The organism is Diaphorobacter ruginosibacter (assembly GCF_014395975.1).
Taxonomy (GTDB): Bacteria; Pseudomonadota; Gammaproteobacteria; order Burkholderiales; family Burkholderiaceae_C; genus Diaphorobacter_A; species Diaphorobacter_A ruginosibacter.
This window is the reverse complement of sequence record NZ_CP060714.1, coordinates 510,078-566,502: the sequence shown is the minus strand read 5'-3', so window position 1 is coordinate 566,502 and position 56,425 is coordinate 510,078. Positions and strand designations below refer to the sequence as shown.

Genomic DNA, 56,425 nt, shown 5'->3' with positions numbered 1-56,425 from the left:
GGCTGCGCGAGAGACGGAATTCCCGCGACAGGTCGTTCAGCCCCTTGCTTTCGGGAACGAACAGCGCCGGGCGCACCATCGTGCGAATGTTCAGACTGGGGGAGCGTGAGAGCTTGAGCAGATCCTTGGCGAGCAGCACGCCGACGATGTTGTCGCGCTCGCCCTGGAAGACCGGAAAGCGCGAGTGCGCCGTACGGATCACCTGCAGTACCAGCTCGTCGATGGGCGCATCGATGTCCAGCAGATCCATGCGTGGCGCGGGAACCATCACATCGCTGGCCGTCATCTCGGCCATGCGCAGCACGCGCTCCAGCAGCACCCGTGTATCGGCATTGATGACGTCATCATCCTCGGCTTCGGCCATGGCAGCCACCAGTTCCTCGGTGGTGTTGGGGCCGGGATTGATGAACTCCAGCACGCGCTGCAGGAGGGAGGGCTTGTCATCCTTGTCGGAAGGACGCGCCGAATGCGGTTCTGACACGGTCGTGTATGCAGGACGTGCGGTAGTTGGACAAGCCCCAAGGATAGCGGAATGCGGTGGCCGCCGCCCTGGATTACTCCGCCGCCTGGTGCCGGCCCTCGCGCACGCCCTGGCGGATTTCCTGCACGTTGCCGAGGAAATCCCAGAATTGCTTGGCCTGCTTCTTGAACTGGTAGTCCATCTCGCCGAACTGCACGGCCACGATCTTGCTCATGCGCGTGTCGAAGCTCGCGGGCGGCAATTCCAGGTAGGCCTCCGATTCGGAACCGTCGCGGTGCACCGTGGCACCCGCATTGCGCGCGATGCGCAGCATGGCGGTGTTCTCGGACAGCGCGTGGATGAACATCATCTTCACGTCGCGGCTGCGTGCCAGCATCACGGCGCGGTCAAACAGCTGTGCGCCATACCCACGGCCCCGGGCCTTGGAGAGCACGGACACGCCGAACTCGGCACAGCTCTTGAATTCATCATCGGTCGCATAGGCCACATGCGCCATGGCGATCAGCTCGAGACGACGGTTGAAGACGCCGATGACTTCATCGCGATCGAAATCGATCTGATCGACGTAGCGGCGCACCTGCCCATCGCTTGCGGGGTAGCCGAAGCGCAGATAGCGGTCCTCGGGGCTGAGGCTCATCAGGTGTGCGGCAATGCGCTCGCGATGCTGAGCCGCCAGCGAGCGAATCGGCACGGAAGCAGAAGCCATTTTGGATTTACCTCGTTGCGTCGGCGACGCCTGTTCATCAGTGGGGCCTGCGCCCCAAAAGCGCCGACCGATATCCCAGGAAGCAAGCAACCAATCTTTCGTCAAAAGCATGATGGCGCGATTCTAGGGTTTTCCCTAGGGATCTGCATCACCTTGGTTGCAATGCAACATGAAGTATGGGGATGTTCCCTCGGACAGGCCCTGCAGGCAGGCGCGCGGCCTCGGGCTACGTACCCGTCAGACAGGCACCGAGGTGGTCGCCTTGACGCGGTCCAGCACAAAGCTGGTCTTGCAGTCCTGCACGCTGGGATGCTTGAGCAGCGTGTCCATGATGAAGCGGCTGTAGTGCGACATGTCCGCCACCACCACGCGCAGCAGATAGTCCATCTCGCCGGTGAGTGCGGCGCACTCCACCACCTCGGGCCAGGTCTGCACGCTCGCGCGGAACACATCCATGGGATTGCGCTTATGGGTCTCCGTGTGCTTTTCGAGCCGCACATTGAGATACGCCGTGAGCCCCAGTCCCACCGCCTCGGGCTTCACCAGCGCCACATAGCGTTCGATGATGCCTGCCTCTTCCAGGCGCTTGGCACGCCGCAGCACGGCGCTGGGCGACAGCCCCACACGTTCGCCGATCACGTCATAGGTTTCACGGCCATTGGCCTGCAGGCATCGAAGGATGGCGCGGTCCAGCTTGTCCAGCGAATTGCCGACCGAATCACTGCTTTGGAGAGGTGTGCTCATGGGACCATTCTGGTGCAGTCTGCAGCAATTGGTAATTGGAAACTTCCCTAGCGCATTTTAAATTCACAAAAATAAAAAAACTTGCAAAAAAATTGCACTCAATAAATCAATCATCGATGATTTCGGCGAAAAAATGACGTGATTGCCACATATATTCAACAAGAAGCCGCCCATTGCACATGTCGGTCAAATTCTGCGTGCAATGACAGAAATCAAATCACTACCACTTCCGCGTCGAAGGATCCGGGAGACAAGCCAATGAACGCTCCTACCCACGAAACCGCCCTCCCATCGACAGCGTCCGCCTGGGAGAACCCCATGGGCACCGATGGATTCGAGTTCATCGAATATGCAGCCCCCAACCCCGCCGAAATGGGCAAGGCCTTCGAGGCCATGGGCTTCAAGCCGGTGGCCCGCCACCGCCACAAGAACGTGCTGCTGTACCGCCAGGGCGAGATCAACTTCATCATCAATGCCGAGCCTGACAGCTTCGCACAGCGCTTCGCCCGCCTGCATGGACCGAGCGTGTGCGCCATCGCCTTCCGCGTCCACGATGCCAAGGCCGCCTACGAGCGCGCGCTCAACCTGGGCGCCTGGGGCTATGCCGGTACCTCGGAGCCGGGCCAGTTGAACATCCCCGCCATCAAGGGCGTAGGCGACAGCCTGATCTATTTCGTGGACCGCTGGCGCGGCAAGAACGGCGCACGCCCGGGCGACATCGGCAACATCGGCTTCTTCGACGTCGATTTCGTGCCGCTGCCAGGCATCAGCACCGAGGAAATGCTCTACCCCAAGGGTGCGGGCCTGACCTATGTCGACCACCTCACGCACAACGTGCACCGTGGCCGCATGGTGGAGTGGGCGGACTTCTATGAACGCCTGTTCAACTTCCGCGAGGTCAAGTACTTCGACATCGAGGGCCAGGTCACCGGCGTCAAGAGCAAGGCCATGACCAGCCCCTGCGGCAAGATCCGCATCCCGATCAACGAGGAAGGCAAGGAAAAGCCGGGCCAGATCCAGGAGTACCTGGACATGTACAAGGGCGAGGGCATCCAGCACATCGCCATGGGCTCGGACAACCTGTACAACACGGTGGATACCCTCCGCGCCAACGGCGTGCGCCTGCTCGACACCATCGACACCTACTACGAACTCGTCGACAAGCGCATCCCCGGTCACGGCGAGAGCGTGGAGGAACTGCACAAGCGCAAGATCCTCATCGACGGCAAGAAGGACGCCATCCTGCTGCAGATCTTCAGCGAAAACCAGCTGGGACCGATCTTCTTTGAATTCATCCAGCGCAAGGGCGATGACGGCTTCGGCAATGGCAACTTCAAGGCGTTGTTCGAGAGCATCGAGCTCGACCAGATGCGTCGGGGCGTGCTCTGACGATCAACCTTGTCGGGTGAACGACATTGCTGCGCTGCAATAAATTGTAAATATACTGGCCCGCTGTTTACTTAACTTCCAAGGATCCGCCAGTGCTCCGCAGCCGTCTTCTGCTCAGTGTCTTGATCTCCTGCGTCCCCTGGGCCGCCCAGGCCCAGAACGCGTCCGCGCCGATGACCCTGGTCGTACCCTACCCTGCCGGCGGGCCGCTCGATACGTCGGCGCGGCTCATCGCGCAGGGAGCATCGACGCAGCTCGGCACGATTGCCGTGGAGAACAAACCCGGCAAGGGCGGCGGCGTCGGTGCCGATTTGGTTGCAAAAGCTGCCAAATCGGAGAACAGGATCCTGATGGGCGCCGTGGCCACGCACGCGGTCAATCCGTGGCTATACAAGGACTTCCCGTACGACCCCATCAAGGATTTCAAACCCCTGGTTCTCATTGCACGCACACCCAACGTGCTGGTGATGAATGCCGAGTTGGCCGCGCAACTCAACATCAACACCACGACCGACCTGGTGAAGTACCTCAAGGCGCATCCGGGTGAGCTCAAGTACGGCTCGGGCGGAAACGGCAGCATCGGCCACATCGCGGCCGAGATGTTCAAGTCGCTGACCAATACGCGCATGTCGCACCTGCCCTACCAGGGCTCCAGCCCCGCCCTCAAGGCCCTGCAGTCCAAGGACGTGGCACTGGTGTTCGACAACCTCGCATCCTCGCTGCCGCTGATCCAGTCGGGTCATCTCAAGGCGCTGGGCGTGACTTCGCTGGGCCGCGACGAGTCGCTGCCCAAGGTGCCCAGCATCAACGACGAGATTCCCGGCTTCAACGTGGTCACCTGGTTCGGCCTGTTCGCGCCGGCGTCCCTGCCGGATGCCGATGCACAGCGCTACGCGGAAGCCTTCGAGGCATCGATGAAGTCGAGCAGCGCCAAGGCCAACCTGAAGAAGATGGGCATCGAACCCGAGGACATGCGCCTCGCCAGCTTCAAGGAATTCGTCGCAAGCGAATATCACAAGTACGGCTTCCTGATCAAGGCAGCCAAGATCAGCATTCAATAAGAAGACCGCCAGACCGGGCCGGCAGGCCCCAGATGCGGTCGCATACCAAGGAGCAGCATCATGGGACAAGCCCCCGTCGTCTACGGCCAGTCGAGCCGTCCGCCGCGTGGTGACTACAGCCGCGCGCACGAGGACTACACCTGCGCGCAGGACTTCGCGGCCTACACCGCGCAGGATCACGACACCTATCACCGACTCTACGAACGCCAGTCCGCGCTGTTGCCGGGCCTGGCCAGCCAGGCATTCATCGACGTGCTGCCCCGCCTCGGCGCCAAGGAGCGCATTCCGCGCTTCGACGACATCAACGAAGCGCTGTGGAAGGCCACGCAATGGGAGATCGTCGCCGTGCCGGGGCTTATTCCCGAGCGGGCCTTCTTCTCGCTGCTGGCGAATCGCAAGTTCCCCGTCACCGACTGGATCCGCAAGCCCGAGGAGTTCGAATACATCGTCGAGCCCGATGTCTTCCACGACCTGTTTGGTCATGTGCCGCTCCTGTTCAATCCGGTGATCGCCGACTACATCCAGCGCTACGGCCAGGGCGGCCTGAAGGCCGAGGAACTCGGCCATGGCGAGATGCTTTCACGCCTGTATTGGTACACGATCGAATTCGGCCTGATCCGGGAGCCCCAGGGCGTGCGTGCCTACGGCGCCGGCATCCTGAGCTCGAGTGGCGAGCTGCAGTACAGCGTGCAAAGCCCCGAGCCGCGCCGGCTGCCGCTCGATCTGATGCGCACCATGCGCACGCGCTACAAGATCGACACCTACCAGCAGACCTATTTCGTGATCGACAGCTTCGAGCAGTTGTTCGCGCTCACCGAACCCGATTTCACACAGATCTACGAAGAGCTGAGCACGCTGCCGGAATATGGAGCGAACAGCGAGCTTCTCGTCAGCGCGGATTGAGCAGCGACCGCACCAGCGTCCACAGCTGGGGCGCCGCAAGCATCTGCACGTGGGCGTAGCCTGCCAGCGAATGGGATTGCGAATGGGGTGATGATGACGATGGCGCGCTGCCCAGTTGCGCCGTCGCCTCGGGAAACACGACGTTGTCGCAGTCGGAGAACACGCAGTGCCAGCGCACGCGAGCAAATGCGCTGCCGGCACGCGCCTCGTCGCGCTGCAACTGCGCCAACCAACGGCTGCCAGGGCGCATCTGCTGCACATTCGTGCCTCCCGCGCAATACGCCAGCAGCGATCCGTGGTGCGGGCTGCCGATGGTCACCACTTCGGCAGGAACATGGAGTGCACCCACCGCGTCGCCCTCCAGGCTGCGCAGCCAGTCGCGCACGACCAGGCCGCCCATGCTGTGCGCCACCAGCAGCGGCCGCTGGCCCGTCGCCGATTGCATGCGCTTCGCTGCGGCCTCCAGCGTTCCCCGTGCATTCTCGATGCGGTGCAGGAACAGCGGCAGGCTCACCGCGATGAAAGGGATGTTGCGTGCGCGCAGCCCGCGCATCGCCTCGGTCCAGACCGCTCGATTGCACAGCCAGCCGTGCACCAGCACCACACCGGTCCGGCCAGCAGCATCTGCGGGAAGATGGTCGGCCACCGCATGCTCCCGCCACGGCATCAGCCAGGCGAAGCAGCGCGCGGACTCGTGCGTTTCGGCGTTCCACGCGCGCAGCACCACGTTCGGGTCAGGCGGAGGCAGTTGCAGCCGTCGCCGCCAGGCCTGCATCACGAGAAACTGCAGCCCCAGCCAGAGTCGCCCGGCCAGCATCGCCAGCACCACGCCCGCCGCCGCCAGCCAGGGCGAACGCGGCCAGGCCCACGCGCACCAGGCGATCACACACAGCACATTGAACAAACTGACCGCACGCAGCCACCAGGCGACCATGAACCCCTGCCTTCCTGACAAAGTGATAGCGCAGATTGTGCATGGACAGTCCGCTTTCGTACCCTGCAACCGGGCACAATGGGCCCAACCTAGCCACAGAGACATACGCCGCGCCAATGAGCACCTCCCCCCTGCAGCTTCCCGACGACATCAGCGTGCTCGAACGCGGCTGGCTGTCGGCCAACAACATCCTCTTTCAGGGCAGGCATGGTGCGGCGCTGGTGGACAGCGGATACCACACGCACGCACAGCAGACCGTGGATCTGGTGGCGGCGAGCCTCGACGGCCGGCCGCTCGATCTGCTCGTGAACACGCATCTGCACAGCGATCACTGCGGCGGCAATGCCGCCCTGCAGGCCCGTTGGCCGCACTTGCAGACGCGAATCCCGCCGGGGCAGCTCGTGCATGTGCGCGACTGGGATGCCCGTGCGCTGACCTACGAGCCCACCGGCCAGCACTGCCCGCCTTTCCGCGCCGATGGCGTGCTCACGCCAGGGAGCGAGATTGCGCTGGGCGACGGCCTGTGGCAGATCCATGCCGCGCCGGGCCACGACACCCATGCGGTCGTGCTGTTCGAGCCCCACAGCGGCGTGCTCATCTCGGGCGACGCCCTGTGGGAGAACGGCTTCGGCGTGGTGTTCCCTGAACTCGACGGCGAGGAAGGGTTCGGCGACGTGGGCGCCACGCTCGACCTCATTGCGCGTCTCGCGCCGACCATCGTGATTCCGGGCCACGGACCGGTGTTCGGCGATGTGCAGAGGGCACTCGATGTCGCTCGCCGCCGCCTGGCCGGCTTCGAGGCCGACCCGCTCAAGCATGCACGGCACGCCGCCAAGGTGCTGCTCAAGTACAAGCTGCTCGAATGGCAGCGTATCGCGCTCGACGATGCGCTGCGCTGGCTGCGCGAGACTCCGTATTTCCAGGTGCTGCACCGCAGGTACTTTGCCGACCGCGAGGCAGCCCAATGGAGCGAAGAACTCGTGGCAGACCTTGTCCGCAGCGATGCAGCAGCGCTCGAAGACCGCACGACCCTGCTCAATCGCTGAAAGCCTTCGCAGGCTGCTGCATGAATGTCGATACAGGCCGGTGCGGGTCGAAGCATGCCGCACGCGGACAACTCCCAACCGCTCTGGCGAAGAGGCTGTAGCGCGAGTCAAAAATCTCCAGATGGTTCCATTGCCTCGACACCCAGGCTGATTTTTGTCGTGTCAATTTGTTGCTGACTCGCAACGGAATACCGCTGCGAGATCTGCGAAATGAGGCTTTTTGCGTGGGGTGGCTCAAATAAACCCACGAATGATAGTGATTCTTAATAATAATCGCGCCAAATCCAACAGAGAGCCTCCCCATGAAATCGCAACGACCCCACGTCAAGAAACCCAGGAGCCTGCGCCTCGTCGACAGCGTTGCCGCAGCCGCCGTGCTGCTGCCGCTCGGCGCCATGGCACAAACAGCCGCCACGCCTCCCGCCGCGACATCGCTGTCCACCGTGACGGTGAGCGAGCAGGCCATCGACCCAAACCCCAATGCGGAAGTCGGCGCGCCGTACAAGGCCAAGACGTCGGCCGACTCGCGCCACACCCGCCCCCTGGCCGAGACGCCACAGACCATCTCCGTGGTGACCAAGTCGGCCATCGATGATTCCGGCGCCACCGACCTCAAGCAGATCCTGTCCGCCCAGCCCGGCATCACGCTCGGCACCGGCGAAAACGGCAACGCCTTCGGCGACCGCTACATCATCCGCGGCCAGGAAGCACGCTCCGACGTGTTCGTCGACGGCCTGCGCGACCCCGGCATGACCACCCGCGAGAGCTTCGCGGTCGAGCAGATCGAAATCACCAAGGGCCCCAACTCCACGTTCGCAGGCCGCGGCTCCGCTGGCGGCGCGGTGAACGTCATCACCAAGCAGGCCACGCTCGACTACGACTTCACCCGCCTTTCGGGCTCGGTCGGTACCGACAGCCACTACCGCCTGATGATGGACGCCAACAAGGCCATCAACGACACCTTCGCACTGCGCGTGAATGCGCTGGTCGGCAGCGAGGACGTGCCCGATCGCGGCCCTTCCGAGCGCAAGCGCAAGGGCCTGGCGCTGTCCGGCCTGTGGGAAGTGAACTCCGACCTGAGCGTGACCCTGGACTACTACGGTTTCCGCGGCAAGGACAACCAGCCCGACCTGGGCGGCTACCTCGTCGGCACCGCGCCAGCGCGCTACCCCGCGAGCAACGTGCCCGTCTATGCACAGGGCAATGACTTCCTGAAGTCGGACGTCGACACGCTGACCGCACGCATCAACTACCGCCTGTCCTCCGACCTCAAGCTCAACAGCCTGACGCGCTACGGCACGTCGAGCAACGGCTATGCCACCACGGGTGCATCCAGCCGTACAGCCTACAACCCCGACGGCTCCACCTACACCACAGCCGGCATCGACAGCGGACACACCGGCTGGCAGGAGGTGCACTACTTCGCCCACCAGTCCAACCTGCGCTGGGACAAGGTGATCGGCGGCATGAAGCACGAGATCATCACGGGCTTCGAGTACACCGACCACATGGTCAAGTCGGGCAACTACGCCATCACCAACGCCAATGCATTCAACTGCCGCACCAGCGCGACAGCCACTGCCAACAATGGCTGGTGCTTCACCAACGCAGCCGGCACCAGCTTCGGGGATCCATCATCGCTGGCAGGCCGCAGCTACTCGCGCAACGGCTGGAACCGTGACTGGCAGGTGCGCACCTACGCCCTGTCGCTCATGGATACCGTGGACCTGACCGACCAATGGACCGTGTTCGGCGGCGTGCGCGCTGACCACTACAAGCTGTCCATGCTGACGCGCAACAACACCACGGGTGCGCAGACGGGTGATTACGGCTTCAGCGACACGCTGTTCAACGGCCACCTGGGCGTGAGCTACAAGATCAACCCGATGGGCATGGTCTACGCGGGCTACGGCACGGCGCAGGACATCAACGGCGGCGAACCCGATGCGGGCACCAACAGCGGCTACGGCGGCCTGGTCATCTACAACGGCAGCGCCGCAGGTGCCAAGCCCGAGCGCTCGGAGAACATCGAGATCGGCACCAAGTGGAACCTCCTGGACGACAAGCTGCTCGCAACAGCCGCCATGTTCCAGACCACCAAGTCCGACGTGATGGAAGGCGCGGACTACGGCACGACCGGCACGTTCAACACCGGCAAGAACCGCGTGCGCGGCGTCGAATTCGGCCTGGCCGGCAATGTGACCAAGGAATTCCAGGTGCAGGCCGGCGTGGCCATCATGAAGTCCAAGGTGCTCAAGTCCGCCACCGCCGCGAACGTGGGCCGTCCGCTGTCCAACTTCGCCGACCGCTCGTTCTCGCTGCAGGGCAAGTACCAGCTCACCAAGGACTTCTCGATCGGCGCCATCGCGCGCCACGAAAGCGACCGCTGCGGCGGCCAGCCCGACACGGCCGCCGGCTACACGGCGTCCGGTGTGTGCTCGCAGCCCGTTCCCTCGTTCACCGTGTATGACGCGTTCGCTTCGTACCGCATCAACAAGCATGCGGACGTGCGCCTGAACGTGCTGAACCTCACGAACAAGGACTACTACACCGCCGTGTACCGCTCCGGCGCATTCCTCTACAAGGGTGATGCCCGCGCCGTGCGCCTGACGCTGAACCTCGATCTGTAATCCACGGATCGGCGCCGCACCGCCCGCAGCCGCATCCGTGCGCTGCGGGCATGCATCACAATCAGTGACCCACCTGCCGGGCCGATGCCCGGCTTTGGTGTTTGCTGCAAGGCGTACCTTCATCACCGACCCAGGCCATGCTGATCACCATCGACAAAGTCCTCACCAAGGAACAGGTCCTCCAGTTTCGCGAGCAGCTCGATGCCGCTCCCTGGCAGGACGGTGCGGCCACGGCCGGCACGCTGGCCCGCAGCGCCAAGCGCAACCTGCAGCTCGACGACGAAAGTGCGCTCTGCACGCAACTGGGCCAGCAGATATTGCGCATCCTCGCGCAAACGCCGCGCTTCATCTCGGCGGCGCTTCCACGAGCCATCTATCCGCCCAAGTTCAACCGCTACACCGACGGCGGCACCTACGGCGCGCATGTGGACAGCTCGCTCATGTTCCTGCCCGGATCGCACCAGCAGATCCGCACCGACCTGTCCGCCACGCTGTTTCTCGCTGAGCCGGACGATTACGACGGCGGCGAGCTCGAGGTGGAGGGTCCGTTCGGCGTGCAGGAGATCAAGCTGGAGGCAGGCGACATGGTGCTCTACCCCTCCACGAGCCTGCACCGCGTGACACCTGTGACACGTGGCGCGCGCGTGGCCTCGTTCTTCTGGATCGAAAGCCTCGTGCCCGACGAGGGCGAACGCTCGCTGCTGTTCGACCTGGACCAGACCGTCCAGCAGCTCACGCCCTCCATGGCACCGGACGACCCCCGCCTGGTGCAACTCACCGGCATCTATCACAATCTCGTGCGCCGCTGGGCTCGAACCTGACGCACGGCACCGATCTTTCGCCCACCCAGGAGCCTCCAACATGAAAAAACTCCACTCCGTCCTCTGCGCTGCGGTACTCGCGCTCTGCGCCAATGCAGCCTCCGCCCACGGCAACGTGCAGTGCAAGGAATACCCCAAGAGTGAATGGCGCCCGCACACCGAGCTGCAGGACAAGCTGGTCAAGGAAGGCTGGACCGTGCGCCGCATGGAAAAGACCGACACCTGCTACGAGGTCTACGGCAAGGACCCCAAGGGCAAGCGCGTGGAGGCCTTCTTCGACCCCAAGACACTCGAGCGCGTCGAAGAAGATTGATGCATTGACGAACTGATGTCGGCAGTTGAGAAGAAGACCGCACTCGAGCCGCGGGTGCGTGTCTGGGACTGGCCCGTGCGCCTGTTGCATTGGGGGCTGGTGGTCTGCGTCGCGCTGTCCTGGTGGAGCCGCGAAGACCTCGGTCCCCTGCATGAGCGCACGGGCTATGCCGTCATCGGCATCCTCCTTGCGCGGCTGATATGGGGCTTTGCGGGAAGCCGCTACGCGCGCTTTTCCCAGTTCGTGCGGTCACCGGAAGCCACCATGGCCTATGCGCGCGCCGCTCTCTCTGGAAAGGCCCCGCGCTACATCGGCCACAACCCGCTGGGCGGCTTGATGGTGGTGGCGCTGCTTGCCTGCCTGTCACTGCTGACCTTCACCGGCTGGCTCTACACCACAGACATGTTCTGGGGCTACGGCTGGCTCGCCTACCTGCACAAGTACACCGCCTGGGTGCTGCTGGGTCTCGTGGCCCTGCACATCTGCGGCATGCTGTGGACCTGCCGGGAGCACCATGAAAACCTGGTGGGCGCGATGTTCACCGGCAGGAAGAAGGCACCGTCGCAGAACGACGTGGCGTGACGCCTCGGAGCCCCGCGACGCGAGCCGATGGCTGCGCCGGCCCCCACCTCCTGCACCGGCCTCCTGCATCACCCGCGCGATCTCGCTCCCGCGCGTCGTGAAGGAAACTCGGGGTCGCTGTGCCCATCGGCAGCTTCCAGCTGCTGGATCCGCCCCTGCAGCGAATGGAGCGCCGCATCCAGCCTGTCCACCGCCAGTGGATCCCGCGCATCGAGCGCGTCAAGCAATTGCAGATTGATGCGCCGGATCTGCGGCCACAGTTCATCGTGCATCCGCTGCCCCTGCTCCGTCAGATGTAGCTCGATTTCACGGCGATTGGCCTGCGCCTTGGTTTTCTGGATCAGGCCCTTCACATGCATCGAGCCGATCGCCCGCGAAATGCGTGCGCGATCCAGCTCGAGCTTTTCCGCCAGAGCGGAAGGCTGCAGTCCCGGCTGCTGCGCCAGCCACATCAGCACGCCCCATTCGCGGCGCGTGATGCCATGTCCGCGCTCGCACAGGCGGGTCACCAGGCGCGCGGACGCTGACGATAGCTTGGCGATCCGGTAGAGCAGCAAATCTCCGGGCTGCACGGGATCGCCGAGCGAAGAGATGGGCGGGGGAGAAGGATCGGGCATGCGGCGAGGGTAAATACCAGTCATGGTTGATTTGAACAACTGTGCCGATTCTGAATAAATTTCAAGAAACCTTCTGTCGATCTGGTTCGTGCAGAGGGCCCTTGGCTCACGATTGGCCCCCACTGCCGCCCAACCGGCAGGAGGCGAGATTGCCCGGAGAACAAAGCATGCTCACACAACGCCGCCGTCACTTCATCGCGCAGTCGCTGGCTGCCACCGCTGGCGTCGCGCTCGCCGCCAACAGCTTCGCGGCACAGGAAGTCCTGCGCATCGTCGTAGGCTACCCGCCAGGCGGCGCAAGTGACCGCGTGGCACGCATTCTGGCCGACAAGATGCAGATGCTGCTGGGTTCCCCCGTGATTGTTGAAAACCGGGCCGGTGCCGGTGGCCGCGTGGCAGCGCAGTTCCTGCGCAACGCGCCCGCGCAGCCGCCCATGCTGATGCTTGCCAACCCGGCGGTGATGGTGGTTTCGCCCCTGGTGGTGAACGATGCGGGCTACGACGCAGACAAGGACTTCATTCCCGTCAGCGAGGTCAACAGCTACGTCTTCGGTGTCGCGGTGTCGAGTGCCGTTCCTGTCAAGGAACTGTCCCATCTGCTGGCGTGGCTCAAGGCCAATCCCAAGCAAGCAAACATCGGCGTCCCGGCAACTGGCAGCCTGCCACATTTCTTTGCGCTGATGCTGGGCCAGAAGGCAGGTGTCGAAGCCGAGGCCGTGGGCTACAAGGGCTCGGCGCCGCTGATCACCGACCTGATCGGCGGTCAGGTGCCGGTCGCGGTGGATACGCTCGACGGGCTGCTGGCGCAGCACGAAGCCGGCAAGTTGCGCATCCTCGCGGTCTCGGGCGAGCAGCGCAATCCAGCCGCGCCGAATGTGCCCACCTTGAAGGAAGCAGGGGTGAGTCTTTCTGCTGAGGGCTGGAACACCGTGTTTGCGCCCAGATCCACGCCCGCCGCGCAAGTGCAGCGCTACGCCGACGCCATCGGGAAAGCCATGCGCGACCCCGACACCATCAAGCAATTCAAGGCCAGCAATCTCGACCCGGTCGTGAGCACGCCGCAGCAAACCCGTGAACGCCTGGCAGCGTACCGCAAGCAATGGGAGCCGGTGATCCGCGCATCGGGCTACAAGGCTTGAGAGCGTGTTGACGATCTTCGCTCAGGTCTGACATGAACCACACGACACAACGCCCCAACATCATCTTCATCGTCGCCGACGATCTCGGCTATGCCGACCTCGGCTGCTACGGTGGTCGCGATGCCGCGTTCGGCCCCGTCTCGCCCGTCCTCGACCGGCTGGCCGCCAATGGACTGAAGCTCACCCAGGGCTACTCGAACTCACCCGTCTGCTCGCCCACCCGCTTCGCGATGATGACCGCGCGTTATCAATACCGCCTGCGCGGCGCGGCCGAAGAGCCCATCCGCACCAGCACGCGCGGCAACAGCACCCTGGGTCTGCCGACTAGCCATCCGACCCTGCCATCGCTGCTCCACAGCGCGGGCTACCGGACAGCGCTCATGGGCAAGTGGCACCTGGGCTATCCGCCGCACTTCAGCCCCATCCGCTCGGGCTACGAAGAGTTCTGCGGCCCGATGTCCGGCGGCGTGGACTACTTCACGCACTGCGGGGCCAACGGACAGCACGACCTGTGGTTGGGTGAAGAGGAAAAGCGGCAGGAAGGCTACCTCACCGATCTGATCACCGACTGGTCGGTGGACTTCATCGAGCGCATGGCCGAAGGTGCGCAAGCCCCACAGCAAACGCCGTTCTTCCTGAGCGTTCACTACACGGCCCCCCACTGGCCATGGGAAACGCGCGACGATGAAGACCTCTCGCACGAACTGCGCGAAAACCAGCAGGCGCTCTACCACCTGCATGGCGGGAACGTCGAGACCTATCGCCGCATGATCCACCAGATGGACGAGGGCATCGGCCGCATCGTCGCGACACTGGAGCAGCAGAAGCTGCTGGACAATACCCTGATCGTCTTCACCAGCGACAACGGTGGCGAGCGCTTCTCGGACAACTGGCCGCTCGTGGGCGGCAAGATGGACCTGACGGAAGGCGGCATCCGCGTGCCATGGATCGCCCACTGGCCCCGTGTCATCGCGGCAGGCACGACCAGCGAGCAGACCTGCATGACGATGGACTGGTCGGCCACCATGCTCGAATTGGGCGGCGCGCAGGCCGATGCGGATTTCCCGCTGGATGGTGAATCGCTTGCGCCGCTGCTGGCCGACACCACGACACTCAGGAACCGTCCCCTGTTCTGGCGCATGAACCACCGCGGCCAACGCGCCATGCGCGATGGCGACTGGAAATATCTGCGCGTGGACGGCATCGACTATCTCTTCAACCTGAGAAGCGACGAACGCGAACGCGCCAACCTCGCTCCGGTGCAGCCACAGCGGCTGGCCGCGATGGTCGGCGCGTGGGAACAATGGAACGATTCCATGCCCGTGATCCCCGCCGACGCCACCGTGAGCCTCTGCTACACCGAAAAGGACATGCCCCAGCGCTGAATCAGGGCAGATCCTTGTTCGGCTCCGGCTCGCTTGCAAGGCGCGGGCCGATGGTGCCAAGGCGGGCCTTCACCGACTGCGGTTGCCCCGTGAGGATGGCCGCGTAGTTGGTCGTGTTCGCAAGCACGTTCTTCACATAGCCGCGTGTCTCGGCAAAAGGCACGTTCTCGGCCCAGATCGCGCCCTCGATCACCGGCCCGTTGCGCCAGTTGCGCGGCCGGCCCGGTCCCGCGTTGTAGCCCGCTGCCGCCAGCGCCATCGAATCGTCGAAGTCGTCGAGCGCGAGCTTCAGGTAGGCAGTGCCGATGGTGATGTTGGTCTCGCGGTCGTAGATCATGTCCGGCGTGAAGTCGGTCATGCCGATCTTGCGCGCCGTCCACTTCGCCGTGGCGGGCATCACCTGCATCAGGCCCGACGCCCCGACGTGCGAACGTGCATCCATGATGAAGCGGCTTTCCTGCCGGATCAGGCCATACACGTAGGCCGGATCCAGGCCGATGCGCTGGGAATGGTCGACCACCGACGAGCGGAACGGCATCGGGAAGCGTTGCGTCACATCGATGAAGGACTTGGTGCGTTCGCTGGTGTTGATGCAGCGATCCCAGACTTCCTGCTTGCAGGCAAAGTCGGCAGCGGCCAGCAGTTCGCGGTCCCCCATGCCGCCGGGCGCATGCAGGTTGGTTGCGTAGTTCCACTCGCGCACGCCTTCGCTGCGCAGGCCCAGCAAGATGGCATAGACGCCCCTGTTGAGCGCCGGATTGGCCTTGGCGGCTGCCATTTCCTCCGGTGTGAGCGGTGCGGGCGCGGCAGGAGCTGTGATCTTCTGCCCCAGTTCCTCGCGTGCCAACTGTTCATAGAAACTGCTGCTGCCCGCAATGCTCTCGAACAGGCGCTTGGCATTGGCCCGGTCCTCGTCGCCCGGCCGGTTGCTCATGTAGGCGCGGCCACGCCAGTAGACCCAGGTCGGATCGTTGCGTCCCGCCACCGTCATTGCATCGATGCTGCGGGCCACCACCTTCCATTGGCCCGCGCGCAACGCGGCGCGTGCACGCCAGCCCAGCATGTCGTCGGTGAGATCGGCGTCACGGCTCACATTGGCAAAGTAGCCCAATGCATCGCCCGACAGCGCGATGGCCGACTGCTTGCCGATCAGGCCCCAGAGCCAGTTGCGCTCCTCTGCCGACAGTTGCACACCCCATTTGGAATCCAGCAGGCGTGCCGCCGCGGAAGGATCGCTCATCGCCATGCGGATCAGCGCCAGCACGATGAATTCCTGCTTCATCTTGCCGCGCGCCGTGGCCCTGCCCGTCAGGTACTTGGTGGGAGAGTCGACCGCTTCGCGCAGGCCGCCCACCGACTCCGGCGCCACGATCTGCACGGCCTTCTGCACGGCGCGCAGCCGGTTCGCCTCGGCCGCCAGACGGGCCTTGCGCCACACGTCGAGCGGCTTGATCTTCTTGGCCGCAAACAGCTCGGCCGCCGCGTAGGCGCAGCCGTCGTCCACGTCGCGCTGCGCGTACCAGTTGGCAAGCACCACGGCGGCGATGTCCTCCGTCGCCTTGCCCAGCATCTGGTCGACATTCAGCGCATAGCACTGCACTTCCTTGTCGTCGCGCATGCGGAACTTCGCATGCATGTCGAGGAAACGCTCCCAGTCGCGACGCTGGCCGAGCAGCAGCAGCCAGTCGTTGCGCAGGCGATCTTCCTGGTAGCTGCCCGCATAGCGTTGCAAAAATGCATCGACCTCGTCCTGCGTGGCCTCCTCGAGCCGCGCCTTCAATTCCCAGTAGGCCGCCCAGGGCTCCAGCACGTGGCCGCGCGCGCCCGGGAGCAGCGCAGTGAGCTTTTGCTTGTCTTTCTGCCTGAACGCCTTTTGCATTTCAAGCAGCACGTCGTCGCCTCGGGTCTGAGCCGAAACGGAGGGGAGCGCACCTGCCAGACTAGCCCCGAGCAGGAACGGTGTCAGAATCTTGAGCCATTGCATTGTGGGATTATGTGATGGACAAAGCAGCCCTGCGCCGCGCACTGGTAGAACAACGCCTGAATTTGCCCGACAGATTGGTCCGTGCCGACATGTTGCAGCGCGTCATGCGCATCTGGCTGGTGGATCGCCCCGATACCGTCATCGGGGCCTACTGGCCCATCAAGGGCGAGTTCGATCCCCTGCCCGCCCTGCACCGCTGGAAGGAGGACGGCGAGCTCCTCGACGAGCCCCTGCGCCGCCGCATCGGCCTGCCGGTGGTGAACCGCGAGCACAAGACCCTCACCTTCCATGCCTGGTACCCAGGCTGCCCCATGGAAGAAGATGCCTATGGCATTCCCAAGCCCAAGGACACCGAGCTGATCGTCCCCACCCTGCTGTTTGTGCCCTGCGTGGGCTATGGCGCCGGCGGCTACCGGCTGGGCTACGGCGGAGGCTTCTACGACCGCACGCTTGCCGCGCTGGAGCCGCGCCCCTTCACCGTGGGGCTCGGCTACACCAACGGTTATGTGGACGAATTCGAACCGGAAGCCCATGACCAGCCCCTCGACGCCATCCTCAACGACAACGGAGTGGTCTGGCCGAACTACTGAAGGGCTCGCGCCCCTGTTCAGTACATTTAGCTACAATTTGAGTGTCATGACGCGCGCTGGCTGCGCCATTGCGCCCAGCCACGCGCACGCAACTCGCAGGCCGGGCAGGTGCCGCAGCCAAATCCCCAGTCATGCAATTCATCGCGCACGCCCTGATAGCAGGTGTGCGTTTCGCGCCGGACCAGCTCGACCAGCCTGTCACCGCCCAGCTCGAACGCCAGCTGCCACGTCTGCGCCTTGTCCAGCCACATCAGCGGCGTGTCGATCAGCAATCGCCGCGCAAGGCCCAGGTTGAGCGCCAGCTGCATGGCCTTCATCGTGTCATCGCGGCAGTCGGGATAGCCTGAGAAATCGGTCTCGCACACCCCGGTCACGATCACCGAGATGCCGCGCCGGTATGCGAGGGCCCCCGCCAGCGTCAGAAACAGCAGGTTGCGCCCCGGCACGAAGGTGTTCGGCAGGCCGTCGGCCTGCATCGCGAACGCCACATCCTCGGTGAGCGAGGAGCCGCCGATCTGCGCAAGCACGTCGAGGGAGAGCACATGGTCCTCACCCAGCCTGTCCCGCCACTCGGGAAACGCACTCACCAGCGCTTCGCGCGCCGACAGGCGCACCTGCATCTCCACGCCGTGTCGCTGGCCGTAGTCGAAGCCCAGCGTCTCCACCCGCTGATAGCGCGACAGCGCCTGCGCAAGGCATGTGGTGGAATCCTGGCCGCCGGAAAAGAGGACCAGGGCCGTGGTGTGGTGGCCGGTGGCGGCCAGGGAGGCTGGGGAGGGAGAACTCGCAATCATGGGGCGGGATTAAAGCACTCATTGAAGCCCCATGCGAAGCATCCACACAGGTCGTGAGCAGTATCGGCCTCCCCTACACTGGGCCGTTCTATTCTTGACCTGACGGGAAACGCCATGCTTCAACTCTTCATCGGCAACAAAAACTACTCCTCCTGGTCCATGCGCCCATGGGTGCTGCTCAAGCAGGCCGGCATCCCGTTCGAGGAGGTGATGGTGCGCTTCGACAGCTTCTCCGAAGGCTCGAAATTCAAGACGCAGATCGGCAAGGTCTCCCCCACGGGCAAGGTGCCCGCGCTGGTCGATGGCGACATCGGCGTCTGGGACACCCTGGCCATCGCCGAGTATCTGGCCGAGAAGTTTCCCGAAAAGCATCTGTGGCCGCAGGACGTGAAGGCACGCGCCACGGCACGCAGCGTCTGCGCCGAGATGCACAGCGGCTTCACCGCCCTGCGCAGCAACTGTCCCGTGAACATCGAGGCGCAGTTGCCGGACATCGGTGCGCTGGTCTGGCGCGACCAGCCCGGCGTGCGCGCCGACGTGCAGCGCCTGATCGAGATGTGGAGCGGCCTGCTCGACACCTACGGTGGCCCCATGCTGTTTGGCGAATTCAGCATTGCCGATGCGTACTACGCGCCCGTCTGCTCGCGCCTCACCACCTACGCGTTGCCCTTGCCCCAGCACATCAAGGCCTATGTCGAGCGCGTGATGTCCCTGCCCGGCATGCAGGCCTGGGTGAAGGACGCGCTCGCGGAAGAGGACTTCGTTCCCTTCGACGAGCCGTACCGGGTGCGCCGCTAGGCTCCTGTGGGAGTGGAGGGCGGCTCACTCCGCCATTCATTCACTCCATCCATCCTTCATTCGCCGGTTTCGCCGCGCAGCTTCACGACCTTCATCAGCGCCCGGTCGCGCCACGCCACCCGCTCCTCCCATTGATCGAGCGGCAGCGCGGCCCGGCGCTGGGCGGCCACCTTGGCGACGAGCTCGGGTGTCCATGGGTCGCTCTGGCCACGTTCCTTGCCCATGCGCTCGTAGGACGGTCCCATCTTCTCGGCGTGCGAGGCAATGCCGCCGCGCGTGTTGAGATCCGCCGTCTCGAACGGCCCGATGACCGACCAGCGCATGCCAAGGCCATCGCGCATCACCGTGTCGATGTCTTCCACGCTGGCAACCCCATCGCGCACCAGGCAATAGGCCTCGCGCAACACGGCCCCCTGCAGGCGGTTGAAGAGAAAGCCCTCCACCTCCCGCGCCACCAGCACGGGCTTCAGGCCCGCCGCGGAAGTGATCCGCATGGCGCGCTCCACGCTTTCCTGGCTGGTATAGGGCGCAGGCACCACTTCGAGCACCGGGATCAGGTAAGGCGGGTTGCCGGGATGCAGCACCATGCAGCGCGCGCGACCCTTGAGCTCCTCGGTGAATTTCGAGCCCGCAAGAAACGATGACGCGCTCGCCAGAATCGCCGTCTCGGGCGCAAGCGCATCGAGCTCGGCAAACAGCGCGCGCTTGATCTCCACACGCTCCGGCGCGCACTCGATCACGAGGTCCGCCGTGCCGACCGCCTCGGCAAGTTGCGGACACACCGTGAGCAGAGGCAGGATGGCGGCGATCCGCACGCGATCCTGCAGCCCCTCTGACGCCAGGTCCTCCAGGCGGCTTGCGAACGTGGCGCCCGCGCGTTCGCGCGCTGCGGCATCCGGATCGAACAGGCGCACCGGATGGCCGGTACGCGCAAACACAATGGCGAAAGCCACGCCAATGCTGCCAGCGCCCACGATGGCGATGGTGGGTCGTGCATGTTGCTGCATGGGGAAAAGAGTCCTTGAAATCGAAAACGGGATCGCGCGGCCCCTTCAACCGGGGGCACAGCCATGCCGAATGCTAACGGCTGCATGGCACGCCGCGTGGCTCCCGCGCGCAAGCCGCAGTAATTTTGTAGGCTGCGGCGAGCACCTCCCGATCAAGCATCCCTTACGCAACCATCCTGCAGGAAACACTACACTCGAATCATGCAAATCTATATGGTGGGTGGCGCCGTGCGCGACCGGTTGATGGGGCATCCTGTCCATGACCACGACTGGGTCGTGGTCGGTGCCACGCCCGAGGACATGACACAGCGCGGCTATGTGCCCGTCGGCCGGGACTTTCCCGTGTTCCTGCATCCGCAGACCCACGAGGAATATGCACTCGCGCGCACCGAGCGCAAGAGCGGCCGCGGCTACCGCGGCTTCACGGTGCAGGCATCGCCCGATGTGACGCTCGAGGAAGACCTCTCGCGCCGAGATCTCACCATCAATGCCATGGCGGCCTCCATCGACTGGGATGGCTTGGCGGCTGCCGTGATCGACCCCCACGGCGGACAGCGCGACCTGCGGGACAAGGTGCTGCGCCACGTGACCGGCGCCTTCCGCGAGGACCCCGTTCGCATCCTGCGCATCGCGCGCTTTGCCGCGCGCTTTGCCGACTACCGTGTTGCGCCAGAGACCATGGCGTTGATGCGCGAGATGGTGGCCGACGGCGAAGCCGATCACCTGGTCGCGGAACGCGTATGGCAAGAGCTCTCTCGCGGGCTCATGGAAAAGCAGCCATCGCGCATGTTCGACGTGCTGCGCGAATGCGGGGCGCTTGCACGTCTACTGCCCGAACTCGATCGCCTGTGGGGCGTGCCGCAGCGCGCGGAGTACCACCCCGAGGTCGACACCGGCGTGCATGTGATGATGGTGGTGGATATGGCCGCGCGGCTCAATGCGCCGCTCGACGTGCGCTTCGCCTGCTTGATGCACGACCTGGGCAAGGGCACGACGCCGCCCGACATCCTGCCACGCCATCATGCGCATGAGGAGCGCGGCGTCGATCTTGCAAACGCGGTCTGCGATCGCTGGCGCGTGCCCAACGACCTGCACGAGCTCGCGGTGCTGGTGGCGCGCGAGCACGGCAACATCCACCGCAGCGCAGAGCTCAATGCCGCCGCGCTGCTGCGGCTCTTCGAGCGCTGCGATGCCATTCGCAAGCCGCAGCGCTTCGCCGATGCACTGTTTGCCTGCGAATGCGATGCGCGCGGCCGGCTCGGCTTCGAGGAGCGTGCCTACCCTCAGCGCGCACGGCTGTGGAGCGCGCTGCAATCCGTGCTTGCCGTGAAGACGGGACCGATCGCGGGAGCGGCGGCCAAGCGCGGGCTGAAGGGCGAAGCGATCGGCGCGGCAGTGGCCGATGCGCGCCGTGCCGCGCTGCGTGGCTGGCTTTCCGATGAGTCACCAGGGTTATCGCCCGACGCCGACAATCCTGCAGCATGAACGAAAGTGCCACACCATTGCTGATCACCACGACGCAGGAACTGCATGACCTGGCCGCGCACGGAGGGTCGGGGGACAACTGCGATTGCCGCCTTGCGCACTGCAAGGGCTGGGAGAGCATCACGGATACGCAGTGGCCCGCCGGACAGATGCATCTGGTCGCGGATCTGCGCGATCCCGGGGTGGACGAGCCTACGTTCGAGGAACTCCATACGGGCGGGACGCGCTATGAAAGCCCCGACGCACCCATCGCCCTTGCCTACTTTCCCGTGAACCGCGCACAGGTGTGGCGCTGCGGGCATTGCGGGCTGCAGGTGATGCGCTATACGGAGTTCGGGGGGTACTACATTGATCACCGGGTGCGGGTGCTCGATGTGGGTCTGGTGGTGGCTGGGCCTCCTGTGCCTTCTGTGCCTTCTGTGCCTTCTGTGCCTTCTGTGCCTTCTGTGCCTTCGCTGTCTGGTGGTTGACGGGGGCTTGCCTCTTTTTGCTGTTTTTCATTTGAGGACAGAGGCCGGAACTGCCCCGGCCTCCACCCCAAACCAGGCAAGAGAACGTCCTATCAACGATGAACACCCGCCAGGAAAGAACCGCGCTCACCCGCGGCTCTCTCCCATCTTGCGCACTTAAATCACCGACTCCACCCACCGCACAATCTCGCCAGCGGGCAAAGCCCCCGAGATGCGCGCCAGCTCCTTGCCTTCCTTGAACACCGCCATCGTCGGAATGCTGCGAATGTTGAAGGGCGCGGCGGTCTGGGGATAGGCTTCGGTGTCGAGCTTGGCAAATTGCGCCCTGGTTTTCAGCGTGTTGCCGGCCTGCTCGAAGGCAGGAGCCATCATGCGGCAAGGGCCGCACCAGGGCGCCCAGAAATCGACCACCACCGGCAGCTGGCTGCGGCCCACATGCCTTGCGAAGCTTGTGTCGTCCAATGCCACCGGATGGCCTGTCACCAGTGGCTGATGGCAGCTGCCGCAGTGCGCCTCGCCGCCCAGCTGGTCTATAGCGATGCGGTTGGTGGTGTGGCAGTGGGGGCAGACGATGTGCAGTTTGTCGGACATGGCGGTGGTCTCTGGTTGGAGGTGGGTGCGGCGCCTTGGAGGAAGCCGAAATCAAAAGCGTGCGCGCGCATTTTCATTATCTGGATGCAGCGACCACTTTTTCAAGCGGACGACAGCCCTGTGGGGCCAAGGACTACAAGCAGGCGCCCCTGTGAATGGTTAAGGTCTGTGGGCAATGCAAGGGCTTCCAAGGCTGACTCCAGGCCATGCACTTTTTCTCGATTTCGACGGCACGCTGGTGGATATCGCTCCCCAGCCGGATGCCGTGCGGGTGGCGCACGGGCTGATCGGCACGTTGGGTCTGCTGCAGGAGATGCTGCACGGCGCGCTGGCCATCGTCACGGGACGCAGGCTGGCGGATATCGATCACTATCTTTCTCCGCTGCGGCTCATCGTCGCGAGCGAACATGGTGCGCATTGCCGCATGGCCGGCGACCCCCAACCCCAGGCGGCCGCGGCAAACGCGCTGCCGGATCGGCTCGCTCAGGCCGCTCGGCAATTGCAACACGCGCTGCAGCCCTATCCGCAGCTGCTGCTGGAACCCAAGACCTCGGGTATTGCGCTGCACTACCGCCATGCACCCGAGCTTGAGTCCTTGTGCAGCGCGCTCATGCACCAGTTGCTGAACGAGCTGCCCGGCATGGAGTTGCTGCGCGGCAAATGCGTGCTCGAGCTCAAGCCGCGCAATGCCAACAAAGGCTTCGCCATCGCCCAGCTCATGCAGTTGCCGATGTTCCGGGGCCGTGTGCCGATCTTCGTCGGCGACGACGTGACCGATGAGCAAGCCTTCGTCGCCGTGCAGCAGCTGGGAGGGACGGGCGTGAAGGTGGGGGTTGGAGAGAGCCTCGCGCAATCGCGCTGCGAAACGACGGAGCAGGTGCGTATGTGGCTCGCGCAACAGGCAGCAGCGCAGTCCCGCGAGACCGCGAATCCACAAGACACCACGAGGGAAGCCATGCCATGACCCAGACACCCCCAAGCCATCCCGATGCCCTGCAGGCCGTCCATGCGGTGAACGCCGCGCCGGAGCAGCCCTCTGCCGAACGCTTTCGCCCCTCCCTTGCACCCTCGTTGAACCTGGGGGTGATCGGCAACTGCTCCATCAGCGCGCTGGTCGATGCCCAGGGCGACATCGTCTTCAGCTGCCTGCCGCGCTTCGATGGGGACCCGGTGTTCAATGCGCTGCTGCAGCCCGGCGACGAAGGCAGCCGCTTCGCCATCGAGCTTGAGGATCTCGCCAGCACGCAGCAAGCCTACGAGCCCAATACCGCCGTGCTGCGCACGCGTCTGGTGGACCGCAGCGGCAACAGCGTCGAGATCACCGACTTTGCGCCGCGCTTCATCTCGCGTTCGCGCTTCTTCCGGCCCGTGATGCTGGTGCGCACCGTCCGCCGGCTGCAGGGCGCACCGCGCATCCGCGTGCGGGTCAATCCACGCTTTGGCTGGGGAGGCACCACGCCCACCATCACGCGCGGGAGCAACCATGTGCGCTATGTCGGCCCCGACATGGCGCTGCGCCTGAACACCGATGCACCGGTGTCCTATGTACTGGAGCAGCAGCCCTTCCTGCTCACCGGAACGCACCACTTCCTGCTGGGTGCAGATGAGTCGCTTGCCAATGGCATCGCAGCGACCGCGCTGCAGTTCGAGCACGACACCATTGCCTACTGGCGCAAGTGGAGCCAGGGCCTGTCGATTCCGCTCGAATGGCAGGATGCGGTGATCCGGGCGGCCATCACCCTCAAGCTGTCCCTGTACGAGGAAACCGGTGCCATCGTGGCCGCGATGACGACGAGCATTCCCGAATCGGCCCACAGCGGCCGTAACTGGGACTACCGCTACTGCTGGCTGCGCGACGCCTTCTTCGTGGTGCGCGCGCTCAACAGCCTCTCCGAAACCGGCACGATGGAGGACTATCTGCGCTGGCTCTCCAACGTGGTGATCGAGGCCACGTCGGGACACATCCAGCCACTGTATGGCATCGGCCTCGAAAGCCTGCTGCCCGAAGAACTGGTGCCGCAACTCGCCGGTTACCGCGGCATGGGGCCGGTGCGCGTGGGCAACCAGGCGGCCGAGCATTTCCAGCATGACGTCTACGGCAACATCGTGCTCGGCGCGGCGCAGGCATTCCATGACCAGCGGCTGCTGCATCCCGCCGGTGAATCCGAATTCCGCTATCTCGAACGCGTGGGTGAACAGGCGGTGCGCGTGTATGGACAGCCCGACGCAGGCATGTGGGAGCTGCGCACGCGGGCCCGCGTGCATACCTCGTCAGCGCTCATGAGCTGGGCCGCATGCGACCGGCTCGCCAAGATCGCGGTGCGCCTGGGCCTGGCGGAACGAGCGCACTACTGGGGGGAGCATGCAAGCCGCATGCGCGAGGAAATCCTCGCACGCTCATGGAACGAACAGCGCAAGGCCTTTGCCGAGAGCTTCGGTGGCAGCGAGCTCGATGCCAGCGTGCTGCTGATGAGCGAGGTGGGCCTGATCGACGCGCGTGACCCGCGCTTCGTGAGCACGGTGGACGCCATGGAGCGAAGCCTCTGCGACGGCCCGTTCATGCGGCGCTACGAGGCGGCGGACGACTTCGGCAAACCCGAGACCTCCTTCAACATCTGCACCTTCTGGCGCATCGATGCACTCGCTCGCATCGGCCGCAAGGAGCAGGCGCGGGAGATCTTCGAGGCCATGCTCGCAGTGCGCAATCCACTCGGCCTGCTCTCCGAGGACACGCATGCCATCACGCACGAGATGTGGGGCAATTTCCCGCAGACCTACTCGATGGTGGGGGTGATCAACGCGGCCATCGCCTTGTCGAAACCCTGGACGGCGGTGATCTGATGAGCCGATTGGTCGTCGTCTCCAACCGCCTGGCCGACCCGCGCAAGCCCGCGGCGGGCGGTCTCGCCGTGGCACTGGGCGAATCCCTGCAACGCACCGGCGGGCTGTGGTTCGGATGGAGCGGCAACATCGCGGACAACACGGCCGATGGCGAAGGGCACCTGCATACGCGCAGCTCCGGAAAGGTCACGCTCGCCACCGTCGATCTGAACCAGAACGACTACGAGACCTACTACGAGGGCTACGCCAACAGCGTGCTCTGGCCCGTGTTCCACTACCGGCTCGATCTGGCCGACTTCAACACGCGCTACCTCGCCGGCTATCGCCGCGTGAACCAGCTCTTTGCGCGCAAGCTGAAGGCGCTGCTGCGCGACGACGACATCATCTGGGTACATGACTACCACCTGATCCCGCTCGCGGCGGAGCTGCGCGCGCTCGGCTGCCGCCAGCGCATCGGCTTCTTCCTGCACATCCCGCTGCCGCCCGCGCTGATGCTGGCGGCCATACCGCAGCACGAATGGCTGATGCGCTCGCTGTTTTCCTACGATCTCGTGGGCCTGCAGAGCGAGGCCGACGTGAGCCACTGCATACGCTACATGACCACCGAGGCAGGTGCCGAGCTGCTTGCGGACCAGCGCCTGCGCGCCCACAACGCGACGGTGCAGGTGCGAGCGTTCCCGATCGGCATCGACGTGCAGGAGTTCCGACGCCTCGGCCAGTCGCAGGATGCCCTCGACACCTACGAGAGCGTGCGCCGTGAATACTCGCGCCGGCAGCTGCTCCTCGGCATCGACCGGCTGGACTATTCGAAGGGCATACCCCAGCGGGTGCGCGCATTCAGCGAGCTGCTGGAGCGCTACCCCGACAACGAGCACAGCGCCACGTTGCTGATGATCGCCTCGCCCAGCCGGGACTCGGTGCACGCCTATGCCGACCTGCGGCACGAGCTGGAAGGCCTGTGCGGCGCGATCAACGGCAACTTCGGTGACCTGGACTGGATGCCCGTGCGCTACATCCATCGCACGGTGGCGCGCCGGCGCGTGCCGGGCCTGTGCCGAGCCTCACGCGTGGGGCTGGTCACACCGCTGCGCGACGGCATGAACCTCGTGGCCAAGGAATACGTGGTCGCGCAGGACCCCGACGACCCCGGCGTGCTGGTGCTGTCGCGTTTCGCAGGCGCCGCCGAGCAGTTGAAGGATGCCCTGCTGGTCAACCCCTACGACACGCAGGGCATGGCGGAAAGTATCCAGGCCGCGCTGCACATGCCGCTCGAGGAACGCCAGCGCAGGCACCGTGCGCTCCTGGAGAACATCACCCGGTTTGATGTGCACTGGTGGCGCGAGTCATTTCTTGCCGCGCTCGGCGCCTCATCGCCCTGACGGTCAGGGGCGGCTGGACTCATCCTCCGTGATCAGCGCCAGCGCCGCATAGTCGCCCACCTTGTCGCCCAGGCCGGCCACGTACAGTTCTACGCCCTTGGTCAACGCGGGGAAGTGGCGTGCCAGTTCCTTTTCCAGCAAGGGCAGCAACAACGGTGCGTGGTGAAGGAACACCGAGCCCCCCAGGCTGATACGCTGCAGGTCGAGCGTGGCAACGAGGTTGTAGAGCAGCCGGCCCATCACCTCGCAGAGATAGCCCACCTCGCGCAGCGCGTCCACATCCCCCTGCTTCGCGGCGAGCAGCAGCGACTGCGCGTCGGTGCCGATCCGGCGCACAAGCGATCCACCGGCAATCATCGATTCCACGTCGCCATGGTTGCCGCAGCCGCAGAGGGCGGCGGCATCGCCATCCACCACGAAGCTGTGGCCCGCATGCCCCGCGTTGCCGTTCTTGCCCCGCAGCACGCGGCCATCGACGCACAGCCCCACGCCCACACCCGTGCTCCAGGTCACGTAGGCGCAGTGCTCCGAGCCACGCAGCGCGCCCCATCGGCGCTCGGCCTCAAGCGCCGCCACGGCGTCATTGGCAATGCGCACCGTGCCCAATGCCGCGCAGAGCGGCGCTTCGAGCGGGACCTGCGTCCACTCGTTGCCGATGCCGCGCGGCGAGCCTGCCAGGCCCCCGCAGATGTTGGGATTGGCCACCTCGATGCGGTCGTCCTTCAGCACGAACGGGCCGCAGGAAGACACCCCCGTGGTGCTGATGCCGGCGCGCTGCATGCCCAGCCGGGCGCATGCAGCGTCAATGAGCGAGAGCACCTGCTCCGCCAACGCACCGATGTCGCCATGCTTGATCGTCGGCTCCGATACCCGCACGGCGATGGCCGGCGGTTCCGTCATCCGCGCATCCGACGCCACCAGGCTCACGGCCACCTTGGTTCCACCGATGTCCACGCACGCTTTCACACCCATCCGGCCTCCTTGCCCGCCTTGCCGATGCGGAAATCCTTCATGGGAACATCTTGCCGCAACCGACCGGCCATGCAGGATTTCACCGCTTTGCCGGCAGGGACTCCCCCAAGTTGCGCAATCCCAGCGAAGAATCTATGGTTCCAATCCGCACAATGTCGGCCGCTTGACCAAGGAGACAGACGATGACTCGAGTTCGCGTGGAAGGCTTCACCATCTCGCTGGACGGATACGGAGCGGGCCCCGATCAGGACTTGCAGCATCCGCTTGGGGTGGGCGGTACCGATCTTCACCAGTGGCTGCTTCCGACACGCACGTTCCAGCGGTCGCTGTTCGGCAAGGACGACGGCACGAGCGGCGTGGACGATGATTTCGCCGCACGCGGCTTTCGCAACGTGGGTGCCTGGATCCTGGGCCGCAACATGTTCGGCCCCATCCGTGGAGACTGGCCCGACGACCAGTGGAAAGGCTGGTGGGGCGACAGCCCGCCCTACCATGTTCCGGTCTTCGTGCTCACCCACCACGCACGCGCACCTCTGGTCATGGAAGGCGGCACGACCTTTCACTTCGTGACTGGAGGCATCCACGAGGCGCTCGAGCGCGCACGGGTGGCGGCGTCCGGAAAGGATGTGCGCATCGGCGGCGGCCCGGCCACGATCCGGCAATACCTTCGCGAAGGCCTGATCGACGAACTGCACATTGCCATCTCGCCGGTGCTGCTCGGCCGCGGCGAGTCGCTGTTCGAGGGCATCGACCTGCGGGCCCTGGGATATGCATGCGCCGAGTTCACGGCCTCGGAGAAGGCCACGCATGTCGTGCTGCTGCGAGGCCCCGGCACCGGCCTCCCCCCGGGCCTGCCGTGAGCCGCTACACGTAGCGCACGATCAGGCTCAGCAGGCCGCTGAGCACCAGCGTGCTCGACAAGGGGATGAACCAGTCGCGCCCGAACAGGCGGAAATGAAAATCCCCGGGCAGGCGCCCCAGCCCCAGCTTGCGCAACCACGGCGCAACGGCGTCAATGAGGATGAGCGCCAGAAAGACGACGATGGCCCAGCGGATCATGTTCCCTGCCTTTCGATCGGGTTCAACACGCTCTCAGAGCCGGTGCGTGCGGTCGCCGTGCGAGAAACCGCGCGGCAGCCAGGGCTCGCCCACGCCGAGCATCAGCACCTTGAACAGCTCGCCCATTTCGTGCTCCATCACAAGCTTGGCGGCCTGCGAACGTTCCTTCTGCTCGCGCTTCTGCATCTCTTCCGCGATGCCGCAGTTGAGCAGGAAATGCGCCTGGTTGGTGTAGCCGAGCACCTGCATGCCCGCATCCTGCGCCGCCAGCGCCATGCCGGTGAAGTTGACGTGTGCCGTGATGTCCTTCAGGCCCACGTCGACGAGCGGGTCGAAGTCCACCATGTGCGCGCGGTGGCACACCAGCGTACCCATGTGGCGCTGCGGATGGAAGAACTCGCCCTCCGGGAAACCGTAGTCGATGAAGATGGCCGCGCCGCGCTTCAGACGATCGGCAATCGTCCGGATGAACGCCTCGCCCTGCGGCTGCAGCTCGGTGAGATAGTCCTGCGGGCCCGGGATGCCATCCACCGGCGGGCGCAGATCGGTGACCCGGTCTTCCCAGGCGAAGCCGGGGCCCTTTTTTCCGTCTTCTCCTTCTTCGCCTTCGGCCAGCACCACGCCGCGCTCATGCCACACGCCGTCATGCTCGCCGCCCAGCCGGTGGACGAGCTTGACGGGCATGGCATCGAGCACTTCGTTGCCGACGATCACGCCCTCGATGGCATCCGGCAATTGCTCGGCCCATGCCACCTGATCGCCAAAGGCGTCCAGGGCCTGCTTCTGGCGGGCCCGCAGGCTGCCGGAGAGATCGACGATGGTGTAGCGCTTGACGCGGCTGCCCAGCGCCTCGAGCAATTGCCTGGCCAGCGCGCCCGTGCCCGCGCCGAATTCCCAGATTTCATCGGTTCCCGAAGCGTCGAGCGCCTCGCGCACCTGCTGCGCCAGGGCCCAGCCGAACAGCGGCGAGAGCTCCGGTGCGGTCACGAAGTCGCTGCCCGACTGCGGCATGGTGCCGAACTTGGCCGTGCCGTTGGCGTAGTAGCCCAGGCCCGGCGTGTACAGCGCCAGCTCCATGAAGCGGTCGAATGCCAGCCAGCCACCCGCCGCACGAATGGCCTCTTCGATGTGCTGCCTGAGCGCGCTCGTTAAACTTGAGGAATCTATTGATGTGTTCACCCCCCGATTGTCCTCCAATGCCCACCTTTGCACGACCTGAACGTCAGCGCACCGTTCTCGTGACCGGCGCCGCCAAGCGCCTGGGGCGCGAGATCGCACTTGCGCTGGCGGCCGGCGGCTGGCAGGTGGCCGTGCACTACCGCTCAAGCGAACAGGAGGCCAGGGAGACGGAGTCCCGCTGCGCCGCGCTGTCGGGCGACAGCGCGCGCTTTGCCGCCGATTTCGCCGACGAGAGCGACGTGCGCTCGCTGCTGCCGCGCGTGATCGCCCGCTTCGGCCACGTGGACGCAGTGGTCAACAGCGCCTCGCTGTTCGAGCACGACCACGCCGAGACCTTCGGCTATGCCCGGCTCGACCAGCACCTGCGCAGCAACACGGGCGCGCCGATCCTGCTGGCCCAGGCGCTGCATGCGCACCTGCGGCAGCGCTTGGAGGGTGGCGAGGGCGATGCACAGGGCGCCGTCGTCAACCTGCTGGACCAGAAGCTCTGGAACCAGAACCCCGACTTCCTGAGCTACACCCTCTCCAAGGCCGCGCTGGAGGCTGCCGGCACGATGCTGTCGCTGGCCCTGGCGCCGCTGGTGCGCGTGGTGGGCGTGGCACCGGGGCTCACGCTCACGAGCCACATGCTCGAGGGCGAGAAGTTCGAGCAATTGCACCGCCTGAGCCCGCTGGGGAAGTCATCCACGCCGGCCGACGTGGCCGCCACGGTGCAGTTCGCCCTCGGCAACCGCTCGATCACCGGCACCACACTGCTGGTCGATGGCGGCCAGCACCTGATGCGCTTCGAGCGCGACTTCTCGCTGATGTGAGCAGCGCGACGCGCCATCCTCTTTTTTGCCTTCCAGATTTTCGGATTCACCATGCACCACGCCGCCGGCACCCAGATACTGACCTTGACGGGCTTGCGCTTCGACGCCAACCTCGGAATCCTTGCGCAGGAGAAACTCGCTCCGCAGCCGATCCAGGTGGATGCCGAGCTGAATCTCGGACCCCAGCCCCTCGCCCCGCGCGATGACGACATCCTTCACGTACTGGACTACCGCAAGGTGCGCCAGATCATCATCGATGAATGCCGCGCCGAGCATGTGAACCTGCTCGAAAGCCTGATCGGCAAGGTCGCACAGCGCCTGATGCAGTTGCCCGGCGTGCGCGGCGTGCGGGTGAGGATCGCCAAGCTGGAGATCTTCGACGACTGCGAAGTGGCGATCCGGGTGGAAACCGGGCAGTGGTGACCTGACGACCTCGGGGTCCGGCGTTTCACCAGCGCCATGGGCAGCCCCCGGCCAAGCGCCGAAATCGACTTGCATGCGACAATCGGGGCTTGCCGCGTCCGCGAAACCGGTGGAAGAGAGTCCATCCGCCCTCCCCGCCCGCCCGACGCCGCGTGTCTGGCCCCGACGCCAGAGTTGTACACAACCCCCCGATGGACGGCCAGCGCGCGTGACCGCCCCTGCGACGCAGAGGTCGCGCGCCAGCCGGACTGTGGTGAACCGCCATGAACGCTATTACTGACAACCCGTGGATTGCCGAAGAGGCCGCTGCCGAAGCCGATGCCGCCGCGCAGCCCGGCAAGATCAAGATCGAACGCGAGCAGATCAAGCTCGAAAAACGCCTGTGCCGCGAAGTGGGCCGCGCCATCACCGACTTCAACATGATCGAAGAAGGCGACAAGGTCATGGTCTGCATGTCCGGCGGCAAGGACAGCTACACGATGCTGGACATCCTGCGCAAGCTGCAGAAACGCGCTCCGGTGAAGTTCGACCTGGTGGCGGTGAACCTCGACCAGAAGCAGCCGGGCTTTCCCGACCATGTCCTGCCCGACTACTTCCGGAGCATCGGCGTGGACTACCACATCGAGACGCAGGACACCTACAGCGTCGTCAAGCGCGTGATCCCCGAAGGCAAGACCACCTGCGGACTGTGCTCGCGCCTGCGCCGCGCGATCCTGTACTCGGTGGCCGACAAGCTGGGCTGCACCAAGGTGGCGCTCGGCCATCACCGCGACGACATCGTCCAGACGCTGATGCTCAACATGTTCTATGGCGGTCGCATGAAGGGCATGCCGCCCAAGCTCGTCTCGGACGATGGCAAGCACGTGGTGATCCGTCCCATGGCCTATGTCCCCGAGAAGGACACCATCCGCTGGGCGCAGTACCAGGGCTTCCCGATCATTCCGTGCAACCTGTGCGGCAGCCAGGACGGCCTGCAGCGCGTGGCGGTCGGCGAGATGCTGCGCGAGTGGGACAAGAAGTTCCCCGGCCGCATCGAGAGCATGTTCCGCGCGATGGGCAATATCGTCACCACGCACATGATGGACCCCGAGCTGCACGACTTCAAGAACGCCAAGGCCACCGGCATCGCCGACCCGAACGGCGACATGGCCTTCGATCACGAAGAGCTGCCCACCACGCCGGGCCTGCCCGGCGTGCAGGTCGTCCAGTTGTCGTGAGCGCCCAGGCGCACTGAAGGCGCTGCGGAACTCCGCTGAACTCGGCCGAAGCAGAGCAATCCAACAATCACTGTACGGGCAGGACTGGTCTCCCAAGGGAAATCAGTTCACCATTGCCTTTCTGGTGCTTGGCGCACCGTTCTTGCTGGATTGACTCCATGACCCTCTCGCTTCGGCACCTATACCTTCCCGTCCTGGCTCTGGCCGCCCTGCTGCTGGCCGGCTGCTCCACCGTACGCACGGTGGAGAGCGATGTGCAGAGCTACTCCACGCTCTCCGAGCTGCCGGTACCGCCCACGTATCGCCTGGAGCGCCTGCCCTCGCAGGCCGAGAACGCCGTACACTTCGACGCCATCGAGGCCCAGGCCCAGCAGGCGCTGTCCAGCGTCGGCCTGCAGCGTGACGACGCCAATGCCAGCCTCGTTCTGCAGATCGGCGCGGAGGCCGGGTTCGTTCCCAATCCCTACTGGGGCCCGGCCTACGGTCCCTATCCCTACTTCGGCCCCGGGCCGTTCTATGGCCGCTACGGCTTCGGTTATGGCCGGGGCTTCGGCTGGGGTGCCGGCTGGATGATGGACGCACCCACGCCGCTCTACCACCGCAAGGTCAGCCTGGTCCTGCGGGATGCCCATACCCAGAAGATCGTGTACGAGACCTCGGCCGTCTACGAGGACGTGTGGACCAACGACCCCGCCGTCTACGGCGTGCTCTTCCAGCAGGCCCTGGCAGGCTTTCCCCGCCCCGCGCCAGGCAAGCGCACCGTCAGGACGCAGGTGGACACCGCCACCGGCCTCGCCGTGCCCGCACAAGCCGCAGCCCGCTGAGCCCGGCACATTCACAACCGGCAACACCTTCGCTCGATGGTGTTTGCAAAGTTCCACATTTGTGAACTGCCCTGCGTGCTAAGGTCAAAAGAACAGTGTCCACGCCGGCAGAACACCTGCCGGCCCTCTTTCGAACCCTCTCAAGGACAGTCAGCATGAAAACACTCGCTACCTCCACACTCCTGTGCGCCATGCTCCTCGGTGCCGGCGCAACCGCCAGCGCATCCGGCCTGGGCGATGCCCTGCGCGACAAGATGGGCAGCGGCTCCGGCAGCAGCTCCGGCCTCGCCGGTGCATTGGGCGGCGGCGCCGATGCCTCCGCCCTCTCGGCCATGGGGCTGACGGGCTCCGGCACGGCCAGCAACGCCGCGGGCGTGATCACCTACTGCATGAAGAACAACTACCTGAACGCCGACAAGGCCGCACAGGTGAAGGACCAGCTGCTGGGCAAGATCGGCCTCGGCCCCAAGGAAGAGCCCAAGGATGAAGGCTATCTGGGCGGACTCTCGGGCATGGTGACCGGAAAGGACGGCAAATCGTTCAGCCTCGACAAGGTCAAGGGCAGCATCAAGGAAAAGGCCTGCGACTTCGTTCTGGACAACGCCAAGTCCCTGCTCTGAGGGGCAAGTCCCTGTCACGACTGACGCCAAGCCGATGCCGCCCTGCGGGCGCATCGGCTTTTTTGCGTCTCGCGCCCTGTTGGGCCCACCAGCCGTGGCCCTCGGGATTTCACCAACGCCGACACGAACAGTCCCTTTGACGGGCCGATTGCATGAAACCCGCATGAAAATCGCGTGAGAATGGCATGATTGCCTTCGCATTTCGTCTTTTTTCCTACGCCTGCGCCCCAGGCCTTTCGCCAGCATGCACGTCACCCGCATCATCGCCATCCGCCACGGAGAAACCGCCTGGAACGTGGACACCCGCATCCAGGGACACCTGGACATCCCGCTCAACGACGTGGGCCAGTGGCAGGCGCAACAGGCCGCCAAGGCGCTTGCGGACGAGAACATCCATGCCATCTACAGCAGCGATCTGGCGCGCGCATTCGCCACCGCCCAGGCCGTGGCGGAAGCCACGGGGGCCTCGCTGACCCCATGCCCGGAACTGCGCGAACGCAGCTTCGGCGACTTCCAGGGCCGCACCTTCGCGCAGATCGAGGCCGAGTCGCCCGAGGACGCCCTGCGCTGGCGCAAGCGCGATCCCGACTTCGTGCCCGCGGGCGGCGGTGAATCGCTCACGATGCTGCGTACGCGCATCGATGCGGCCGTCAACACGCTGGCGGGCAGGCATCCAGGCGAGCAGATCGTGCTCGTCGCCCATGGCGGCGTGATGGACGTGCTGTACCGCCTCGCCACCCGGCTCGACCTGCAGGCCCCGCGCACCTGGCAGCTCACCAATGCGGCCATCAACCGGCTGCTGTGGACGCCCGACAGCGGACTCTCCCTTGTAGGCTGGGCCGACACCCAACACCTGAACCAGTCAAGCCGAGATGAAATCCATTCCTGACCATCTGCAGCAGCTGCAAGGAAAATCCGTCGACCAGATCGAAACACCCGCGCTCGTCATCGACCTGGACGCCATGGACCGCAACGTCCAGCGCATGGCCGAGTTCGCGCGCAAGCACCGTGTGCGCTGGCGCCCGCACGCCAAGCTGCACAAGAGCGCAGACATCGCCCATCTGCTCGAGCAGGCAGGCGCATGCGGGCACTGCGTGCAGAAGCTCTCCGAGGCCGAGGCACTGGCGGTGCTTGGCGTGAACAATCTTTTCATCAGCAACGAAATCATCGCGCCGACCAAGCTGCGCCGCGTCGCGCAACTGGGCGCCATGCTGGACGCCCGTGGCGGGCGGCTGGCCCTGGCGGTCGACTCGGAGATCGGCATCGAGCTGCTGGCGCTGGCCGTGCTGGAGATGAGCAGCGGGCCGCTCATCGATGTGTTCGTCGAGGTCGACGTCGGACAGGGCCGCTGCGGCGTTCCACCCGGCGAGGCGGCCCTGGAACTGGCGAGGCTTATCACCGGGCACCCGCAGCTGCGCTTCGCGGGCCTGCATGCCTACCACGGCAGCGCGCAGCACCTTCGCGGCGTCGGCGAGCGCCACCAGGCCATCGCGCGGGTCATCGAGGAGGTCCGGCGCACCTGTGACCTGATCACGGCCGCCGGCATTCCCGTGCCGCTGGTCACCGGCTCGGGCACCGGCACGCTCATCCATGAAGCCGCCAGCGGCGTGTATGGCGAGCTGCAGGCAGGCTCCTTCCTGTTCATGGATGCGGACTACGCGAGAAACGAGCGCGAACCCGCGCAGCCCGCCTTCGAGCATGCGCTGTTCGTGAAGGCACAGGTCATCTCCAGCAGCGGGCGCCACGCGGTCTGCGATGCAGGCCACAAGAGCCATGCGATCGAATCGGGACTGCCCGCCGTGCATGGCCAGGGCGACGCCACGCGCCTGCGCTTTGCCAACGGCGGCGACGAGCATGGCATCCTGCACCCCGACAATGCCGACGGCCGGCTGCCCGCGCTGGGCTCCACGGTCTGGCTGATCCCGGGGCACTGCGACCCCACGGTGAACCTGCACGACTACCTGATCGGCGTGCGCGGCGGCCTCGACGGCGGCCTGGTGGAAAGCATCATCCGCGTCGATGCGCGCGGTGCCTTGCGCTGATCAGCGCGCCCGCCTTCATGCTCAGGGTTCACGCCAGTGGCGCACCCGCGGCGGCACACGACAATCACGGCCATGTTGTCACCCAGCCAAGTCATCGTCCTGGCCACGCCGGTCTTCCTGTTGCTGATCGCCATCGAATGGCTCGTGAGCATGCGCCGACGCAAGCACCCCTATCGCCTTGCCGATGCGTTCAGCTCGATGAACCTGGGCCTGCTGAGCCAGACCAGCGCCGTGTTCACCAAGCTGCTGGCCGTGGGCATCTACGTGGCCGTGTTCGAACATTTCGCGCTGTGGCGCAACGATGCGTTCTGGACCAGCGTCGGCGGCTGGATGCTTGCGCTGCTCCTCTACGACTTCCTGTACTACTGGAACCATCGCCTGGGCCATGAAGTCGGCGTGCTCTGGGCCGCGCACGTGGTGCACCACCAGAGCCAGCACTACAACCTGTCGACCGCGCTGCGCCAGCCGGGCAGCTATGCGTTGCTGTCGTGGACCTTCTACCTGCCGATGGCGCTGATCGGGGTTCCGCCGCTCGTGTTCGTCGTTGTCGGGCTGATCGACCTGCTCTACCAGTTCTGGGTGCACACCGAGCAGATACGCCGCCTCGGCTGGTTCGACCGCTGGTTCTGCGCGCCCAGCAACCACCGCGTGCACCACGCCGTCAACGATGTCTACCTCGACAGGAACTACGGCGGCATCCTGCTGGTCTGGGACCGCCTGTTCGGCACCTACCAGGCCGAGGACGACCGGGAGCCCTGCGTGTACGGCACACGCGGCCTGCTCCGCAGCTGGGATCCCCTGTGGGCCAATGTCTCCATCTACAGCCAGCTGGCGCACGACAGCTGGCATGCCCGACGTTTCTCTGACAAGCTCAGGGTGTGGATCAAGCCGCCGGGCTGGAGGCCCGCGGACGTGGCCGAGCGATTTCCCAAGCCGGCCTTCGAGCTCGAGGCGCATCGCGCGCTGTTCAACCCGCCGCTCACGCCCGGCATGGCGGTGTTCGCATGGCTGCAGTTCGGTGCGCTGATCGCGGGCGCGGCTCTGTTCCTCTGGAATGCCGACACCGCGCCGCTGGCGCACAACCTGATCTGGTTTGCCGCGATGACGGTCGGCCAATGGACCCTGGGCGCGGCGCTGCAGGGCCGTATCGGCGTGTGGTTCGCCCTCATGCTGGACTGCGGTGCGATGGCGGCCGCCACCGGCGCGCTCGGCTTCCAGGAACTGCACATGGTCTTCAAACCGGTCGCGATGGTCTTCGCCATCGTGCACGTGCTCTCCCTCGGACAGGCGCAGCAGGCGGGCAATCGCTGGCTGCTCGCTGCACTGGCGGCATCCCTGGCAGGTGACATCTTCCTCATGATGCCGAATCCGAACCTGTTTCTCCCCGGGCTGGTGAGCTTCCTGGTCGCCCACGTCGCCTACATCGCCGCATTCAAGCAACGCGCGATTCCCTGGTTCGAGCATCGCACCGCACTTGTCGTCATCCTGGCGGTTGGCGCGGCCATGTACGCCTTTCTGTTCACGCAAGGCCTGCCCGCCGACATGCGGATTCCGGTGGCCGTCTACGTCACGGTGATCGCGTTGATGGCGGCCCAGGCATGGGGGCGGGCACGCACGCTCGGCCGCGGCAACGGCAACGCGGTGCAGGTCGCCATCGGCGCGAGTGTCTTCATGCTCAGCGACTCGATCATTGCCGTCGACCGCTTCGTCGCTCCCCTGCCCCACGCCCTTTTCTGGGTGCTGCTGACCTACTACGCGGCGCAGGCGCTGATCGTCCATGGCCTGGTTAACGGAGCCTGTACGCAAAAGTCAAGCGAAAAAACCCCGAAAACTTGACCATTCCTTCGCAAAAAGCGATAATGCCGGGATCGCAATTTCAGGAGTCCCCACGTGGACAGTGCCAGTTCAACCAGTGATTTATCGCTCGCCGCAATGGCAGCGTTGCTGGCCGACTGACAGACTCCCTGCTTGAACGGGAGCCTTCGTCGGCACCAGAACCGTTCAATGCCTTGCGGCGCGCTTTGCGCGACAAGCCCTTCACATCCCATGCAGCTCCCTGACGGAGCCGATGGGTTGCACTTGCGCATTTTTCATCACTGAATCACTTCGGCGCCCTTAAGGGCGCCGCAGTCTTGACACGTACCGTCACGTGGCTTTTCTCGCAGAGGAGAACGCCATGAAGACCCTTTTCATCCGCACGATCCGTACGCAGCGTACATGCGCACCCGCCGCTGGCACGACCATGGCGGCAGCGCATGCCGTGGACCGCACTGCAGCATCGCCGCTCGAGCAACTGCGCGAGCTGGATACGCAGACCTGCTGGCCGACGCACCGCATCCGCAATTTCCTCGCGACGCAGAAACGCAGCGTGCGCTGACCCGCGCGCCGCCCTTCAAGCGGCGCACCGCCCATCCATTCTTCAAAAGGATCCGAAAGCCATGGACCCCGACCCGTCCCGATCTCGCAACGCCGGCACGGCTCCATCACGAGCCCTGTCGGCTGGCGCAGCCCGCATGTGCTGCTGCGCCATGGAGTTTTTCGTCTTGAACCCAATGGGTCAGGCGAGAGGAAAACGCCCACGCGTGGAATGAACCCGGGCGCGGCTTCCTTCGCCCTGACCCGCCGAAGGAGCCGCCCATGCAAAGCATCCGCAACGCACTGCGCACCGCCCGCCCGGTGCAGAACACCCCCCGCGAAATCATCCGCAACAGCACGCCACAGGCCACCGCTGCACGCGCCGACCGCCTCATCGTCATGCGCGAGCGTGCCGTGCTCGCCACGCTCGACAACGACCGCGCCGACCTGCTGCAGCAACTGCACGCCCACCTGGGAAGCCGCGCCTTCGCGGACACCCTCTCCCACATGAAGGCGCCACGCCAGGTCGATGCCCTCCGCCTGCTGCCCACCGACAAGCGCGCGGCCGTCTTCCGCGAGCTCTCGACAGCGCAGCGTGCCATCTGGCATCAGGCCTGCAAGGCCGAGGCGATGCGCGACGAGTCCCTGCGCAACAAGCTGCTCGCCCCCTTGCGCGCGCAGTGGCAGCGACTGCGCAGGAACAACGGAAAGACCGGCGCATGACGATGGGGAGAGAAACATGCAAGTCCTCCGCAATCTCTTCCGCGCCTTTCTGCGCAGCCGCCGCGCGGGCGGCTTCTTCCAGCGCCACCACATTCCCACCGGGCCGGGCCCGGCATCATCGCGCGCCGCGTCGCCTGAGCTGACGCGCGAGCTGCTGCATGCCGCCCGAAGCGATGCGAGGCAGGTGCTCGAGCACCTGCAGTCGGGCACCGACGGCCTGAGCCACGACGAGGCCGCGGCACGCCTCGCGCGCCTCGGGCCCAACGAGGTCGAACACGAGAAGCCGCTGCCCTGGTGGCTGCATCTGTGGCAGTGCTACAAGAACCCGTTCAACCTGCTGCTCACCGTGCTGGCCGTCGTCTCGTACCTCACAGAGGACCACAAGGCCACCGTCGTCATCGGCAGCATGGTCGTGCTGTCCACCCTGTTGCGGTTCGTGCAGGAGGGCCGCTCCAGCCGCGCCGCCGCGCGCCTGCAGGCACTGGTGAGCAACCGGGCGACCGTGCTGCGGCCCGCGCACATGCAGGACAGCGCGTTCGCCGACTCCACGCCCTCCGAACCCGGCGAGGCACCGCGCCCGAGCGGCTTCGGCGCGCAGGCCCGCACCGAGGAACTGCCGCTGCGCGATCTGGTGCCGGGCGACGTCATCGCCCTGTCGGCCGGCGACATGATTCCCTGCGACTGCCGCGTACTCGCCGCCAAGGACCTGTTCGTGAGCCAGGCGGCGATGACCGGGGAATCGCTGCCCGTCGAAAAGCAGCCGGCCCCCGTGGCTGATACGCCCGGTGCCGCCGGTATCTCGGCCGGCAGCGTGCTCGATGCAGGCAACCTGCTGTTCATGGGGACGAACGTGGTGTCTGGATCCGCTCACGCCGTCGTGCTGGCCACGGGCAACCGCACCTACTTCGGCGCGATCGCCACGCGCGTGACCAGCACCGACCGCGCGCCCACCGCGTTCGAGAGCGGCGTGAACAGCGTGAGCTGGCTGCTCATCCGCTTCGCTGCGGTGATGGTGCCGCTGGTGCTGGTGATCAACGGGGTCACCAAGAACGACTGGCTGGAGGCCTTTCTGTTCGCGCTGTCGGTCGCCGTGGGACTCACGCCCGAGATGCTGCCGATGATCGTGACCTCGACGCTCGCCAAGGGCGCCGTGGCCCTGTCTCGCCGCAAGGTCGTCGTCAAGAGGCTCGATGCGATCCAGAACTTCGGTGCCATGGACGTGCTGTGCACCGACAAGACGGGCACGCTCACGCAGGACCGGATCGCGCTCGAACGCCATACCGACGTGATGGGCCATCCGAGCGACGGGGTGCTGCAGTTCGCCTACCTGAACAGCTACTGGCAGACGGGCCTCAAGAACCTGCTGGACCGCGCCGTGCTCGAGCATGCGGAGCTCACGCAGTCGATGCGCATGGCCGAGGACTACCGCAAGGTGGACGAGATCCCGTTCGACTTCCAGCGCCGCCGCATGTCGGTGGTCGTGGCGGAGCGCAATCACCATCACGAACTGATCTGCAAGGGCGCGCTCGAGGAAATCCTGCAGTGCTGCACGCAGATGCGCGATGGCGATGCGGATCTTCCACTCACGCCCGAGCGCGTGGCACAGGTGCTCGAGGTGACGCAGCAGCTCAACAGCGAAGGCCTGCGCGTGGTCGCCGTGGCCATGAAGGAGGTGCCGCCCGGCAGGACTGCCTACAGCGTCGCCGATGAATCCGGGCTCACGCTGATCGGCTATGTTGCTTTCCTTGATCCACCCAAGGAGTCCGCGGCCGCTGCGATCGCCGCGCTGCACGATCACGGTGTCGCGGTGAAGGTGCTGACCGGCGACAGCGAGCTCGTCGCGCGCAAGGTGTGCCGCGATGTGGGGCTGGACGTGGGCGATGCACTGCTCGGCAGCGATGTCGAGGCCCTGGACGACGCCGCGTTGCGAAACGAAGTGGAGCGGCACACGCTGTTCGCCAAGCTCGCCCCGCTGCACAAGGAACGCATCGTGCATGCGCTGCGTGCCAACGGCCACGTCACGGGTTTCATGGGCGACGGCATCAACGACGCGGCCGCGCTTCGTGCCGCCGACATCGGCATCAGCGTGGACGGTGCGGTGGACATCGCCCGCGAAGCGGCCGACATCATCCTGCTGGAGAAAAGCCTGATGGTGCTGGAGCAGGGCGTGATCGAGGGCCGCCGCACCTTCAGCAACATGCTCAAGTACATCCGCATGACGGCGAGCTCCAATTTCGGCAACGTGTTCTCGGTGCTGATTGCCTCGGCATTCATTCCATTCCTGCCAATGCTGCCGATGCAGCTGCTGGTGCAGAACCTGCTCTACGATGTGTCGCAGATCGCCATTCCCTTCGACAACGTGGACGAGGAGTTGTTGAAGATGCCCCTGCGCTGGAATCCCGCCGATCTGGGCCGTTTCATGGTGTTCTTCGGCCCGATCAGCTCGCTGTTCGACGTGCTCACGTTCATGCTGATGTGGTTCGTCTTCCACGCGGACACCCCCGGGAAGCAGACGCTGTTCCAGTCGGGCTGGTTCGTGGTGGGGCTGCTGACCCAGACGCTGGTCGTGCACATGATCCGCACGCCCAGGATTCCGTTCGTGCAGAGCCGTGCCGGCTGGCCGCTGATGCTGATGACCGCCGTGGTGATGGCCGTCGGCATCTTCCTGCCCATGGGGCCGCTCGCCAGCTGGTTCAAGCTGGAGCCGTTGCCTGCCGGCTATTTCCCGTGGATGATTGTCATATTGCTTGCATACGCTTGCCTCACCACGCTGCTCAAGCGCGTGTATGTGAAGCGCTACGGCTGGCAATGAAGCAGCGGCCCATCAAAGAACGGACAACATGCAAGCACTGCACAATTTCAATGCCCTGGCGGCGCTCAACACGCTGGTCGCCCTGGTCTTCGCGTTCATCTTCGGCAGCCTGATCGGCCTCGAGCGGCAGATCCGCCAGCGCACGGCGGGCCTGCGCACCAACACGCTGGTGGCCGTCGGCGCCGCCGTGTTCGTGGACCTGGCCATGCGCCTGGCCGGGCCCGAGGGCTCGACGCGCGTGATCGCCTACGTGGTCTCGGGTGTCGGCTTCCTGGGTGCGGGATCGATCATGAAGGAAGGCGCCAACGTCACGGGCCTGAACACCGCCGCCACGCTGTGGGGTTCGGCCGCCGTCGGCGCATGCTGCGGCGCGAGCATGATCGTCGAAGGCGGCATGGCCGCGCTGTTCGTGCTCGCGGCCAACACGCTGCTGCGCCCGGTCGTCAACAGCATCAACCGGCGCCCCGTGAACGAGGGGGCCGGCGAAGCCATCTACTACGTCTACGCAATCTGCAACAACAGCGTGCAGGCGGCCGTGCGCGAGAAGATGCTCATGCTGCTCGATGCGGCGAACTACCCCGCGCGTTCGGTGGAAAAGCACCCCTTCGGGCCGCAGGACACGGAGATCGAGATCGTGCTGCACGCCACCTCGGTCGATGCCTCCGAACTCGACGACGTGATCCGGCAGATCGAGGCCTTGCCCGGCGTGCTGCAGTCCTTCTGGAACCCCAGCACCGAGGAATGACATCCCGAGAGCGGAGGCCGGTGCGTCAGGCCGGCTCCTGCCCTGCCTGCCGGCACTGCCTGAGCTGCCTGAATTGCGAAGGCGAGTTCCCCGTCCTGGCCTTGAAGCTGCGCGCGAAGTTGGCCTGGCTCGCAAAGCCGAGCTTCAGGCCGATGTCGTGGATCGACATGTCCGAGGTGGCGAGCAGCTGGCGCGCGCGCTCTATCCGCACCTCGTGCGCGATCTCGCCGAACGCCGCGCCCTCGCGCTCCAGGTGCCGCGCCAGCGTCCGCGCGGACATTTGCAGCAGCCGCGCCGCGGACTCCTGCGTGAGCATCTCGTCCTCCATCTGCGCGAGCGTGTGGCGTGTCCATTCGCTGTAGCTCAGTTCGCGCTCCAGCGCCGTGACCGCCAGCCGGGCCTTGCGCTCCACCGATTGATGCACGCGCGCATCCGCGTTCGGCATGGGACGCATCGCCACGTCCGCGCCATAGTGCATCAGCGCACGCATCTCCCCCCCGAGGCCGAAGCGCACCTGCGCCCCCGGAATCTCGCGGTAGCGGTATGCGTGTGCCGGGGTCGGCCAGGAAAAGGCGAACGAGCAAGGCAGCATCCGATCCTGCAGAGCAAATTGTTGGTACTTGTGCCCTGAAAGGGCGATCGACTCCAGCAGCAGCAGGCCGACTTCATAGGCCAGCGAAGACTTCAGCCTCAGTTCGAGCGTGCAGCCCCCGTCATCGCGCTCATGCACCGTCAGGTGGAGCACCGGCGACAGCAGCGTCGAATATTTCGCGAGCATGAGAAACGCATCGCGCAGGCGGGGCGCATTCAGCAGCAGTTGCAGCGCAATGTCATCGGAGCCGATGGGAATCTCCAGGGCCGCCACGAATCCCAGATCCGTGCGGCCCGTGCGCATGAGCATCTCCTGCAGCAGCACGAAAATGGAGTTGATCGGGATGTACTCCAGATCCATCATGGCGTGGGAAAGCCCCGCTGCCCGCATGGCCTCGACACAGGAGTGCCCCTGGCTCTCCAGGAAATGCACCAGGCGCGCAAGGCGGCGCGGAGGATAGAAATTCACCATTTGAGGCATGGGCTTGATCCCGGAATGAGGCGCACGGGCTAGCGGGGAGGCGCGGCCCATGTTAGGGCGACCCGCGCGGAATGCCTACTCACAAATTCACAGAAAACCTCACAACCACGCATCGTAGTCCCGTCGATGGGGCCAATCTGCCGCCCTCCCGACCTGAGGGCCTAGAACAAGCCACCGGCAGCACTGGGCGGCGTCACGCCCAGGTGCCTGAACGCGGCCAGCGTGGCCACGCGCCCGCGCGGGGTGCGCTGGAGATAGCCCTGCTGGATCAGGTAAGGCTCGATCACGTCCTCGATCGTTCCCGACTCCTCCCCGATGCTGGCCGCGATGTTGTCCAGGCCCACGGGGCCGCCATCGAAGCGGTGGATCACGGCTTCCAGCAGCTTGCGGTCCATCACGTCGAAGCCCTGAGGGTCCACGTCGAGCATCGTCAGCGCGCGCTGGGCGATGTCGAGCGTGATGCGGCCGTCGCCCTTCACGTCGGCGTAGTCGCGCACCCGGCGCAGCAGGCGGTTGGCGATCCGCGGCGTGCCGCGCGAGCGACGGGCGATCTCGAAGCCCCCCTCCTCGTCGATCGGCGCGCCGAGCAGGCCTGCGCTGCGGCGCACGATCAGGGCGAGCTCCTGCGGCGTATAGAACTCCAGCCGCGCAACGATGCCGAAACGGTCGCGCAGCGGATTGGTCAGCATGCCCGCACGGGTCGTGGCGCCCACCAGCGTAAAGGGCTGCAGGTCGAGCTTGATCGACCGTGCGGCGGGGCCTTCGCCGATCATGATGTCGATCTGGTAGTCCTCGAGCGCCGGATACAGGATTTCCTCGACAACCGGCGAAAGACGGTGGATCTCGTCGATGAACAGCACGTCATTGCGCTCGAGATTGGTCAGGAGCGCCGCCAGGTCCTTGGGCTTTTCGAGCACCGGGCCCGACGTCTGGCGCAGGTTCACGCCCAGTTCGGCAGCGATGATGTGCGAGAGCGTGGTCTTGCCCAGGCCCGGCGGGCCGAACAGCAGCACATGGTCGAGGGCCTCGGAGCGCTTGCGCGCCGCGCCGATGAAGATCTCCAGCTGCTCGCGCGCCTTGGCCTGCCCGACATACTCCTCCAGCATCTTGGGGCGCAGTGCGCGCTCCAGCGCATCCTCCTGCGGGGACGCGGGCGCGGCGGAAACCACGCGCTGCTGCGGAGGAACGGGGGCGAAATCGTCGGTGTGGATGGTCATGCGTGCGCTGGAAATGACGAAGGCGAAAATGCCCATGTCGGGCAGAGCCTGCATTGTCGCGCAACGCGCTGCCGGCTATCCCTTGATGCCTTTTTCGGCCAGCCGGCGCGCGTAGGCCGCAAGGATCAGGCGCTCGGAATGCACCAGGTAGTCATTGAGCGCCACCGAGGCCTCCCCGGGCTTGCCCGCCTCGAACAGCGCAAGGATCTGCTGGTTCATGTCGACATAGGGCGCGTGCAGGAACTGCGGATCCTGCATCAGCCCGAAGGCCACCCGCAGCTCCGCCAGCAGGTGGGAGAACATCACGTTGAGCCGCTCGCTGTCGGCCAGCTCGACCACCGCCTTGTGAAAGGACATGTTGGCCGTTCCCACGCCGGGCCAGTCGCCCTCCTCCCGGCAGGTTCCTGCCTGCTTCACCGCGCCGCGCATGCGCTCGCGCGCCGGGTGCATGGGATAGCCCTGGGCCAGTGCCTGGCATTCGATCATGCGGCGCACGCGGTAGATGTCAATGATCGACGCGATGCTGGGCACCGTCACCGACACCCCCTTGTTCGGCTCGTGCGACAGCAGCCCTTCCTTGGTGAGAACGCGAAATGCCTCGCGCAGCGTGCTGCGGGACACCTCCAGGCTCTCGCACAGGGCCGCCTCCGACAGCCGCTGCCCCGGCGCCCATTCGCCCAGCACGAGCTGGTTGCGCAAATGTTCGGCAATGCGGTCCGTGAGATTCTGAGCTTCGGTGGTACTCGGCATGTCTGTTGATGTCTCCTCGCGATGCTTGCAGTGTATCCATGCGCGCCGCTTGTCGCTTCGAAGGGGAACGGGATGGGGACCGGGATTTCGGCTCATGGCCATTCACCTGCTCTCCCATCGACGCAAGGCCAAAAATAGGGGTTTGCACCTATGCCTGCGGTTTATTGTCTTATGCAAAATAATTAATTGTCAGACAATTAAATGTGTTTTGTACGGCACAAACTGTGTGCAGTTGTCAAAATCACCGTGCAGCGCCATTCCGATTGCTGATCTGTCCGCAGCACACCGCTATATCCATCGCGTCGCATCCATTCGAAGGAAACAACATGCTCACCGACGTCAACCTCTGGCCGCTGATAGGCGTGGCCATCATCATTGTGGGATTCGTTCTACGCTTCAATCCCATGCTGGTCGTGGTCGTCACGGCCATCGGCACGGCATTCGCCGCGGGCTTTCCCGTCGAAAAGGTGCTGGCCGCCATCGGCACGGGCTTCGTCAAGACGCGCAACCTGCCGCTGATCATCCTGCTTCCGCTGGCCGTGATCGGCCTGCTGGAGCGCCACGGCCTGCGCCAGCACGCGCAGCGCTGGATCAGCAGCATCCAGTCCGCCACGGCAGGCCGCCTGCTGATCGTTTACCTGGCGGCCCGCCAGCTGACCGCCGCCATCGGCCTGACCAGCCTGGGCGGCCACCCGCAGATGGTTCGTCCGCTGCTGGCTCCGATGGCCGAGGGCGCGACGGAAAACCGTTTCGGCCGACTGCCCGCCAAGGTGCGCGAGAAGCTGCGCGCGTTCTCTGCCGCCACCGACAACGTGGGCCTGTTCTTCGGCGAGGACATCTTCGTCGCGTTCGGCGCCATCGTGCTGATGACCACCTTCCTGAAGGAAGCCGGCATCGAGGTCGAGCCGATCCACGTCGCGCTGTGGGGCATTCCGACCGCCATCTGCGCCTTCCTCATCCATGCCGTGCGCCTGTACCGCCTCGACGCCGCGCTGGCCGCGGACATCGAGAAGGCCCGTCAGTCGGGCGAACTGGGCCGTGAATCCGCTGGCGCCGCACAGAACAACACCGCACAACAGGGAGCCTGAACATCATGACCTTGACCATCCAGCACCTGTATTACCTCGTCGGCATCATCCTGGCGATCACCGCCGTGCTCACGGTGCGCGACGCCACCAATCCACGCCGCTATTCCAGCGGCCTGTTCTGGGCCATCTACGCCGTGGTCTTCCTGGTCGGTGACAAGCTCGACCCCGTGATCGTCGGCGTGATGGCCGTCGCCATGGCAGTGATCGCGGGCTTCAAGGGCGTTGCGGGCGGCAAGCACCAGCCACGCACCGACGCTCAGTACCTGGAAAGCGCCAAGCGCCTGGGCAACAAGCTGTTCGTTCCCGCGCTCGCCATTCCGCTCATCACGATGATCGGCACGCTGTCGGGCAAGTACCTCGTCGTGGGTGGCACGCCGCTGCTCGACCCCAAGAACACCACGCTGGTGAGCCTGGGCGTGGGCTGCGTGATCGCCCTGGGCCTGGCCTGCTCGATGACGCGCGAGACACCCGCGCAGGGCATCCGCGAATCCTGGCGCCTCACGGACGCCCTGGGCTGGGCCCTGGTGCTGCCGCAGATGCTGGGCATGCTCGGTCTCGTGTTCTCTGAAGCCGGCGTCGGCAAGGCCGTGGCGCACGTCACCACCGAATACATCAACATGGACGTCAAGTTCATCGCCGTGGCCGTCTACGTGATCGGCATGGCGCTGTTCACCATCATCATGGGCAATGGCTTTGCCGCATTCCCGGTGATGACCGGCGGCGTGGGCGTGCCCGTGCTGGTGCATCATTTCGGTGGCGACCCTGCCGTGATGGCGGCCGTGGGCATGCTTTCGGGCTACTGCGGCACGCTCATGACGCCCATGGCGGCCAACTTCAACCTGGTTCCGGCGGCACTGCTGGAAATCGACAAGAACGCCGTGATCCGCGCGCAAATCCCCACAGCGCTCCTGCTGTTGACGTGCAACGTGTTCCTGCTGTATTTCCTCATGTTCCACAAGTAACCTGATAACGACAGCAGTCATCGAAAAAGAAAGGACGCACGCATGGCACAGACCATCCTCCTGACCGGCTTCGAGCCGTTTGGCGACGACATCATCAACTCGTCGTGGGAAATCGCCCGCGCACTCGACGGCGAAACCCTTGCGGGCGGCACCGTGCGCAGCGTGCAGTTGCCCTGCGTGTTCGGGGACTCGATCGCCGCGCTGGACAAGGCGATCGCCGAATTCAAGCCGGCGCTCATCGTGAGCCTCGGCTATGCCAACAACCGCGACGACATCACGCCCGAGCGCGTGTGCATCAACCTCGACGATGCGCGCATCCCCGACAACGCGGGCAACAATCCCATCGACGAGCCCGTGATCGAGAACGGCCCGCCCGCCTACTTCAGCACCCTGCCCATCAAGGCCATGGTGAAGGCGGTGCGCGATGAGGGGATCGCAGCGTCGGTCTCCAACACCGCGGGCACCTTCGTCTGCAACCATGTCGGCTATGCGCTGCTCGATCGCCTGCGCCAGGGCCTGGCCGCACCCGGCGCGCGCGGCGGCTTCATGCATGTCCCGCCCGTGCCCGATCAGAAAAGCAAGGGCCCGGGCATAGCGGGCATGCCGATCGAACGCCAGATCGAAGGCGTGCGGGCCGCCCTCCAGGCCGCGATGAGCACCACCCGGGACCTGCACGTCAGCGCGGGCCAGATTTCCTGACAGCCGAACTCCAAACGGGAAACACCATGATGAAAATGGACCTCAACAGCGACCTTGGCGAGAGCTTCGGCGCATGGAGCATGGGCGACGATGCCGCCATGCTCGACATCGTGAGCAGCGCCAACGTGGCCTGCGGATTCCACGCGGGCGACCCGGCGGGCATCCTCAAGACACTGAAGGCCGCCAAGGCACGCAACGTGGTCGTCGGCGCGCACGTGGCCTATCCCGACCTGGTCGGATTCGGCCGCCGCAACATGGACATCGGCAGTGCCGATCTCGTGGCCAGCGTCATCTACCAGATCGGCGCGCTACAGGGCCTCGCGCAGGCAGCAGGCACCACCGTCCGGTACGTCAAGCCCCATGGCGCGCTCTACAACAAGATCGCGCAGGACAAGCGCCAGGCCGCCGACGTCATCAAGGCACTCCTGGAACTCGATCCATCGCTCGTGCTCGTCGCGCTGGCGGGCGCGCCACTGATCCAGTGGGCACGCGACGCGGGCCTCACCGTCGTGGCCGAGGCCTTCGCCGACCGGGCCTACACGCCAGCCGGCGAACTGGTCTCGCGCACCCTGCCCGGCGCGGTGCTGCATGACGAGAAGGAAATCACCGAACGCATGGTCAAGCTGGTGCGCGAAGGGTGCGTCACCGCCATCGACGGCAGCACGGTGCGCATCGAGGCCGATTCCATCTGCGTGCATGGCGACAGCCCCGGAGCCGTGTCGATCGCACGCGACCTGCGCGCGCGCTTCGAGCGCGAGAACATCCAGATCGCCTCGTTCGTGCAATGAGACCCCCCCTGTGGCGCCGCGCCCGTTGCATGTGATGCGAGCGGAGCACGGCACCATGGACAACTGAACAGGACACTCGATGAGCGTTGACAAACACACGATGCGCTTCCTGCCCGTCAACCGCAACGCGCTGCTGGTGGAGCTGGCCAACCTGGACGACACCCTTGCGCTGCTCGCGTCGCTGCAGAAGACGCCCGTTCACGGCGTGGAGGAACTGGTGCCCGCGGCCCGGACCATCCTCGTGCAATTCCGGGCATCGGCCACCTCCGCGCCGCAGATCGTGCGCGAGATCGCGTCGCGCAGGCTCGATGCGCGCACCGAGCGCAGCGACGTGCTCGTTGAAATTCCGGTCCGCTACAACGGCGAGGATCTCGCCGATGTGGCCCGGCTTTTGGACATCAGCGAAGAAGAGGTCATTCGCCGCCACACCGGCAGCGAATACACGGTGGCCTTCACGGGCTTCGCGCCCGGCTTCGGCTACCTCGTCGGTGGCGACCCGATCTTCAACGTGCCGCGCCGCAGCTCGCCGCGCACGCGCGTTCCGGCGGGCTCCGTCGCGCTGGCCGGCAACTTCAGCGCGGTCTACCCACAGGCCAGCCCCGGCGGCTGGCAACTGATCGGCGTGACCGAGACACCGATGTGGGACCTCTCGCGCGAACTGCCGGCGCTACTGCAGCCCGGCTACCGCGTGCGCTTCGTGGACGCATCGGCGCTGCCCGCTGCCGCATCGGCCGGTGCAGATATCCCTGCAACCCCGGCTGCGACACCTGCCGAAGTCCAGCCGCATGACGACAACGGCGCCGCCCTGCTCGTTCGTGCAACGGGCCTGCTCACCGTGTTCCAGGACACCGGCCGCCATGGCCAGGCCGGCCAGGGCGTTTCCGCATCGGGAGCCATGGACCAGGCCGCGCTCAAGGCAGCGAACCGCCTCGTGGGCAACGCCAGCCATGTCGCAGCACTCGAGACCGTCGGCGGCGGCCTGCAGCTCAGAAGCCGCGGCGATACCGTGGTGGCGGTGACGGGCGCAGATGCGCCGCTCACCATCACTACGGCACAGGGCCAGCGCTGGAATGCACCGCGCCATGCACCGCTCGCCCTTGCCGATGGCGACACGCTCGCCATCGGGCAACCCGTGGCAGGCGCACGCTGCTATGTGGCGCTGCGCGGCGGATTCCGCGTTGCGCCGGTGCTGGGCAGCTGCGCCACCGATACGCTCGCGCATGTCGGCCCCGCGGCACTCAAGCCCGGTGACGTCCTGCACGTGCAGAGCCAGGCCACGGGCCATATCGTCGCGAATGCCGAATTGCCGGCGGACGACCTGCCCACCCTGCAGGCGGACGTCGTGCTCGACGTGGAACTGGGCCCGCGCACCGACTGGTTCACCGCAGAAGCCGTTGAACTGCTTGCCGGGCAGCGTTGGCAGGTCACGCCGCAATCGAATCGCGTGGGCCTGCGCCTTGCCGGCGACGTGCCGCTCTCACGCACCGTCACGGCGGAGCTGCCGAGCGAAGGGACGCCACTCGGGGCGCTGCAGGTGCCCGCCAACGGCCAGCCCGTACTGTTCCTCGCAGACCACCCGCTGACCGGCGGCTATCCGGTGATCGCCTGCATCGCGCCGCATCACCTTGATCGTGCCGGACAGATCCCCGTCGGCGCCTGGCTGCGCTTCAACGTCATTCAATCGTTTGCAGACATTGCACCCGCAACCCAGTCTTGAAAAGCACACCACCATGAAAAAAGTATTGATTGCCAACCGGGGTGAAATCGCTGTACGCGTTGTGCGCGCCTGCGCCGACTATGGCGTGAAGTCCGTCGCCATCTACGCCGATTCCGACATCGATGCGCAGCACGTCCGCATGGCCGACGAGGCCTACGGCCTGAGCGGCGAGCGCCCGGCGGACACCTATCTGAACATTGCCAAGATCATCGACATCGCGAAGAAGAGCGGTGCCGATGCCATTCACCCCGGCTACGGTTTTCTTTCCGAGAACCAGGCCTTCGCCCAGGCGGTCCTCGACGCGGGCCTTGTCTGGATCGGCCCCCGACCCGAGACCATTGCCCTGCTGGGCGACAAGGTCAGCGCACGCAAGGTGGCGCTCGACGTGGGTGCGCCGCTCGTGGCGGGCACCAAGGATCCGGTCAAGGATGCCTCCGAGGTGCTGGCGTTCGCCGAGCAGCACGGCCTGCCGATCATCATCAAGGCCGCATTCGGCGGCGGCGGCCGCGGCATGAAGATCGCCTGGCGCATGGATGAAGTCGAGGAACTCTTTGCCTCGGCCACGCGCGAGGCCATCACCGCTTTCGGACGCGGCGAGTGCTTCGTCGAGCAGTTCCTCGACCAGCCCCGCCACATCGAGGCCCAGGTGATTGCCGACACGCACGGCAACGTGGTGGTGCTTGGCACACGCGACTGCTCGCTGCAGCGCCGCAACCAGAAACTGGTGGAGGAGGCTCCCGCGCCCTTCCTCTCGGACGAACAGCGCGAGCGCATTCACCAGTCCGCGCGCGACATCTGCGCCAAGGCCGGCTATGTGAGCGCGGGCACGGTGGAGTATCTGCTGAGCAAGAGCGGGACGATATCGTTCCTTGAAGTGAACACGCGCCTGCAGGTGGAGCATCCGGTCACCGAGCAGACCACCGGCGTCGATCTCGTGGTCGAGCAGTTGCGCGTCGCCGATGGCCTGCCCCTGTCGATCACGCAAACGCCCACACCCACGGGCCATGCATTCGAATTCCGCATCAACGCCGAGGACGTGGGCCGGGGCTTCCTGCCGACGCCCGGTGCAATCACGCGCTTCGATGCACCGAGCGGCCCCGGTGTGCGCGTCGACTCCGGCGTGCAGGCGGGCTCCGTCGTCTCGGGTTCGTTCGACTCGATGATGGCCAAGCTCATCGTCACCGGAGCGACGCGCGAGCAGGCGCTGGTCCGCGCACGCCGCGCGCTCAAGGAATTCCAGATCGAAGGCGTGGCCTCGGTGCTGCCGTTCCACCGCGCGGTGGTGAACCACGCGGACTTCAGCGGCACGCAGGAATTCCATGTCCACACGCGCTGGATCGAGACGTCGTTTGCGGAGCCGCTGGCGGCCGCCGTGCGCGCCGAGCCGCTGGCGGACACATCGCTGACCCGCACGGCCATCGAGATCGACGGCAAGCGCGTGACGCTGGGCCTTCCCGCCGCCCTGCTGCAGGGCCTGGCCGCCGCGCCGGGTGCCGCCCGTGCCGCCAACGCCGAAGCCGCTCCGGCCCATGACGAAAACGCCGTCGAGTCTCCCATCGCGGGGAACCTGCACGCCTGGAAGGTCCAGGACGGCGATGCGGTGAACGAAGGTGACGTGATCGCCGTGATGGAGGCGATGAAGATGGAGATGCACGTGACCGCGCACCGCTCCGGCAGGATTTCGCTGCTCGCGCAAGCCGGCACCGCGCAGGCGCTGGGCGCCGTGATCGCGCGCATCACCCCGGCCGGCTGACCCCGCGAACCGCGCTCCCACAACAATCGATCCGGCATGCATCTCCATGCCGGGCCGGTCGGTGTCGTCCGCTTTTTCCTTTTTTCCCTTTTCCCTTTTTCCTTCTTTCCCTGGAGTTGACACCATGGCGCAAGCCCGGATTTCACGACGTACCCTGGCGGCGTTTGCCGCTGCCTGCGCCGCCATGGCGGCGCTTCCCACTGCCGTGCATGCGCAGTCCGACTATCCCAACAAGCCCATCCGCCTGATCATTCCGTTCGCGGCCGGCGGCTCGGTCGACATGGTGGGGCGCATCATCGGCGAGATGCTGACCCGGCAGCTCCAGGCCACCGTCATCGTGGAGAACATTCCGGGCGCGGCAGGCGTGGTGGGTGCCCAGCGCGTGGTCAGCTCCAAGCCGGACGGCTACACGCTGATGGCGGGCTCCAGCAACGAAATGGCCGGAACCAAGTTCGTGAACGCGGCGCAGAAGTACGACCCATCGGCCGACCTCACGCCCATCGGCCTTGCGGCCATCGCCCCCAACATCTGGGTCGCGGGTTCCCACATGAAGGTGAAGAACGTCGAGGAATTCGTCGCGCTGGCCAAGGCCAGCCCGGGCAAGTACAGCTATGGCAGCCCGGGCATCGGGTCGACCCCGCACTTCTCCGGCGAGCTGATCAAGAAGATCGCCGGCGTGGACGTGGCACACATCCCCTACAAGGGATCGGCCGCCATGGTCAGCGATCTCGCGGGGGGCACGCTGGATTTCGGCGTGATCTCCCAGTCCCTGGCCGCGCCATTCATCAAGGATGGCCGCATGACGGCGCTGGGCGTCACCACCGCGCAGCGCATTCCATCCATGAAGGACATTCCGGCACTCGGCGAAAGCCCCTCGCTCAAGGGCTACGCCCTCAATGGCTGGTTCGCATTTGCCGGCCCCAAGGGCCTGCCACCGGAGATCGTGAGCAAGCTGCAAGGCGCGCTGAAGGCCGGACTGAAGGACCCCGCCTTCCGCGAACGCCTCGACGCAGCAGGCGCTCCGGCCGCGAAGGGCGATGAAGACCTGGCACAGATCATCCGCACCGACATGGGCAAATACGCCGAGCTCGTGAAGTTCGCGAAGATCACCGACTAAGAGCTTCGTCCGGGTTGGGGCAGGTGCGGCAAGGCGATACTGTTTATTAAAACAGTATTTTGCACCCATGCCCCACGGACACACTGGGGTTGACGGCATTCGGTAACATGGCGGCTCTCGCGCGTGCGCGAAGGGGCCTGCCTGCCTAGAGAGTAGAGAGGCAGCGCCCGGCCTTCCTGACAGACAGGAAGAGGAAGGCCCGCGCGCACCCGCCCCATGCCGTGGCGCCGAGCGTCGCATGGGTTTGAAATTCAGCCGTCCGGCACAAACGCCGGAACCATGACCACATGACCCCACAGAATCCGCCCTCCTTCTTCAGCCGCATTGCGATTGCCATCGGCAGTTTCTTCGCCATCCTCGGCAATGCACGGCTTGCGTCGGACATCACGCGCCTGCGCGCCGGCGAGGCGCTGGCCGCCGACGTTCCCGCACCCGAGCCCAGGGAAGTGCGCATCGAGGTGCCCGTCGAGAAGATCATTGAAACCCGCGTCGAGGTCCCGGTCGAAAAGATCGTGGAGAGGACCATCCAGCTGCGCGTGCCCACCGACACCGCCGCGCTGCAGGTACTGGGCCTGATGCAGCGCGAGGCGCGCTTCGTCGACTTCATCCAGGAAGACGTGAAGAACTACACCGATGCCGAGATCGGCGCCGCCGCACGCGTGGTGCACGAAGGCTGCCGCAAGGTGCTCAAGGAGCATTTCACGCTCGTGCCCGTGCGCGACGAAGCCGAGGGCAGCCGCATCACCGTGGCTCCGGGCTTCGATACGACGGCCATCCGCCTGACCGGCAACGTGGTCGGCCAAGCCCCCTTCACGGGCACGCTTACCCACCGCGGCTGGAAGGTCTCGCGGATGCAGCTGCCACAGCTCACCGACGAGAAGGCAGCGGAAACCCTCGCGCAGGCGGAAGTGGAACTGTAAAAGCCCCCGGGACCACCCCCAACCTTCCGCTCCCCCACGCCCTGCCCCATTGAGAGGGCCGAGAGGGCAGTCAAGAGGACGTGCCGCCCACTGGCGACGGCACGCCCGAAAAGCAAAGATTTTTATGGATTCGTCTTCACTCTCCAACGCCTTGTTCTGCATCGGCATCGATCTCGGCACCACGCACTGTGCGCTGTCCTACGTTGACAAGACCGCCAGCGACGGCGAGAAGGCCCTGCAGCGGGTGCTGGACATTCCGCAGCTCACCGCACCCGCCAGCGTCGAAGGCCAGCCGCTGCTGCCCTCGTTCCTCTACCTGCCGCACGAGAACGAGCTCACCGCCGCCGACATGGCGCTTCCGGGCGCAGGCGAGCAAAGCTTCATCGTGGGGGAGCTCGCACGCACGCGGGGCGCGAACACCTCCATTCGCCTCGTGAGCAGCGCCAAGAGCTGGCTGTGCCATCCCGGCGTGGATCGCCGCGCGGCGATCCTGCCGGCGGATGCACCGCCGGAAGTGGCGCGCGTGTCGCCGCTCGAGGCTTCCACGCGCTATCTCAGGCACCTGCGCTGGGCCTGGAACAACGCGCATCCCGAAGCACCGTTCGACGAGCAGGACATCACCGTCACCATTCCCGCATCGTTCGACCCCGCAGCGCGCGAACTGACGGCAGAGGCCTGCCGCAATGCGGGTTTTCGCAACCTCACGCTGCTCGAAGAGCCCCAGGCGGCGCTCTACAGCTGGATCCAGCAAAGCGACGGCCAGTGGCGCAAGCAGGTGAAGAACGGCGACATCATCCTGGTGGTGGACGTGGGCGGCGGCACGACCGACCTCTCGCTGATCGCCGTGCTGGAACGCGACGGCCATCTGGAGCTGCAGCGCGTTGCCGTGGGCGAGCACATTCTGCTCGGCGGTGACAACATGGATCTGGCGCTGGCGTATGGACTGGCGCGCAAGCTCGCCGCCGAAGGCAGGCAGCTCGATGCGTGGCAGACGCGCGCGCTCTCGCATGGCTGCCGCGCGGCCAAGGAGCAGTTGCTGGCCGATGACAGCCTGCAGAGCGTCCCGGTCGTCGTGCCCAGCCGCGGCAGCAAGCTGATCGGCGGCAGCATCCGCACCGAACTCACGCGCTCCGAGGTGCTGCAGATGCTGGTGGAGGGTTTCTTCCCCCGGGTCGCCGCCGGCGACAAGCCGCAGACCCGCGCACGTGCCGCGCTCACTCAGCTGGGCCTGCCCTATGCGCAGGACGCAGCGGTCACGCGCCATCTCGCGGCCTTCCTGTCGCGCCAGGCAGGCGCCACCGAACAGATCGAGGGACTGCAGGGCACCCAGCCCGCAGGAGCGGCATTCCTGCATCCCACCGCCATCCTCTTCAACGGTGGCGTGCTCAAGGCACCGCAGATCGAACAGCGCATCGTCGACGTGATCAACGGCTGGCTCACGGCGGACAACGCCCCGGCCCTGCGCGTGCTCGACGGCGCGAATCTCGACCTCGCCGTGGCGCGGGGCGCCGCCTACTACGGCCATGTCCGCGCAGGGCGCGGCGTGCGCATCCGCGGCGGCACGGCACAGTCATACTACGTGGGCGTGGAGTCCAACATGCCGGCCATTCCGGGCATGGAGCCCCCGATCTCCGCACTGTGCCTGGCCCCCTTCGGCATGGAAGAGGGCACGGAAGTGCGGCTCGATGCGCAGGAGTTCGGCCTGATCGTGGGCGAACCCGTGCGGCTGCGTTTCTTCGGCTCGTCGGTGCGCCGCAGCGACGCCGTGGGCACGATGCTCGACTTCTGGGGCCCCGAGGAGCTGGTGGAGTTGCAGGAGATCGAGGCCACGCTGCCCGCCGAAGGCCGCAGCGCGGGTGACGTGGTCCC

Annotated in this window: 54 protein-coding genes (2 of these 54 only partly in view); 39 read left to right on the top strand and 15 right to left on the bottom strand. The window is 65.5% G+C overall.

The genetic code is table 11. The features are described from left to right. From H9K76_RS02700 to H9K76_RS02690, 3 genes are all read right to left on the bottom strand, one after another. Positions 1–481 carry the 5' portion of a CorC family transporter gene (locus H9K76_RS02700; RefSeq protein ID WP_187598058.1) on the bottom strand. The gene continues 395 nt to the left of window position 1, outside the view, so the window shows 481 of its 876 coding nt (coding positions 1–481); it begins with the start codon at positions 479–481; its stop codon lies beyond the left edge, outside the window. Positions 482–554: 73 nt separating this feature from the next. Continuing rightward, entirely contained in the window at positions 555–1,187 is a 633-nt protein-coding gene (locus H9K76_RS02695) for a GNAT family N-acetyltransferase (protein WP_425489664.1), read from the bottom strand. A 237-nt stretch (positions 1,188–1,424) separates the two neighbouring features. After that, positions 1,425–1,931, bottom strand: coding sequence for an Lrp/AsnC family transcriptional regulator (locus tag H9K76_RS02690; protein ID WP_187598056.1), 507 nt, complete (start codon positions 1,929–1,931; stop codon positions 1,425–1,427). Positions 1,932–2,189: 258 nt separating this feature from the next. On the opposite strand from H9K76_RS02690, the gene hppD reads away from it, so the two are divergent. The 3 genes from hppD (at position 2,190) to phhA (ending at position 5,284) form a co-directional block, all read left to right on the top strand. After that, positions 2,190–3,320, top strand: coding sequence for a 4-hydroxyphenylpyruvate dioxygenase (gene hppD, locus H9K76_RS02685; RefSeq protein ID WP_187598055.1), 1,131 nt, complete (start codon positions 2,190–2,192; stop codon positions 3,318–3,320). Positions 3,321–3,493: 173 nt separating this feature from the next. Continuing rightward, on the top strand, positions 3,494–4,381 hold the full coding sequence (locus H9K76_RS02680) for a Bug family tripartite tricarboxylate transporter substrate binding protein (protein ID WP_187598054.1): 888 nt from the start codon (positions 3,494–3,496) through the stop codon (positions 4,379–4,381). 60 nt (positions 4,382–4,441) lie between these two features. Further along, complete coding sequence (phhA, locus tag H9K76_RS02675; protein ID WP_187598053.1) at positions 4,442–5,284, top strand: phenylalanine 4-monooxygenase; 843 nt, start codon at positions 4,442–4,444, stop codon at positions 5,282–5,284. Here the strand turns inward: phhA and H9K76_RS02670 are convergent. Further along, positions 5,271–6,218, bottom strand: a complete 948-nt coding sequence (locus H9K76_RS02670; protein ID WP_187598052.1) for an esterase/lipase family protein — start codon at positions 6,216–6,218, stop codon at positions 5,271–5,273. The two genes, phhA and H9K76_RS02670, sit on opposite strands and share 14 nt — an antisense overlap. 116 nt (positions 6,219–6,334) lie before the next feature. Here H9K76_RS02670 and H9K76_RS02665 point away from each other — a divergent pair, with 116 nt between their 5' ends. From H9K76_RS02665 to H9K76_RS02645, 5 genes are all read left to right on the top strand, one after another. Next, a complete protein-coding gene (locus H9K76_RS02665) occupies positions 6,335–7,264 on the top strand; it encodes an MBL fold metallo-hydrolase (protein ID WP_187598051.1) in 930 nt (309 codons plus the stop codon). Positions 7,265–7,566: 302 nt separating this feature from the next. Then, the gene (locus H9K76_RS02660; RefSeq protein WP_187598050.1) at positions 7,567–9,894 is read left to right on the top strand and encodes a TonB-dependent receptor; all 2,328 of its coding nucleotides are present in this window, start codon (positions 7,567–7,569) and stop codon (positions 9,892–9,894) included. Between the two features lie 137 nt (positions 9,895–10,031). Next, positions 10,032–10,715 (top strand): Fe2+-dependent dioxygenase, encoded by a 684-nt coding sequence (locus H9K76_RS02655; RefSeq protein ID WP_187598049.1) that lies wholly within the window; start codon positions 10,032–10,034, stop codon positions 10,713–10,715. Between the two features lie 40 nt (positions 10,716–10,755). Continuing rightward, positions 10,756–11,028: a PepSY domain-containing protein gene (locus tag H9K76_RS02650; protein WP_187598048.1), complete on the top strand. Its 273-nt coding sequence runs from the start codon at positions 10,756–10,758 to the stop codon at positions 11,026–11,028. A gap of 15 nt (positions 11,029–11,043) precedes the next feature. Continuing rightward, positions 11,044–11,610, top strand: a complete 567-nt coding sequence (locus H9K76_RS02645; protein ID WP_187598047.1) for a cytochrome b/b6 domain-containing protein — start codon at positions 11,044–11,046, stop codon at positions 11,608–11,610. 68 nt (positions 11,611–11,678) lie between these two features. Here the strand turns inward: H9K76_RS02645 and H9K76_RS02640 are convergent, their stop codons facing one another. After that, entirely contained in the window at positions 11,679–12,251 is a 573-nt protein-coding gene (locus H9K76_RS02640; RefSeq protein ID WP_246475261.1) for a MarR family winged helix-turn-helix transcriptional regulator, read from the bottom strand. Positions 12,252–12,394: 143 nt separating this feature from the next. Here H9K76_RS02640 and H9K76_RS02635 point away from each other — a divergent pair, with 143 nt between their 5' ends. Together H9K76_RS02635 and H9K76_RS02630 are read left to right on the top strand one after the other, a co-directional pair. Continuing rightward, a complete protein-coding gene (locus H9K76_RS02635; RefSeq protein WP_187598046.1) occupies positions 12,395–13,366 on the top strand; it encodes a Bug family tripartite tricarboxylate transporter substrate binding protein in 972 nt (323 codons plus the stop codon). Between the two features lie 32 nt (positions 13,367–13,398). Further along, positions 13,399–14,751, top strand: a complete 1,353-nt coding sequence (locus H9K76_RS02630) for a sulfatase family protein (protein ID WP_187598045.1) — start codon at positions 13,399–13,401, stop codon at positions 14,749–14,751. A gap of 1 nt (position 14,752) precedes the next feature. On the opposite strand, the gene H9K76_RS02625 is transcribed toward H9K76_RS02630, so the two are convergent. Continuing rightward, positions 14,753–16,735, bottom strand: coding sequence for a lytic transglycosylase domain-containing protein (locus tag H9K76_RS02625; RefSeq protein ID WP_187598044.1), 1,983 nt, complete (start codon positions 16,733–16,735; stop codon positions 14,753–14,755). 14 nt (positions 16,736–16,749) lie between these two features. Here H9K76_RS02625 and H9K76_RS02620 point away from each other — a divergent pair, with 14 nt between their 5' ends. Next, positions 16,750–17,325 (top strand): 5-formyltetrahydrofolate cyclo-ligase, encoded by a 576-nt coding sequence (locus H9K76_RS02620; RefSeq protein ID WP_187598043.1) that lies wholly within the window; start codon positions 16,750–16,752, stop codon positions 17,323–17,325. A 44-nt stretch (positions 17,326–17,369) separates the two neighbouring features. On the opposite strand, the gene queC is transcribed toward H9K76_RS02620, so the two are convergent. After that, on the bottom strand, positions 17,370–18,119 hold the full coding sequence (gene queC, locus H9K76_RS02615) for a 7-cyano-7-deazaguanine synthase QueC (protein ID WP_187598042.1): 750 nt from the start codon (positions 18,117–18,119) through the stop codon (positions 17,370–17,372). A 114-nt stretch (positions 18,120–18,233) separates the two neighbouring features. On the opposite strand from queC, the gene H9K76_RS02610 reads away from it, so the two are divergent. Next, on the top strand, positions 18,234–18,917 hold the full coding sequence (locus H9K76_RS02610; protein ID WP_187598041.1) for a glutathione S-transferase family protein: 684 nt from the start codon (positions 18,234–18,236) through the stop codon (positions 18,915–18,917). A gap of 56 nt (positions 18,918–18,973) precedes the next feature. Here H9K76_RS02610 and H9K76_RS02605 read toward each other — a convergent pair whose 3' ends face one another. Continuing rightward, on the bottom strand, positions 18,974–19,924 hold the full coding sequence (locus H9K76_RS02605; RefSeq protein ID WP_187598040.1) for a 3-hydroxyacyl-CoA dehydrogenase: 951 nt from the start codon (positions 19,922–19,924) through the stop codon (positions 18,974–18,976). Between the two features lie 201 nt (positions 19,925–20,125). Here H9K76_RS02605 and H9K76_RS02600 point away from each other — a divergent pair, with 201 nt between their 5' ends. Beyond that, positions 20,126–21,409 (top strand): multifunctional CCA addition/repair protein, encoded by a 1,284-nt coding sequence (locus H9K76_RS02600; protein ID WP_187598039.1) that lies wholly within the window; start codon positions 20,126–20,128, stop codon positions 21,407–21,409. Beyond that, positions 21,406–21,879 carry a hypothetical protein gene (locus H9K76_RS02595; protein ID WP_187598038.1) on the top strand — a complete coding sequence of 158 codons (474 nt, stop codon included), beginning with the start codon at positions 21,406–21,408 and terminating at the stop codon, positions 21,877–21,879. Before H9K76_RS02600 ends, H9K76_RS02595 begins: the two co-directional genes overlap by 4 nt. Before the next feature lie 156 nt (positions 21,880–22,035). Here H9K76_RS02595 and trxC read toward each other — a convergent pair whose 3' ends face one another. Continuing rightward, positions 22,036–22,470, bottom strand: a complete 435-nt coding sequence (gene trxC / locus H9K76_RS02590) for a thioredoxin TrxC (protein WP_187598037.1) — start codon at positions 22,468–22,470, stop codon at positions 22,036–22,038. A 175-nt stretch (positions 22,471–22,645) separates the two neighbouring features. On the opposite strand from trxC, the gene otsB reads away from it, so the two are divergent. Genes otsB through otsA form a run of 3 tightly spaced genes read left to right on the top strand, consistent with a single transcriptional unit; the run spans position 22,646 to position 26,690 of the window. Continuing rightward, positions 22,646–23,434 (top strand): trehalose-phosphatase, encoded by a 789-nt coding sequence (gene otsB, locus H9K76_RS02585; protein ID WP_187598036.1) that lies wholly within the window; start codon positions 22,646–22,648, stop codon positions 23,432–23,434. Beyond that, positions 23,431–25,311 (top strand): glycoside hydrolase family 15 protein, encoded by a 1,881-nt coding sequence (locus tag H9K76_RS02580; protein WP_187598035.1) that lies wholly within the window; start codon positions 23,431–23,433, stop codon positions 25,309–25,311. Before otsB ends, H9K76_RS02580 begins: the two co-directional genes overlap by 4 nt. Beyond that, the gene (gene otsA, locus H9K76_RS02575; protein ID WP_187598034.1) at positions 25,311–26,690 is read left to right on the top strand and encodes an alpha,alpha-trehalose-phosphate synthase (UDP-forming); all 1,380 of its coding nucleotides are present in this window, start codon (positions 25,311–25,313) and stop codon (positions 26,688–26,690) included. Before H9K76_RS02580 ends, otsA begins: the two co-directional genes overlap by 1 nt. 3 nt (positions 26,691–26,693) lie before the next feature. On the opposite strand, the gene H9K76_RS02570 is transcribed toward otsA, so the two are convergent. Further along, positions 26,694–27,656 carry an ROK family protein gene (locus H9K76_RS02570; protein ID WP_187600423.1) on the bottom strand — a complete coding sequence of 321 codons (963 nt, stop codon included), beginning with the start codon at positions 27,654–27,656 and terminating at the stop codon, positions 26,694–26,696. A 188-nt stretch (positions 27,657–27,844) separates the two neighbouring features. On the opposite strand from H9K76_RS02570, the gene H9K76_RS02565 reads away from it, so the two are divergent. Then, on the top strand, positions 27,845–28,522 hold the full coding sequence (locus H9K76_RS02565) for a dihydrofolate reductase family protein (RefSeq protein ID WP_187598033.1): 678 nt from the start codon (positions 27,845–27,847) through the stop codon (positions 28,520–28,522). A gap of 4 nt (positions 28,523–28,526) precedes the next feature. Here H9K76_RS02565 and H9K76_RS02560 read toward each other — a convergent pair whose 3' ends face one another. Both H9K76_RS02560 and H9K76_RS02555 read right to left on the bottom strand, forming a co-directional pair. Continuing rightward, positions 28,527–28,721 carry a DUF2905 domain-containing protein gene (locus tag H9K76_RS02560; protein ID WP_187598032.1) on the bottom strand — a complete coding sequence of 65 codons (195 nt, stop codon included), beginning with the start codon at positions 28,719–28,721 and terminating at the stop codon, positions 28,527–28,529. Positions 28,722–28,754: 33 nt separating this feature from the next. Further along, positions 28,755–29,918, bottom strand: coding sequence for a class I SAM-dependent methyltransferase (locus tag H9K76_RS02555; protein ID WP_246475260.1), 1,164 nt, complete (start codon positions 29,916–29,918; stop codon positions 28,755–28,757). On the opposite strand from H9K76_RS02555, the gene H9K76_RS02550 reads away from it, so the two are divergent. The 12 genes from H9K76_RS02550 (at position 29,918) to H9K76_RS02495 (ending at position 42,473) form a co-directional block, all read left to right on the top strand. Continuing rightward, entirely contained in the window at positions 29,918–30,712 is a 795-nt protein-coding gene (locus tag H9K76_RS02550) for an SDR family oxidoreductase (RefSeq protein ID WP_187598031.1), read from the top strand. The genes H9K76_RS02555 and H9K76_RS02550 overlap by 1 nt on opposite strands. A 51-nt stretch (positions 30,713–30,763) precedes the next feature. Then, positions 30,764–31,135, top strand: a complete 372-nt coding sequence (locus tag H9K76_RS02545; protein WP_187598030.1) for a dihydroneopterin aldolase — start codon at positions 30,764–30,766, stop codon at positions 31,133–31,135. Positions 31,136–31,398: 263 nt separating this feature from the next. After that, positions 31,399–32,352 (top strand): tRNA 2-thiocytidine(32) synthetase TtcA, encoded by a 954-nt coding sequence (ttcA, locus tag H9K76_RS02540; protein ID WP_187598029.1) that lies wholly within the window; start codon positions 31,399–31,401, stop codon positions 32,350–32,352. 158 nt (positions 32,353–32,510) lie between these two features. Further along, positions 32,511–33,176 (top strand): DUF4136 domain-containing protein, encoded by a 666-nt coding sequence (locus H9K76_RS02535; protein ID WP_187598028.1) that lies wholly within the window; start codon positions 32,511–32,513, stop codon positions 33,174–33,176. 155 nt (positions 33,177–33,331) lie between these two features. Continuing rightward, a complete protein-coding gene (locus tag H9K76_RS02530; RefSeq protein ID WP_187598027.1) occupies positions 33,332–33,796 on the top strand; it encodes a YjjA family protein in 465 nt (154 codons plus the stop codon). A gap of 244 nt (positions 33,797–34,040) precedes the next feature. Then, a complete protein-coding gene (locus H9K76_RS02525; RefSeq protein WP_187598026.1) occupies positions 34,041–34,685 on the top strand; it encodes a histidine phosphatase family protein in 645 nt (214 codons plus the stop codon). Then, positions 34,669–35,838, top strand: coding sequence for a DSD1 family PLP-dependent enzyme (locus tag H9K76_RS02520; protein ID WP_187598025.1), 1,170 nt, complete (start codon positions 34,669–34,671; stop codon positions 35,836–35,838). The genes H9K76_RS02525 and H9K76_RS02520 overlap by 17 nt, the downstream gene beginning before the upstream one ends. 72 nt (positions 35,839–35,910) lie before the next feature. Next, the gene (locus tag H9K76_RS02515; protein ID WP_187598024.1) at positions 35,911–37,674 is read left to right on the top strand and encodes a lysoplasmalogenase family protein; all 1,764 of its coding nucleotides are present in this window, start codon (positions 35,911–35,913) and stop codon (positions 37,672–37,674) included. A 340-nt stretch (positions 37,675–38,014) separates the two neighbouring features. Further along, positions 38,015–38,215: a hypothetical protein gene (locus H9K76_RS02510; protein ID WP_187598023.1), complete on the top strand. Its 201-nt coding sequence runs from the start codon at positions 38,015–38,017 to the stop codon at positions 38,213–38,215. A 260-nt stretch (positions 38,216–38,475) separates the two neighbouring features. Next, entirely contained in the window at positions 38,476–38,916 is a 441-nt protein-coding gene (locus H9K76_RS02505) for a hypothetical protein (RefSeq protein WP_187598022.1), read from the top strand. A gap of 16 nt (positions 38,917–38,932) precedes the next feature. Continuing rightward, the gene (mgtA, locus tag H9K76_RS02500) at positions 38,933–41,728 is read left to right on the top strand and encodes a magnesium-translocating P-type ATPase (RefSeq protein ID WP_187598021.1); all 2,796 of its coding nucleotides are present in this window, start codon (positions 38,933–38,935) and stop codon (positions 41,726–41,728) included. Between the two features lie 28 nt (positions 41,729–41,756). Further along, complete coding sequence (locus tag H9K76_RS02495; protein WP_187598020.1) at positions 41,757–42,473, top strand: MgtC/SapB family protein; 717 nt, start codon at positions 41,757–41,759, stop codon at positions 42,471–42,473. A 25-nt stretch (positions 42,474–42,498) separates the two neighbouring features. Here H9K76_RS02495 and H9K76_RS02490 read toward each other — a convergent pair whose 3' ends face one another. From H9K76_RS02490 to H9K76_RS02480, 3 genes are all read right to left on the bottom strand, one after another. Next, positions 42,499–43,545 (bottom strand): helix-turn-helix transcriptional regulator, encoded by a 1,047-nt coding sequence (locus H9K76_RS02490; protein WP_187598019.1) that lies wholly within the window; start codon positions 43,543–43,545, stop codon positions 42,499–42,501. Positions 43,546–43,706: 161 nt separating this feature from the next. Beyond that, a complete protein-coding gene (ruvB, locus tag H9K76_RS02485) occupies positions 43,707–44,762 on the bottom strand; it encodes a Holliday junction branch migration DNA helicase RuvB (RefSeq protein WP_187600421.1) in 1,056 nt (351 codons plus the stop codon). A 75-nt stretch (positions 44,763–44,837) separates the two neighbouring features. After that, positions 44,838–45,512, bottom strand: a complete 675-nt coding sequence (locus H9K76_RS02480) for a GntR family transcriptional regulator (RefSeq protein WP_187598018.1) — start codon at positions 45,510–45,512, stop codon at positions 44,838–44,840. A 326-nt stretch (positions 45,513–45,838) separates the two neighbouring features. Here H9K76_RS02480 and H9K76_RS02475 point away from each other — a divergent pair, with 326 nt between their 5' ends. The 9 genes from H9K76_RS02475 to H9K76_RS02435 all read left to right on the top strand — a co-directional run. Continuing rightward, complete coding sequence (locus tag H9K76_RS02475; protein ID WP_187598017.1) at positions 45,839–46,600, top strand: DUF969 domain-containing protein; 762 nt, start codon at positions 45,839–45,841, stop codon at positions 46,598–46,600. Between the two features lie 5 nt (positions 46,601–46,605). Beyond that, the gene (locus H9K76_RS02470) at positions 46,606–47,562 is read left to right on the top strand and encodes a DUF979 domain-containing protein (protein ID WP_187598016.1); all 957 of its coding nucleotides are present in this window, start codon (positions 46,606–46,608) and stop codon (positions 47,560–47,562) included. Positions 47,563–47,604: 42 nt separating this feature from the next. Continuing rightward, a complete protein-coding gene (pcp, locus tag H9K76_RS02465) occupies positions 47,605–48,261 on the top strand; it encodes a pyroglutamyl-peptidase I (RefSeq protein ID WP_187598015.1) in 657 nt (218 codons plus the stop codon). Positions 48,262–48,290: 29 nt separating this feature from the next. Further along, entirely contained in the window at positions 48,291–49,049 is a 759-nt protein-coding gene (locus H9K76_RS02460; protein ID WP_187600420.1) for a LamB/YcsF family protein, read from the top strand. A 100-nt stretch (positions 49,050–49,149) separates the two neighbouring features. Next, positions 49,150–50,766 carry a 5-oxoprolinase subunit B/C family protein gene (locus H9K76_RS02455; protein WP_187600419.1) on the top strand — a complete coding sequence of 539 codons (1,617 nt, stop codon included), beginning with the start codon at positions 49,150–49,152 and terminating at the stop codon, positions 50,764–50,766. A gap of 13 nt (positions 50,767–50,779) precedes the next feature. Next, entirely contained in the window at positions 50,780–52,519 is a 1,740-nt protein-coding gene (locus tag H9K76_RS02450) for an acetyl/propionyl/methylcrotonyl-CoA carboxylase subunit alpha (RefSeq protein WP_187598014.1), read from the top strand. Positions 52,520–52,643: 124 nt separating this feature from the next. Next, positions 52,644–53,636 (top strand): Bug family tripartite tricarboxylate transporter substrate binding protein, encoded by a 993-nt coding sequence (locus H9K76_RS02445; RefSeq protein ID WP_187598013.1) that lies wholly within the window; start codon positions 52,644–52,646, stop codon positions 53,634–53,636. 287 nt (positions 53,637–53,923) lie between these two features. Next, a complete protein-coding gene (locus H9K76_RS02440) occupies positions 53,924–54,556 on the top strand; it encodes a DUF2760 domain-containing protein (protein ID WP_187598012.1) in 633 nt (210 codons plus the stop codon). Between the two features lie 124 nt (positions 54,557–54,680). After that, a protein-coding gene (locus H9K76_RS02435; protein ID WP_187598011.1) for an Hsp70 family protein crosses the window boundary here: on the top strand, positions 54,681–56,425 show its 5' portion. Its footprint extends 157 nt past the window's final position; 1,745 of the gene's 1,902 nt are visible here — the first part of the coding sequence; its start codon is at positions 54,681–54,683; its stop codon lies off the right edge, out of view.

Excerpts from the sequence above, each read along its gene's own strand:
- H9K76_RS02520 (WP_187598025.1), top strand. The coding sequence starts at position 34,669 with ATGAAATCCATTCCTGACCATCTGCAGCAGCTGCAAGGAAAATCCGTC.
- H9K76_RS02600 (WP_187598039.1), top strand. The coding sequence starts at position 20,126 with ATGCAAATCTATATGGTGGGTGGCGCCGTGCGCGACCGGTTGATGGGG.
- H9K76_RS02525 (WP_187598026.1), top strand. The coding sequence starts at position 34,041 with ATGCACGTCACCCGCATCATCGCCATCCGCCACGGAGAAACCGCCTGG.
- ruvB (WP_187600421.1), bottom strand. The coding sequence starts at position 44,762 with ATGACCATCCACACCGACGATTTCGCCCCCGTTCCTCCGCAGCAGCGC.
- H9K76_RS02515 (WP_187598024.1), top strand. The coding sequence starts at position 35,911 with ATGTTGTCACCCAGCCAAGTCATCGTCCTGGCCACGCCGGTCTTCCTG.
- H9K76_RS02690 (WP_187598056.1), bottom strand. The coding sequence starts at position 1,931 with ATGAGCACACCTCTCCAAAGCAGTGATTCGGTCGGCAATTCGCTGGAC.
- H9K76_RS02550 (WP_187598031.1), top strand. The coding sequence starts at position 29,918 with ATGCCCACCTTTGCACGACCTGAACGTCAGCGCACCGTTCTCGTGACC.
- ttcA (WP_187598029.1), top strand. The coding sequence starts at position 31,399 with ATGAACGCTATTACTGACAACCCGTGGATTGCCGAAGAGGCCGCTGCC.
- H9K76_RS02635 (WP_187598046.1), top strand. The coding sequence starts at position 12,395 with ATGCTCACACAACGCCGCCGTCACTTCATCGCGCAGTCGCTGGCTGCC.
- H9K76_RS02510 (WP_187598023.1), top strand. The coding sequence starts at position 38,015 with ATGAAGACCCTTTTCATCCGCACGATCCGTACGCAGCGTACATGCGCA.
- H9K76_RS02475 (WP_187598017.1), top strand. The coding sequence starts at position 45,839 with ATGCTCACCGACGTCAACCTCTGGCCGCTGATAGGCGTGGCCATCATC.
- H9K76_RS02620 (WP_187598043.1), top strand. The coding sequence starts at position 16,750 with ATGGACAAAGCAGCCCTGCGCCGCGCACTGGTAGAACAACGCCTGAAT.
- pcp (WP_187598015.1), top strand. The coding sequence starts at position 47,605 with ATGGCACAGACCATCCTCCTGACCGGCTTCGAGCCGTTTGGCGACGAC.
- H9K76_RS02605 (WP_187598040.1), bottom strand. The coding sequence starts at position 19,924 with ATGCAGCAACATGCACGACCCACCATCGCCATCGTGGGCGCTGGCAGC.
- H9K76_RS02530 (WP_187598027.1), top strand. The coding sequence starts at position 33,332 with ATGAAAACACTCGCTACCTCCACACTCCTGTGCGCCATGCTCCTCGGT.
- H9K76_RS02680 (WP_187598054.1), top strand. The coding sequence starts at position 3,494 with ATGACCCTGGTCGTACCCTACCCTGCCGGCGGGCCGCTCGATACGTCG.
- H9K76_RS02490 (WP_187598019.1), bottom strand. The coding sequence starts at position 43,545 with ATGCCTCAAATGGTGAATTTCTATCCTCCGCGCCGCCTTGCGCGCCTG.
- hppD (WP_187598055.1), top strand. The coding sequence starts at position 2,190 with ATGAACGCTCCTACCCACGAAACCGCCCTCCCATCGACAGCGTCCGCC.
- H9K76_RS02460 (WP_187600420.1), top strand. The coding sequence starts at position 48,291 with ATGAAAATGGACCTCAACAGCGACCTTGGCGAGAGCTTCGGCGCATGG.
- H9K76_RS02695 (WP_425489664.1), bottom strand. The coding sequence starts at position 1,187 with ATGGCTTCTGCTTCCGTGCCGATTCGCTCGCTGGCGGCTCAGCATCGC.
- H9K76_RS02505 (WP_187598022.1), top strand. The coding sequence starts at position 38,476 with ATGCAAAGCATCCGCAACGCACTGCGCACCGCCCGCCCGGTGCAGAAC.
- H9K76_RS02560 (WP_187598032.1), bottom strand. The coding sequence starts at position 28,721 with ATGATCCGCTGGGCCATCGTCGTCTTTCTGGCGCTCATCCTCATTGAC.
- H9K76_RS02445 (WP_187598013.1), top strand. The coding sequence starts at position 52,644 with ATGGCGCAAGCCCGGATTTCACGACGTACCCTGGCGGCGTTTGCCGCT.
- H9K76_RS02470 (WP_187598016.1), top strand. The coding sequence starts at position 46,606 with ATGACCTTGACCATCCAGCACCTGTATTACCTCGTCGGCATCATCCTG.
- H9K76_RS02670 (WP_187598052.1), bottom strand. The coding sequence starts at position 6,218 with ATGGTCGCCTGGTGGCTGCGTGCGGTCAGTTTGTTCAATGTGCTGTGT.
- H9K76_RS02610 (WP_187598041.1), top strand. The coding sequence starts at position 18,234 with ATGCTTCAACTCTTCATCGGCAACAAAAACTACTCCTCCTGGTCCATG.
- H9K76_RS02565 (WP_187598033.1), top strand. The coding sequence starts at position 27,845 with ATGACTCGAGTTCGCGTGGAAGGCTTCACCATCTCGCTGGACGGATAC.
- H9K76_RS02595 (WP_187598038.1), top strand. The coding sequence starts at position 21,406 with ATGAACGAAAGTGCCACACCATTGCTGATCACCACGACGCAGGAACTG.
- H9K76_RS02650 (WP_187598048.1), top strand. The coding sequence starts at position 10,756 with ATGAAAAAACTCCACTCCGTCCTCTGCGCTGCGGTACTCGCGCTCTGC.
- H9K76_RS02440 (WP_187598012.1), top strand. The coding sequence starts at position 53,924 with ATGACCCCACAGAATCCGCCCTCCTTCTTCAGCCGCATTGCGATTGCC.
- trxC (WP_187598037.1), bottom strand. The coding sequence starts at position 22,470 with ATGTCCGACAAACTGCACATCGTCTGCCCCCACTGCCACACCACCAAC.
- H9K76_RS02625 (WP_187598044.1), bottom strand. The coding sequence starts at position 16,735 with ATGCAATGGCTCAAGATTCTGACACCGTTCCTGCTCGGGGCTAGTCTG.
- phhA (WP_187598053.1), top strand. The coding sequence starts at position 4,442 with ATGGGACAAGCCCCCGTCGTCTACGGCCAGTCGAGCCGTCCGCCGCGT.
- H9K76_RS02545 (WP_187598030.1), top strand. The coding sequence starts at position 30,764 with ATGCACCACGCCGCCGGCACCCAGATACTGACCTTGACGGGCTTGCGC.
- H9K76_RS02480 (WP_187598018.1), bottom strand. The coding sequence starts at position 45,512 with ATGCCGAGTACCACCGAAGCTCAGAATCTCACGGACCGCATTGCCGAA.
- H9K76_RS02655 (WP_187598049.1), top strand. The coding sequence starts at position 10,032 with ATGCTGATCACCATCGACAAAGTCCTCACCAAGGAACAGGTCCTCCAG.
- H9K76_RS02495 (WP_187598020.1), top strand. The coding sequence starts at position 41,757 with ATGCAAGCACTGCACAATTTCAATGCCCTGGCGGCGCTCAACACGCTG.
- H9K76_RS02535 (WP_187598028.1), top strand. The coding sequence starts at position 32,511 with ATGACCCTCTCGCTTCGGCACCTATACCTTCCCGTCCTGGCTCTGGCC.
- mgtA (WP_187598021.1), top strand. The coding sequence starts at position 38,933 with ATGCAAGTCCTCCGCAATCTCTTCCGCGCCTTTCTGCGCAGCCGCCGC.
- H9K76_RS02580 (WP_187598035.1), top strand. The coding sequence starts at position 23,431 with ATGACCCAGACACCCCCAAGCCATCCCGATGCCCTGCAGGCCGTCCAT.
- H9K76_RS02450 (WP_187598014.1), top strand. The coding sequence starts at position 50,780 with ATGAAAAAAGTATTGATTGCCAACCGGGGTGAAATCGCTGTACGCGTT.
- H9K76_RS02630 (WP_187598045.1), top strand. The coding sequence starts at position 13,399 with ATGAACCACACGACACAACGCCCCAACATCATCTTCATCGTCGCCGAC.
- otsA (WP_187598034.1), top strand. The coding sequence starts at position 25,311 with ATGAGCCGATTGGTCGTCGTCTCCAACCGCCTGGCCGACCCGCGCAAG.
- queC (WP_187598042.1), bottom strand. The coding sequence starts at position 18,119 with ATGATTGCGAGTTCTCCCTCCCCAGCCTCCCTGGCCGCCACCGGCCAC.
- H9K76_RS02455 (WP_187600419.1), top strand. The coding sequence starts at position 49,150 with ATGCGCTTCCTGCCCGTCAACCGCAACGCGCTGCTGGTGGAGCTGGCC.
- H9K76_RS02665 (WP_187598051.1), top strand. The coding sequence starts at position 6,335 with ATGAGCACCTCCCCCCTGCAGCTTCCCGACGACATCAGCGTGCTCGAA.
- otsB (WP_187598036.1), top strand. The coding sequence starts at position 22,646 with ATGCAAGGGCTTCCAAGGCTGACTCCAGGCCATGCACTTTTTCTCGAT.
- H9K76_RS02660 (WP_187598050.1), top strand. The coding sequence starts at position 7,567 with ATGAAATCGCAACGACCCCACGTCAAGAAACCCAGGAGCCTGCGCCTC.
- H9K76_RS02645 (WP_187598047.1), top strand. The coding sequence starts at position 11,044 with ATGTCGGCAGTTGAGAAGAAGACCGCACTCGAGCCGCGGGTGCGTGTC.
- H9K76_RS02640 (WP_246475261.1), bottom strand. The coding sequence starts at position 12,251 with ATGACTGGTATTTACCCTCGCCGCATGCCCGATCCTTCTCCCCCGCCC.